The organism is Promicromonospora sp. NPDC059942 (assembly GCF_042731755.1).
In the GTDB taxonomy this organism is placed as follows: Bacteria; Actinomycetota; Actinomycetes; order Actinomycetales; family Cellulomonadaceae; genus Promicromonospora.
On the sequence record NZ_JBHWLR010000014.1, the window covers coordinates 44,011 to 100,117 of the forward strand.

General features: G+C 74.6%; 51 protein-coding genes (1 of these 51 cut by a window edge). 26 read left to right on the top strand and 25 right to left on the bottom strand.

The window, feature by feature from the left end:
- Nucleotides 1-107: 107 nt before the first annotated feature.
- The 3 genes from ACFV9Q_RS20955 to ACFV9Q_RS20965 are packed head-to-tail and all read right to left on the bottom strand — an operon-like array spanning nucleotide 108 to nucleotide 4,742.
- On the bottom strand, nucleotides 108-1,607 hold the full coding sequence (locus tag ACFV9Q_RS20955) for a hypothetical protein (RefSeq protein WP_377235997.1): 1,500 nt from the start codon (nucleotides 1,605-1,607) through the stop codon (nucleotides 108-110).
- Nucleotides 1,588-3,261 (bottom strand): hypothetical protein, encoded by a 1,674-nt coding sequence (locus tag ACFV9Q_RS20960; protein WP_377235998.1) that lies wholly within the window; start codon nucleotides 3,259-3,261, stop codon nucleotides 1,588-1,590. The genes ACFV9Q_RS20955 and ACFV9Q_RS20960 overlap by 20 nt, the downstream gene beginning before the upstream one ends.
- Entirely contained in the window at nucleotides 3,258-4,742 is a 1,485-nt protein-coding gene (locus ACFV9Q_RS20965) for a hypothetical protein (RefSeq protein ID WP_377235999.1), read from the bottom strand. The genes ACFV9Q_RS20960 and ACFV9Q_RS20965 overlap by 4 nt, the downstream gene beginning before the upstream one ends.
- A 189-nt stretch (nucleotides 4,743-4,931) precedes the next feature.
- On the opposite strand from ACFV9Q_RS20965, the gene ACFV9Q_RS20970 reads away from it, so the two are divergent.
- Nucleotides 4,932-6,389 (top strand): hypothetical protein, encoded by a 1,458-nt coding sequence (locus tag ACFV9Q_RS20970; protein ID WP_377236000.1) that lies wholly within the window; start codon nucleotides 4,932-4,934, stop codon nucleotides 6,387-6,389.
- Nucleotides 6,390-6,412: 23 nt separating this feature from the next.
- On the opposite strand, the gene ACFV9Q_RS20975 is transcribed toward ACFV9Q_RS20970, so the two are convergent.
- Entirely contained in the window at nucleotides 6,413-7,801 is a 1,389-nt protein-coding gene (locus ACFV9Q_RS20975; protein WP_377236001.1) for a glycosyltransferase, read from the bottom strand.
- A gap of 53 nt (nucleotides 7,802-7,854) precedes the next feature.
- On the opposite strand from ACFV9Q_RS20975, the gene ACFV9Q_RS20980 reads away from it, so the two are divergent.
- Nucleotides 7,855-9,345 carry a hypothetical protein gene (locus tag ACFV9Q_RS20980; protein ID WP_377236002.1) on the top strand — a complete coding sequence of 497 codons (1,491 nt, stop codon included), beginning with the start codon at nucleotides 7,855-7,857 and terminating at the stop codon, nucleotides 9,343-9,345.
- A gap of 220 nt (nucleotides 9,346-9,565) precedes the next feature.
- On the opposite strand, the gene ACFV9Q_RS20985 is transcribed toward ACFV9Q_RS20980, so the two are convergent.
- From ACFV9Q_RS20985 to ACFV9Q_RS21005, 5 genes are all read right to left on the bottom strand, one after another.
- A complete protein-coding gene (locus ACFV9Q_RS20985; protein ID WP_377236003.1) occupies nucleotides 9,566-10,459 on the bottom strand; it encodes a ketopantoate reductase family protein in 894 nt (297 codons plus the stop codon).
- Nucleotides 10,456-10,866 carry a hypothetical protein gene (locus ACFV9Q_RS20990; RefSeq protein WP_377236004.1) on the bottom strand — a complete coding sequence of 137 codons (411 nt, stop codon included), beginning with the start codon at nucleotides 10,864-10,866 and terminating at the stop codon, nucleotides 10,456-10,458. The genes ACFV9Q_RS20985 and ACFV9Q_RS20990 overlap by 4 nt, the downstream gene beginning before the upstream one ends.
- 181 nt (nucleotides 10,867-11,047) lie before the next feature.
- A complete protein-coding gene (pntB, locus tag ACFV9Q_RS20995) occupies nucleotides 11,048-12,457 on the bottom strand; it encodes a Re/Si-specific NAD(P)(+) transhydrogenase subunit beta (RefSeq protein WP_377236005.1) in 1,410 nt (469 codons plus the stop codon).
- Nucleotides 12,454-14,058 carry a Re/Si-specific NAD(P)(+) transhydrogenase subunit alpha gene (locus ACFV9Q_RS21000; protein WP_377236006.1) on the bottom strand — a complete coding sequence of 535 codons (1,605 nt, stop codon included), beginning with the start codon at nucleotides 14,056-14,058 and terminating at the stop codon, nucleotides 12,454-12,456. The genes pntB and ACFV9Q_RS21000 overlap by 4 nt, the downstream gene beginning before the upstream one ends.
- A 104-nt stretch (nucleotides 14,059-14,162) precedes the next feature.
- Complete coding sequence (locus tag ACFV9Q_RS21005; RefSeq protein WP_377236007.1) at nucleotides 14,163-15,473, bottom strand: cytochrome P450; 1,311 nt, start codon at nucleotides 15,471-15,473, stop codon at nucleotides 14,163-14,165.
- Between the two features lie 337 nt (nucleotides 15,474-15,810).
- Here ACFV9Q_RS21005 and ACFV9Q_RS21010 point away from each other — a divergent pair, with 337 nt between their 5' ends.
- Nucleotides 15,811-16,572 carry an IclR family transcriptional regulator gene (locus ACFV9Q_RS21010; protein ID WP_377230525.1) on the top strand — a complete coding sequence of 254 codons (762 nt, stop codon included), beginning with the start codon at nucleotides 15,811-15,813 and terminating at the stop codon, nucleotides 16,570-16,572.
- Between the two features lie 134 nt (nucleotides 16,573-16,706).
- On the opposite strand, the gene ACFV9Q_RS21015 is transcribed toward ACFV9Q_RS21010, so the two are convergent.
- Together ACFV9Q_RS21015 and ACFV9Q_RS21020 are read right to left on the bottom strand one after the other, a co-directional pair.
- Entirely contained in the window at nucleotides 16,707-17,738 is a 1,032-nt protein-coding gene (locus ACFV9Q_RS21015; protein WP_377236008.1) for a diacylglycerol kinase family protein, read from the bottom strand.
- A gap of 9 nt (nucleotides 17,739-17,747) precedes the next feature.
- Nucleotides 17,748-19,367, bottom strand: a complete 1,620-nt coding sequence (locus ACFV9Q_RS21020) for an FAD-binding oxidoreductase (RefSeq protein ID WP_377236009.1) — start codon at nucleotides 19,365-19,367, stop codon at nucleotides 17,748-17,750.
- 90 nt (nucleotides 19,368-19,457) lie between these two features.
- Here ACFV9Q_RS21020 and ACFV9Q_RS21025 point away from each other — a divergent pair, with 90 nt between their 5' ends.
- Nucleotides 19,458-20,093 carry a TetR/AcrR family transcriptional regulator gene (locus ACFV9Q_RS21025; RefSeq protein WP_377236010.1) on the top strand — a complete coding sequence of 212 codons (636 nt, stop codon included), beginning with the start codon at nucleotides 19,458-19,460 and terminating at the stop codon, nucleotides 20,091-20,093.
- A gap of 60 nt (nucleotides 20,094-20,153) precedes the next feature.
- On the top strand, nucleotides 20,154-21,764 hold the full coding sequence (locus tag ACFV9Q_RS21030; RefSeq protein ID WP_377236011.1) for a glycerol-3-phosphate dehydrogenase/oxidase: 1,611 nt from the start codon (nucleotides 20,154-20,156) through the stop codon (nucleotides 21,762-21,764).
- A gap of 25 nt (nucleotides 21,765-21,789) precedes the next feature.
- Here ACFV9Q_RS21030 and ACFV9Q_RS21035 read toward each other — a convergent pair whose 3' ends face one another.
- Entirely contained in the window at nucleotides 21,790-22,542 is a 753-nt protein-coding gene (locus tag ACFV9Q_RS21035; protein ID WP_377236012.1) for a phosphatase PAP2 family protein, read from the bottom strand.
- Between the two features lie 292 nt (nucleotides 22,543-22,834).
- Nucleotides 22,835-23,908, bottom strand: a complete 1,074-nt coding sequence (locus ACFV9Q_RS21040) for a LacI family DNA-binding transcriptional regulator (protein ID WP_377236013.1) — start codon at nucleotides 23,906-23,908, stop codon at nucleotides 22,835-22,837.
- A 97-nt stretch (nucleotides 23,909-24,005) separates the two neighbouring features.
- Here ACFV9Q_RS21040 and ACFV9Q_RS21045 point away from each other — a divergent pair, with 97 nt between their 5' ends.
- The 4 genes from ACFV9Q_RS21045 to ACFV9Q_RS21060 all read left to right on the top strand — a co-directional run bounded on the left by ACFV9Q_RS21045 (nucleotide 24,006) and on the right by ACFV9Q_RS21060 (nucleotide 29,320).
- On the top strand, nucleotides 24,006-24,956 hold the full coding sequence (locus ACFV9Q_RS21045; protein ID WP_377236014.1) for a carbohydrate ABC transporter permease: 951 nt from the start codon (nucleotides 24,006-24,008) through the stop codon (nucleotides 24,954-24,956).
- A gap of 3 nt (nucleotides 24,957-24,959) precedes the next feature.
- Complete coding sequence (locus ACFV9Q_RS21050) at nucleotides 24,960-25,889, top strand: carbohydrate ABC transporter permease (RefSeq protein WP_377231436.1); 930 nt, start codon at nucleotides 24,960-24,962, stop codon at nucleotides 25,887-25,889.
- 85 nt (nucleotides 25,890-25,974) lie between these two features.
- Entirely contained in the window at nucleotides 25,975-27,315 is a 1,341-nt protein-coding gene (locus tag ACFV9Q_RS21055) for an ABC transporter substrate-binding protein (protein ID WP_377231435.1), read from the top strand.
- Nucleotides 27,316-27,439: 124 nt separating this feature from the next.
- Entirely contained in the window at nucleotides 27,440-29,320 is a 1,881-nt protein-coding gene (locus tag ACFV9Q_RS21060) for a beta-galactosidase family protein (protein WP_377236015.1), read from the top strand.
- Between the two features lie 501 nt (nucleotides 29,321-29,821).
- Here the strand turns inward: ACFV9Q_RS21060 and ACFV9Q_RS21065 are convergent.
- From ACFV9Q_RS21065 to hutH, 5 genes are all read right to left on the bottom strand, one after another.
- Complete coding sequence (locus ACFV9Q_RS21065) at nucleotides 29,822-31,261, bottom strand: amidohydrolase family protein (RefSeq protein ID WP_377236016.1); 1,440 nt, start codon at nucleotides 31,259-31,261, stop codon at nucleotides 29,822-29,824.
- Entirely contained in the window at nucleotides 31,258-32,727 is a 1,470-nt protein-coding gene (locus tag ACFV9Q_RS21070; protein WP_377236017.1) for a formimidoylglutamate deiminase, read from the bottom strand. The genes ACFV9Q_RS21065 and ACFV9Q_RS21070 overlap by 4 nt, the downstream gene beginning before the upstream one ends.
- A gap of 109 nt (nucleotides 32,728-32,836) precedes the next feature.
- A complete protein-coding gene (locus ACFV9Q_RS21075) occupies nucleotides 32,837-34,519 on the bottom strand; it encodes a Zn-dependent hydrolase (protein WP_377236083.1) in 1,683 nt (560 codons plus the stop codon).
- A 203-nt stretch (nucleotides 34,520-34,722) separates the two neighbouring features.
- Nucleotides 34,723-36,399 (bottom strand): urocanate hydratase, encoded by a 1,677-nt coding sequence (locus ACFV9Q_RS21080; protein ID WP_377236018.1) that lies wholly within the window; start codon nucleotides 36,397-36,399, stop codon nucleotides 34,723-34,725.
- A 40-nt stretch (nucleotides 36,400-36,439) separates the two neighbouring features.
- Nucleotides 36,440-38,065, bottom strand: coding sequence for a histidine ammonia-lyase (gene hutH / locus ACFV9Q_RS21085; protein WP_377236019.1), 1,626 nt, complete (start codon nucleotides 38,063-38,065; stop codon nucleotides 36,440-36,442).
- A gap of 90 nt (nucleotides 38,066-38,155) precedes the next feature.
- On the opposite strand from hutH, the gene ACFV9Q_RS21090 reads away from it, so the two are divergent.
- From ACFV9Q_RS21090 to ACFV9Q_RS21105, 4 genes are all read left to right on the top strand, one after another.
- The gene (locus tag ACFV9Q_RS21090) at nucleotides 38,156-38,923 is read left to right on the top strand and encodes an IclR family transcriptional regulator (protein WP_377236020.1); all 768 of its coding nucleotides are present in this window, start codon (nucleotides 38,156-38,158) and stop codon (nucleotides 38,921-38,923) included.
- Between the two features lie 27 nt (nucleotides 38,924-38,950).
- Nucleotides 38,951-39,340 (top strand): hypothetical protein, encoded by a 390-nt coding sequence (locus ACFV9Q_RS21095; protein WP_377236021.1) that lies wholly within the window; start codon nucleotides 38,951-38,953, stop codon nucleotides 39,338-39,340.
- Nucleotides 39,333-39,668 (top strand): hypothetical protein, encoded by a 336-nt coding sequence (locus ACFV9Q_RS21100; RefSeq protein WP_377236022.1) that lies wholly within the window; start codon nucleotides 39,333-39,335, stop codon nucleotides 39,666-39,668. The genes ACFV9Q_RS21095 and ACFV9Q_RS21100 overlap by 8 nt, the downstream gene beginning before the upstream one ends.
- 234 nt (nucleotides 39,669-39,902) lie before the next feature.
- Nucleotides 39,903-41,075, top strand: coding sequence for a glycosyltransferase (locus tag ACFV9Q_RS21105; protein ID WP_377230750.1), 1,173 nt, complete (start codon nucleotides 39,903-39,905; stop codon nucleotides 41,073-41,075).
- A gap of 7 nt (nucleotides 41,076-41,082) precedes the next feature.
- Here the strand turns inward: ACFV9Q_RS21105 and ACFV9Q_RS21110 are convergent, their stop codons facing one another.
- A complete protein-coding gene (locus ACFV9Q_RS21110; RefSeq protein WP_377236023.1) occupies nucleotides 41,083-41,535 on the bottom strand; it encodes a MarR family winged helix-turn-helix transcriptional regulator in 453 nt (150 codons plus the stop codon).
- 91 nt (nucleotides 41,536-41,626) lie between these two features.
- On the opposite strand from ACFV9Q_RS21110, the gene ACFV9Q_RS21115 reads away from it, so the two are divergent.
- Entirely contained in the window at nucleotides 41,627-42,442 is an 816-nt protein-coding gene (locus ACFV9Q_RS21115; protein ID WP_377236024.1) for an SDR family NAD(P)-dependent oxidoreductase, read from the top strand.
- A 43-nt stretch (nucleotides 42,443-42,485) separates the two neighbouring features.
- On the opposite strand, the gene ACFV9Q_RS21120 is transcribed toward ACFV9Q_RS21115, so the two are convergent.
- Complete coding sequence (locus ACFV9Q_RS21120) at nucleotides 42,486-43,319, bottom strand: phosphotransferase (protein ID WP_377236025.1); 834 nt, start codon at nucleotides 43,317-43,319, stop codon at nucleotides 42,486-42,488.
- Between the two features lie 104 nt (nucleotides 43,320-43,423).
- Here ACFV9Q_RS21120 and def point away from each other — a divergent pair, with 104 nt between their 5' ends.
- The 3 genes from def (at nucleotide 43,424) to ACFV9Q_RS21135 (ending at nucleotide 46,176) form a co-directional block, all read left to right on the top strand.
- A complete protein-coding gene (def, locus tag ACFV9Q_RS21125) occupies nucleotides 43,424-43,987 on the top strand; it encodes a peptide deformylase (RefSeq protein WP_377236026.1) in 564 nt (187 codons plus the stop codon).
- A 617-nt stretch (nucleotides 43,988-44,604) separates the two neighbouring features.
- The gene (locus ACFV9Q_RS21130; RefSeq protein WP_377236027.1) at nucleotides 44,605-45,750 is read left to right on the top strand and encodes a hypothetical protein; all 1,146 of its coding nucleotides are present in this window, start codon (nucleotides 44,605-44,607) and stop codon (nucleotides 45,748-45,750) included.
- Nucleotides 45,751-45,918: 168 nt separating this feature from the next.
- Entirely contained in the window at nucleotides 45,919-46,176 is a 258-nt protein-coding gene (locus ACFV9Q_RS21135; RefSeq protein ID WP_377236028.1) for a hypothetical protein, read from the top strand.
- A 4-nt stretch (nucleotides 46,177-46,180) separates the two neighbouring features.
- Here ACFV9Q_RS21135 and ACFV9Q_RS21140 read toward each other — a convergent pair whose 3' ends face one another.
- The gene (locus tag ACFV9Q_RS21140) at nucleotides 46,181-47,092 is read right to left on the bottom strand and encodes an aminoglycoside phosphotransferase family protein (RefSeq protein WP_377236029.1); all 912 of its coding nucleotides are present in this window, start codon (nucleotides 47,090-47,092) and stop codon (nucleotides 46,181-46,183) included.
- Nucleotides 47,093-47,152: 60 nt separating this feature from the next.
- On the opposite strand from ACFV9Q_RS21140, the gene ACFV9Q_RS21145 reads away from it, so the two are divergent.
- The 5 genes from ACFV9Q_RS21145 (at nucleotide 47,153) to ACFV9Q_RS21165 (ending at nucleotide 50,298) form a co-directional block, all read left to right on the top strand.
- The gene (locus ACFV9Q_RS21145) at nucleotides 47,153-47,572 is read left to right on the top strand and encodes a GNAT family N-acetyltransferase (RefSeq protein WP_377236030.1); all 420 of its coding nucleotides are present in this window, start codon (nucleotides 47,153-47,155) and stop codon (nucleotides 47,570-47,572) included.
- Nucleotides 47,573-47,577: 5 nt separating this feature from the next.
- Entirely contained in the window at nucleotides 47,578-47,970 is a 393-nt protein-coding gene (locus ACFV9Q_RS21150; RefSeq protein ID WP_377236031.1) for a hypothetical protein, read from the top strand.
- Nucleotides 47,967-48,311 carry a hypothetical protein gene (locus tag ACFV9Q_RS21155; RefSeq protein ID WP_377230470.1) on the top strand — a complete coding sequence of 115 codons (345 nt, stop codon included), beginning with the start codon at nucleotides 47,967-47,969 and terminating at the stop codon, nucleotides 48,309-48,311. Before ACFV9Q_RS21150 ends, ACFV9Q_RS21155 begins: the two co-directional genes overlap by 4 nt.
- On the top strand, nucleotides 48,308-48,877 hold the full coding sequence (locus tag ACFV9Q_RS21160; RefSeq protein ID WP_377236032.1) for an isochorismatase family protein: 570 nt from the start codon (nucleotides 48,308-48,310) through the stop codon (nucleotides 48,875-48,877). The genes ACFV9Q_RS21155 and ACFV9Q_RS21160 overlap by 4 nt, the downstream gene beginning before the upstream one ends.
- Nucleotides 48,878-49,080: 203 nt before the next feature.
- Entirely contained in the window at nucleotides 49,081-50,298 is a 1,218-nt protein-coding gene (locus ACFV9Q_RS21165; protein ID WP_377236033.1) for an MFS transporter, read from the top strand.
- A 5-nt stretch (nucleotides 50,299-50,303) separates the two neighbouring features.
- Here ACFV9Q_RS21165 and ACFV9Q_RS21170 read toward each other — a convergent pair whose 3' ends face one another.
- Nucleotides 50,304-50,783 (bottom strand): SRPBCC domain-containing protein, encoded by a 480-nt coding sequence (locus tag ACFV9Q_RS21170; RefSeq protein WP_377236034.1) that lies wholly within the window; start codon nucleotides 50,781-50,783, stop codon nucleotides 50,304-50,306.
- Nucleotides 50,784-50,952: 169 nt separating this feature from the next.
- On the opposite strand from ACFV9Q_RS21170, the gene ACFV9Q_RS21175 reads away from it, so the two are divergent.
- The 3 genes from ACFV9Q_RS21175 to ACFV9Q_RS21185 all read left to right on the top strand — a co-directional run bounded on the left by ACFV9Q_RS21175 (nucleotide 50,953) and on the right by ACFV9Q_RS21185 (nucleotide 53,017).
- A complete protein-coding gene (locus ACFV9Q_RS21175) occupies nucleotides 50,953-51,636 on the top strand; it encodes a YceI family protein (RefSeq protein WP_377230474.1) in 684 nt (227 codons plus the stop codon).
- 68 nt (nucleotides 51,637-51,704) lie between these two features.
- Nucleotides 51,705-52,208 carry a sigma-70 family RNA polymerase sigma factor gene (locus tag ACFV9Q_RS21180; RefSeq protein ID WP_377236035.1) on the top strand — a complete coding sequence of 168 codons (504 nt, stop codon included), beginning with the start codon at nucleotides 51,705-51,707 and terminating at the stop codon, nucleotides 52,206-52,208.
- Entirely contained in the window at nucleotides 52,205-53,017 is an 813-nt protein-coding gene (locus ACFV9Q_RS21185; protein ID WP_377236036.1) for an anti-sigma factor family protein, read from the top strand. Before ACFV9Q_RS21180 ends, ACFV9Q_RS21185 begins: the two co-directional genes overlap by 4 nt.
- A 58-nt stretch (nucleotides 53,018-53,075) precedes the next feature.
- On the opposite strand, the gene ACFV9Q_RS21190 is transcribed toward ACFV9Q_RS21185, so the two are convergent.
- From ACFV9Q_RS21190 to ACFV9Q_RS21200, 3 genes are all read right to left on the bottom strand, one after another.
- Nucleotides 53,076-53,594 (bottom strand): nitroreductase/quinone reductase family protein, encoded by a 519-nt coding sequence (locus tag ACFV9Q_RS21190; RefSeq protein ID WP_377236037.1) that lies wholly within the window; start codon nucleotides 53,592-53,594, stop codon nucleotides 53,076-53,078.
- 69 nt (nucleotides 53,595-53,663) lie between these two features.
- The gene (locus ACFV9Q_RS21195) at nucleotides 53,664-54,521 is read right to left on the bottom strand and encodes an endonuclease I family protein (protein ID WP_377236038.1); all 858 of its coding nucleotides are present in this window, start codon (nucleotides 54,519-54,521) and stop codon (nucleotides 53,664-53,666) included.
- A 252-nt stretch (nucleotides 54,522-54,773) separates the two neighbouring features.
- Complete coding sequence (locus ACFV9Q_RS21200) at nucleotides 54,774-55,544, bottom strand: SDR family NAD(P)-dependent oxidoreductase (RefSeq protein ID WP_377236039.1); 771 nt, start codon at nucleotides 55,542-55,544, stop codon at nucleotides 54,774-54,776.
- Nucleotides 55,545-55,609: 65 nt separating this feature from the next.
- On the opposite strand from ACFV9Q_RS21200, the gene ACFV9Q_RS21205 reads away from it, so the two are divergent.
- A protein-coding gene (locus ACFV9Q_RS21205; RefSeq protein WP_377236040.1) for a TetR/AcrR family transcriptional regulator crosses the window boundary here: on the top strand, nucleotides 55,610-56,107 show its 5' portion. 87 nt of this gene lie beyond the right edge of the window; only the first 498 of its 585 coding nucleotides appear in the window; its start codon is at nucleotides 55,610-55,612; its stop codon lies off the right edge, out of view.

Sequence of the window (56,107 nt, forward strand, 5' to 3'; positions counted from 1 at the left end):
GGCTGGCGATCTCCCCCCGGAGCTACTTCCCCACCCGATCTTCCAGAGAGTGGGGGCTGGGGGGGGTGGGGGTGGAAACCGGTTCAAAAGAAAAAAACACCCAGCACTCAGCTTTTGTGGGTGGGTGGGTGGGGGCTCAGCAGCTCCGACCAGCGGTCCAGCACGGCGTCGACCGTCGCTGTCGCCGTCGGGGTGCGGGGCATGCGGGCGCGGACGGCGATGCCGTCGTCCGAGCGGGAGACCCAGACCTGGAGGTCGTCGGCGCGGGTGGCGGCCGACACGTGGTGCGCCCGCCGTCCGGCGGCCGCGGCGTGCCCCGGCAGGCGGCGGTAGTCCAGGTACGACACCTGGAAGATGTCCGTCCGCGGGAACCGCAGCGGCTGGGGCAGCGACGTCACCACCTGCTCCAGCGGCACGGCGGCCAGCTCGCGCGCGGCACGCAGGGCCTTGCCGGTCGCGGCCAGGGCGGTGTCGGGCACGGCGGGCCGGACGGCGGCACCGGCGGGAACGGCCCAGGCCCGGTTCCCCGCGAGCGTGTGCCCGGCGCCGGAGTCGATCCGCAGCGGCACCGTGGTCGTGTGCCAGCCGACGGCGCCGCGGGCCGCCGCGTCGTCGCGGGTGTGCACCGGCAGCAGGGTCTCCAGGACGGCGGGGCCGCCCAGGTCCGCGACCGCCCGGGCCAGCGTGACCAGCACGGCCGCCGACGTCGACGCTCCGGCCGCCCGGGCGCGCGCCGCGACGGCGTCCGCGGTCGCGGCGTCGGCGAGCGGGCGCACGACGGTGCGCTGCGCGACCCGCTCGCCGTCGGGCACGCCGAGCGGCAGCGGGAACGTCGGCAGCGCCCAGCCGCGGTCCCGGAGGAAGCCGTGCCAGGTCGCGAGGCGTGGGTCGTCGGCGCCGACGGGCGGCGGGCCGGTGACTTTGCCGGACGCCGGACCCGTTGGATCCGCCGAGACCGGGTCGGCGACGATCGCGGTCGCGGCGACGGCGGGCAGTCCCGCCGCTCGGCCCGGGCCGGCGGTCCGGCCGGTCCCGCCGACGTGGGACCTGTCCCCTGTGCGCTCGGCGTACCGGGCGGCCAGCTCGTCGATCACGACGGTGGTGGACCACGCGTCGGTGTGCAGGTGGTCCATCCCGAGCACGATCGTCGAGCGGTCCGGGCGGCTGATCGCGGCGGGCAGGAACGCGGGGTAGCCGAACGGCGCGCAGCGCCGGGTGAGCTCGGCGACCAGGTGCTCGCGGGTCTCCGCGACCGTGTGGGTGACCGGGCCGTCGTGCCGCCGCCAGACCAGGTCGTCCGGGTCGTGCCGCACGAGGCCCACCTGCTCGGGCGCGGGACGGCGGACCGCCTCGACCCGCAGGCCCGGATGGTCGGCCACGAGGTCGCGGAAGCTGGCCTCCAGCGCCCCGGGATCGATCGGCCCGTCGACGTCGAACGCGGCGGTGATCCACACGCTCGGCTCGCCGGACCCGGCCCCGAGGAGGTGGTTGCGCTGGTTGTAGGTCGGCGCCGCCGCGGCCGGACGGCGCCCGGCACCGGGCGTGACGTCCCAGGTGAGGACCCGGCCGGGGGCCGGCTCCCAGAGGTCAGCCGAGAGAACCCGCACCGGTCGCCTCCAGCCGCGCGTCCCGCACGTCGGCACCCGTGGCGACGCCGGTGTCGCTCTCGGCGGCGGACGTCGCGGTGGCCTCGGCGACGGCAGCCTGGGCGACGGCACCCGCGGCCGCCTCGGCGACCGCAGCCGCGAACGTCGCCGTCAGCTCCGCGAGGTAGCGGTCCACGGCGGCCTGCGCCGCGGGGGTGTCCGGGGTCTGCGTGACGACGTACAGCCGCTCGTGGTCGCGGTTGACCCACAGCGACGCGTTCGCGGTGCGACCCTCCCCCGTGAAGTGCAGGCCGTTGTCGTAGGCGGGGCGCCCGACGCCGGGGAACCGCCGCAGGTCGAGGTAGCTGATGAGCTGCGGGCTGCCGAGGGAGGCCGGGTCGAGCACACCGCCGGCCAGCATGACGCCGAGCGCGGCGTGCACCGGCACCTCCGCCACCTTCCGGGCCTGGCGGAACGCAGCGTCGGCGGCGGGCAGGACGGCGGCGAACGACGCCGGGCCGCCGCCGTCGGGCACCGGGCCGGCGTCGGGCACCGGGGCTGCGTCGGACACAGGGAACGTGACCGGCGCGAAGTTGCACAGCCAGCCCTGCGTGGTCTCGAAACCGGGGCCGCGCGTGCCGACCACGGTGACGCCGAACCAGTCGGCCGCGCCGGTCAGCCGGGCGTCCGTGAGCGCGATCCCGGCGAACACCGCGCCGGTGAACCGGGCGCCGTGCGCGGCGGCGAGCGCGTCGATGTGCGCGAGGCCGGCGGCGTCGAGCAGAGTCGCGGAGCGGATCTTGACGGGGGCGGTCTCGCCCGGCGGCAGGCCGAGGTCCAGCGCGAACTGCGGCAGGCGGCCGCCGTGCGCGGTCACGGTGTCGGACCAGGCGCGGATCTGCGGCGCGTCCGCCGGGGTCGCCGCGGCGAGCTCGTGCTCGGCCCGGGCGTGGTCCAGGAAGGACCCGGCGGTGGTCGGGGGTTCGGCGGGAGCGGGGTCCGGGCCGCCGTCCGGCCCGCCGCCGTCCGGCCCGCTGTCGGCCGCGCCGCCGTCGTCCCCAGCGGCCGCGAGCTCCCGCCCGTACAGCTCCTCGATCTCGCTCAGCACCATGAGCTGGGACCCGCCGTCCGTGAACGCGTGGTCGCAGCCCCAGAACAGCCCGAACCCGTCGTCGGTCGCCACGGCGCCGAGCGCGAACGGGGCCCAGGAGTCGGGGAGGCACGCGGCGTCGAAGGTCGCGTTCAGGTGCCCGGTCACCCACTCGTCCCACCCGAGGCCGGGCACGGGCGAGAGGGCGGGCACGTCCACGGGCGCGAAGTCGACGGCGTCCGCCGGGACCAGGTGCCGCACCGCGGGGCCGCCCTCGGCGCAGGCGTCGACGTCGAACCAGGTGCGCAAGCCCTCGTGCCGCCGCACGAACCGGGTCAGGGCCCGGGCCAGGGCGGCGCCGTCGAACGGCCCGTCGAGGCGGGACGCGGTACCGGTCCAGGCGCGGTGCCGGCCGCCGGACGCCCGGCGCGCCGCGAAGGCGCGCAGGTGGTCGCCCTGCAGGAACGACGGCGGTCCGGGGTCCACCGGCGCCTGCCGGGCCGCGGCGAGCGCCGCCGCCGTGGGCCGCACGTGCACCACCTGCCCGGCGCGCGGGGACCAGGTGCCCAGGGCGCCGAGGATCATGCGACCGCCTCGCTCAGGCCGGCGGTGCCGAAGGCCCGGAAGCAGGCGCGGAGCTCCTCGATCAGGGCGTCCATGGCGGCGTGCGCCTCCGGGGTGTCGGGGTAGCGGGTGGAGACGTTGAGGCCGTCGTGGGTACGCAAGAACCACAGGTAGAGCTCGTCGGTGCCGTACGCGGGGCTGCGCAGGGTGCGGGCGTCCCAGGCGCTCCAGCGCTCGGCCCCGGGCACGAACCGTGTGTCCACGTAGGAGACGGCGAGGTGCGGTCCGTCGGTGATGCCGCCCAGCTCGGCGATGCGCGCGAACGAGTACCGCACCAGGGGCTTGCCCGCCGCGACCGCGGCGTGCACCCGCTCGACGGCGGCGGTCAGCGCGGCGCCGTCGATCACCCGGCGCGCGTCGGTCCGACCCGCGCGGCCCGCGCCGGCCCCGCCGGCGTCGACCTCACGCAGCACGGGGTCCACGCCGTCCAGGTCGAGATCGACGGGGCACAGGCCCACGTACCAGCCGACGGCGGCGGCGTGCTGCGGCGCGTACCGGGTGTGCATGGGCAGCACGAACCGGAGCCGGTCGATCCCGTGCACCCGTCGGGCGGCGTGCGCGAAGGTGGCCAGCACGCCGGACTGGGCGGACGCGCCGCGGGCCCGGCTGCGGGCGCTGAGGTCGTCGGTCTGGTCGGCGGTGGCGAGCCACGCGGACCGGGAGGCCTGCGGCCGGGCGGCCTCGGCGGCGTCGGCGGCCGGGTGCGTGACGCCCTCGGCGCCGTAGCGCGGGAACGTGGCGTCCGGCCCGAGGAAGTCGAGCCAGCGGTGCACGGGCTCGCCGTCGGCGGCGAGCGTCATCGCGAGCTTGCGGTCCTCGGCGGAGAAGTCCACGTGCGAGCCCACCTCCAGCGCGCGCAGCTCGGCGTCCGGCACGCCCCGGCGGGCGGCGTCGTACAGCGAGACGATCTCCTCGAACCACAGGAGCTGCGAGTAGGCGTCCATGACCGAGTGGTCGGCGCCGAACGCGAGCACGAAGCCGTCAGGGCCCGAACCGGCCGCCGGCTGGTCCGGCACGACGCTGGCCAGGACGCAGTGCGGCCAGGCGGTCGGCGAGACGTCGGCGAGCAGGCTGGGCAGCAGGACCGTGACCTGCGCGGCGGTCAGGCGGCCGACCACGAGGTCGCGGACGGCGACGGCCTCGGCCGGGGCCGTGACGCGCCGCCAGCCCGCGCCGGCGTCGCGGGTCACTGTGGTGCGAAGCACCTCGTGGCGGCTCAGCCAGGCGTGGATCGCGCGGCGCAGCGGCTCGGGCTCGTAGGGCCCGGGGACCCGCAGCACCGAGCCGATCCAGGAGCCCGGCTCGGAGTCGCGCAGGTGCGCCTCGTGCCCCGGCGAGAGGTCGCGCGGGTCCTGCTGCCAGCGCCCGGCGTCGGCCCGCGGCGTCCAGGACGTCACGACCCCGGCGGGCAGGTCGTAGGCCGAAAGCTCGGTGTATTCCATGCGGTCGGGTCCCTCGATCGGTCTGTGGGCACGGCCAGCACGACGTCGGACGAGTTCCGCGGTCCCCTTGCGGCGACCTTTATACCGGATTCGCCGGGTGAAAGTTAGTCCCCCCGTAATGCCCGGTATGGTCGGTCTGCTGAAGCCCACGGTCCCCTCCGGGACCGCGAACCGACCGGAGAGACGAGCGTGACGGACCCGCCACCCGCACTGCGCCTGCAGTTCGCCGACGACATGTTCCTGCGCCGGCACGACGGCGGCGCGAGCCCCGCCGTGAACCAGGTGCTGTGGCGCCTCGACGGCCCCTTCGACGCCGATCGCCTGCGTGACCTGGCCGAACGCCTCGCCGCCGGGTCCCTGCACCGGCGCGTGGTGCGCGCCCGCGTGCCCGGCGCGCGGCACCGCTGGGCGCCCGCGGGCACCCTGCCGGTGCTGGACCTGCAGACGGCGCCCGTGCCCGAGGGCGGCATCGGCGCCTGGGCGCAGGCCGAGGCGGACGTGCCGCTCGACCCCGCGAAGGGCCTCTCCTGGCGGATCTCCGCCGCGGACGTCGCAGGCCGCCCGGGCGCCGGCGGCGCCGGGACCGTAGCCGGGTCGGTCGTCTCGCTCACCTGCGCGCACGCCGTGGCCGACGGCGCGGCCCTGATCGACGCCGTGGTGCGCGCCGCGACGCACGCCGAGCCGATCGTCGTCCCGGCACCCGAGCGCGGCCGGCGCGCGCTGCTCGCGGACGCCGCCGACGCCGCGGCGCAGGCCGCCGCCGTCGCACGCTGGGCCCGGGACAAGGCCCGGGCGAAGGCGCAGGCTGCCGCGCAGGAGGCCGCCCCGCAGATCGAGGCCGCCGAGGCGCCGGGCACGCGGCACGAGCCCGTGCCGCCCCCGCCGGACGCGCCCGCGGCCGCCGGCTCCGCCGGGGTGCCGGTCGCGGCAGGCCCGGCCGCCGAGCCAGCCGACCACGCCGCCGACGCCGGCTGGCGCGTGCCCGTGCTGCACGTCGAGCTCCCCGCCGACCAGGTGACCCAGGCCGCCGCCGCGCACGGCGGCACGCCCAACACCTGGTTCGTCGCGTTCCTCGCCCGCCTGGTGCACGCCACGGGCCGGTTCCCGGGCGAGCCCGTGCCCGTGGCGCTGCCCGTGTCGACCCGCGGCGCCGACGACCCCCGGGCGAACTCGACCAAGATCGCGCGCGTCACCATCCCGGCCGACGTACTGGCCCACCGCGACCTCGGCTGGGTCCGGGCGGCCGCCAAGGAGGCGTACACCGCCATCGGGCAGGCGGAGCCCGGGGTGGCCCCGGTGCCGCTCGAGCTGGTGCAGATGCTGCCGGACACCCTGGTCGGCCGCCTGCCGCAGCCGCCGGTCGCGGCCGCGCTGGCGTCCAACCTGGGCCGCCCGCCCGAGGGCTACACGCAGGCGGCGGGCGGCCCGGTCCGCGCCGTCGCCACCCTGTCGCACTACCAGGGTGCGTCGGCCGCCGAGCTGCGCGCCGCCGGCGGCGGGCTGGTCGCGTTCTGCACCACGGCGGGCCGCACGACGACGCTCAGCGTCGCCGCCCTCGACCCCGACCGCGTCGCCGACGCCGACACGCTGCGCCGCCTGGTGCTGGCCGAGGCCGAGGCCTGGAAGCTGCCGGCGGCCCCGTGGTGAGTGGGCGGGGTTGGTGTGCCGGCTCAGGCTTGACGTCGCTGGGTGCCGGCGATGGCGTCTGCCGCCGCCGCGACCGCCTCGCCCGGGGGCACGAGCCGCGCCCCGAGCGCCGCGGCCCGGGCCGCGGTGGCCTCGTCGAGCACCTCGGCCAGCGCTCCGGCGAGCACGCCGGGCTGCGTCAGAGTGCTCGCGCGGCGGGCCACGCCGACCCCCGCGCCGCGCAGCAGGTCGCCCCACATCGGCTGGTCGGCGGAGTACCAGCCGACGACGGCGGGCAGGCCCGCGCGCAGCGCCGCCGCCGTCGTCCCGGCACCGCCGTGGTGCACGGCCGCGCGGCAGCGGGGCAGCACCGCCGCGTGGTCGACGGCGCCGACGACGCGCACGCGCTTCGCGTCGGGCCCCGCCGCGTCGCCCGGGCCGCTGGTGTCGCCCGGGCCGCTGGTGCCTGCCGCCCCCGAGAAGTCGTTCCAGCCCGCGCTGACCAGCGCCCGCACGCCGAGGTCGGCGCACGCGGCGTCGACGGCGGCGAGCAGCGCGGCCGGGTCCGCCACGGGCATGGAGCCGAAGCCCACGTAGACGGGCGGCTCGCCGTCGCCCAGCCAGGAGTCGAGCCCGGCGTCGAGGCCGCCGTCGAGGCTGCCGTCGAGGCCGAGTCCTCCGTCGAGCCCCGCGTCCGACCCGGCGCCGGCCTCCCCGAGGCGCGCGCGGGCGTCGTCGTCCAGGGCGAGGAAGCCCGTCAGCGGGCGGCGCGGCCCCCACTCGCCGACCAGTCCCGGGGCGAGCGCCGGGTCGTAGGCCTGGATCTCCACGGCCCCGGCGTCGCGCAGGCGGGTGGGCAGGTGCACTCGCGTGGCGCCGAGCCCGAGCTCGGCGCGCTGGGCGTTCTCCGCCCGGCGGGTCAGGCCCCAGCGCACCCGCTCCCCCAGCGCCCAGACGGCACGCGTCGCGCCCGGGCCGCGTACGCCGCTCACCGGCGACACCACGCCGTTGGCCCGCACCGGGCAGTAGTGCAGTGCCGCCATGGCCAGGCCGCGCCGCTCGGCGACCGCTGCGGCCACCTCCTGGCCCAGCAGGCCGGTCACCACGGTGTCCGCGCCGCCGACGTCGTCGAGCAGCGCCACGAGCCCGGTCCGGAGCTCGTCCCAGCCGGCCGACGCCACGGCGCGCAGCGCCCGCACCCGGCGCACCGGGTGCGCGGACCGCATGTCGCGCCGCACCAGGTCGGACCCCAGCAGCGCCGCCGAGTCGATGCCCAGCGGCACCGGGTCCAGGCCCAGCCGCGCGGCCAGCGGCACGAGGTTCGGCGCCACGCCGGTGACCACCTCGTGCCCGCGCCGGCGCAGCTCCAGGGCGACCGCGAGGGCCGGCTGGACATCTCCTCGACTGCCCACCAGGGCCATGACATGACGCACGCGCGCAACCTACACGCCCGCCGACCACCCGCCCGCCCGGCACCGGAGAACCAGTGACCAGCCCTGTGACCAGCCCACCCGCCATCCCGCCGAACCTCCCGCCGGCCACCCGGCCGGCCATTCCGCCGACCGCAGCCTCCCCCGCCGCGAGCAACCGCCTGACCTACGACGACGACCTGTTCCTGCGCACGCGCCGGGTGCTCGGCGTGGCCGTGGTCAACCAGACCGTCTGGCGGCTGCCGGCGCCGCTGGACGTCGACGCGCTGCGCGCCCTGCACCGCGGCCTGGCCGAAGGCCCCCTGCAGCGCGTGGTGCGGCCCGGCCGCCTCCCGGGCGCCCGCGCCCGCTGGTCGGCGTCCACCAGGCTGCCGGACCTGCTCATCGGGTCCGCGCCGGTGCCCGAGGCCTACGTGCTCGCCTGGGCGGACGAGCAGGCCCAGGTGAGCCTGGACCCGGAGCGCGGCCCGACCTGGGCGCTGTCCGCCGCGCCGACGACGAGCGGCGGGAGCCTGCTCAGCCTCGTCACCTCGCACGTGGTGGCCGACGGCGGGATGCACGTGGGTGCCGTGGAGGCCGCCGTCGCCGCCGCGGCGGCCCGAGGCGCCTTCGCGGGCGGGTACGCCGAGGGCGCGCCGTCGTCCGACGGACGCCGCCTGCCCAAGGAGGGCGAGCGGATCCGCACCGGACTCGTGGCCGACCTGCGCGACGCGACGGACCAGGCGCGCGCCGCCGTGGGCGGCCTGCGCCGGATGGCGCGGCAGGGCCCGGTGCCGCCGCTGATGGCGCAGCAGTCCGCGGACCGGCCCCGGCCCGCCCCGCGGCCCGACGACGCCGAGCCCGCCCATCCGCCGATCGTCGTCGTGGACACGGACGCCTCCACCTGGCACCGCGCGGCCCACGCCGCGGGTGGCACGGCGAACAGCCTGCTCATCGCGGTGTGCACGGAGATCCTGCTCGCCGCGGGCGCCGCGCGGGCGGGCATGCCGGTGCGCGTGTCGCTGCCCGTGAGCCTGCGGCAGCCGGGCGACCTGCGGTCCAACGCGACGTCCGGGGTGTCCATCGCGGTGGACACCACCGTGACGCCCGCGCCCGAGCGGGCCGGCGTGGTGGCGGACATGGGCCAGATCCGGGCCCGCTCCAAGGCCGAGTTCGCGGCCCTGACCTCCGGCACGCGGGTGGACACCCTGGGCCCGCTCAAGCCGCTCATGCAGATGGTGCCCGACGCCGTCGCCAAGCGGGCGGCGCGCGACGGCACCGCGCCGCTGTGCCTGGCCTCCAACCTGGGCCGCCTGCCGACGGCGTTCGCCGCGCCGCTCGGCACGCCCGCCTCCAGCGTGCTCATGCGGGGCGTGACGCAGGGTCTGACGCGCGGCCGGCTGCGCCAGATGCGCGGCGGCCTGGACTCCTGGTGGTCCGAGCACAACGGCATCGCGACGCTGGCGGTGCTCGGGCTGGACGACGAGCGGCTGGGCACGCCCGCCCAGGTGCGCGCGGCGGTCGAGAGCGTGTACGCGCGGCACCGGCTGCCGGTCCGGTTCTGGTGACCCCGTTGAGGCCGGTCGCCGGGCCGGCGGGCGACCGATCTTCTTTGCCTGTTGGTCTTCTCCTTTTTGGGGGCCGGGTTTTTTTTGTTGGGGGGAAAAAAAACCAAAAACACCCCGGGCCTCAAAGGGGAGGACGGCGGCCGGATTCTCGCCAAAGGGGGCGGACGGCGGCCGGGTCTCACAAAAGGGGGCGGACGGCGGCCCGGCACATCGGTGTCGCCTAGCGGCCGACCGACGCCGCCAGCTTGTCGACCGTCGCGGTGAGCACCGGCATCACGATGCCGTGCCGCGCACCCGCGCGCAGGATCGCACCGCCGATCGGATCGAGCTCGCCCGGCCGCCCCGCCGACAGGTCGGCCTCCAGCGAGCCGACGGTCAGCGGCGGCATCCCGGCCAGCAACCCGCGCAGGTCCGCACCCGTGGTGGGCACGCCCTCGGCGGAGGCGACGGCGGCGATCTCGTCCAGGAGCCCGGCGGTGAGCGCCGGGTCGCGGTCCAGGGCGTCGGCGATCCCGGTCTTCCACGTGGAGGTCAGCAGGGACAGGGCGGCGAGGAACCGCAGCTTCTTCCAGAGCACCTCGGTCTCGGTGCCGCCGGTCTGCAGCACGGCCCCGGTGTCCCGCAGGGCGGCGGTCAGGCCGAGGTCGGCGGCGGCGTCGGGCACCACGATCGTCAGCAGGTCGAAGGAGTGCGTGACGGTCGCCGGGCCGGGGCCCTCGGCGGGGGTGCGCCGCGTCTGGCCCGCGATGGTCGCGCCGAACACTGCCGCCCCGGGGGCCGCCGCGCGCAGCGGCACCATGTGCTCGACGCCGTTGAGCAGAGCGATCACCTCGACCGGGTCCGCGGCGCGCAGCAGGTCCGCCGCGGTGGCGACGCCGTCCGCCTTGACCGCGACCAGCACGCGCGCACCGCGCGGCACCGTGGTGGACGCCGCCAGCGGCGCGTGCCACGACCCGAACATGTCGGAGACCACGTCGAGCCCGTGCTCGGCGATGTGCGCGGCGGTCCGCTCGCGCGCGACGACCGTGACGTCGTGCCCCGCGCGCTGCATGAGGGCGGCCATGAGACCGCCGATCGCGCCCGGGCCGACCACGGCGACCGGCGCGTCGCTCACGCGGCCATCCGCACCGGAGGGTGCCCCTTCGACCCGGGGATCGCGGTGGGACGCGCCGCCTTGCGGCGGCGGATCGTCACCAGCACGCCGGCGGACGCCGCCGCGAACGCCAGCACGCCGAAGCCGGTGGACCACGCGTCCAGGTCGACCGAGAGGGTGAAGGCGACGATCGCGCCGACCGGGGCCAACATGCCGACGAGCACGGAGATGCGGGCCAGGCGCAGGGCGCGGGCGATCCGGGCGACGGACCAGCCGACGACCGCCCAGGTGAGGACGGTGAGGGCGGCCCCGCCCACGGAGGCGAAGATCTCGCCGGCGTTGTGCGCGCCGGACGGCGGCCCGAACCAGAAGAGCTCGGTGGTCGCCACAAGCACCAGGAACCCCACGATCGCGGCCGTTCCGGTCACGAGAGAGCGTGTCAACACTCGGCCTCCGCACTGAGGGACTGCGCCGGACTTTCCTGGCGCGCCCCTTTATACCAACTCGTTACCGCGCGGTGTGAGCGCGTCACCCTCAATTCACCCACACATGACCACCAGAATGCAAAAGGCCCAGGCCAGGCCGGGCCGGACCAGACCCCCGACGCCGTCAGAGGGCCTGGACGATCAGCTCCACCTGGTCCTTCGCGTCCCCGAACAGCATGGCGGTGTTCTCGCGGAAGAACAACGGGTTCTGCACACCCGCGTAGCCCGTGGCCATCGACCGCTTGAAGACCACCACCTCCCGAGCCTGCCACACCTCCAGCACCGGCATGCCCGCGATGGGCGAGCCCGGGTCGTCCTGGGCGGCCGGGTTCACCGTGTCGTTGGCGCCGATCACGAGCACGACGTCGGTCGCGGCGAAGTCGTCGTTGATCTCGTCCATGCCGAGCACCTGGTCGTAGGGCACCTTCGCCTCGGCGAGCAGCACGTTCATGTGGCCCGGCAGCCGGCCGGCCACGGGGTGGATGCCGAACCGCACGGTGGTGCCGCGCGCCGTGAGCCGGGCGACGAGGTCCGCGACCGGGTACTGGGCCTTCGCCACGGCCATGCCGTAGCCGGGCACCACGATCACCGACCGGGCGGCGGTCAGGCGGTCGGCGACCTCCAGCGCCGTCGTCTCCCGGTAGGTGCCCTGCTCGGCCGGGGCGCCCTGCGCGACGACGCCGGTCTCCGCGCCGAACCCGCCCAGGATCACGCTGACGAACGACCGGTTCATCGCGCGGCACATGAGGTAGCTGAGGATCGCACCCGAGGACCCGACGAGCGCGCCCGTGATGATGAGCAGGTCGTTGCCCAGCATGAAGCCCGCCGCTGCGGCCGCCCAGCCCGAGTAGGAGTTGAGCATCGAGACGACGACGGGCATGTCGCCGCCGCCGATCGCCGCGACCAGGTGCCAGCCGAGGGCCAGGGCGACCAGGGTCATGAGGAGCAGCGGCACCAGCCCGGACTCCTCCGCCGTGAGGAACCACCAGAGCAGCCCCGCGCAGGCCACGAGGGCGGCGAGGTTGAGCCAGTTGCGGCCCGGAAGCAGCAGGGGCGACGAGCGGAGCCGGGCCGACAGCTTGCCGAAGGCCACCACGGAGCCCGTGAACGTCACGGCGCCGATCAGCACGCCCAGGAACACCTCGACGAGGTGCACGGTCGCGCCCGCCCCGCCCGTCCCGGGATCGGTCAGGTAGGAGCCGAAGCCCACCAGCACGGCCGCCGCGCCGACGAACGAGTGCAGCAGCGCGATGAGCTCGGGCATCTGAGTCATCTCGACGGTCCGCGCCCGCCAGGTGCCGACCGCCGCGCCCACCAGGAGGACGAGCAGGATCAGTCCGGCCGTCACGCCCACCGGCCGCTCGGACCGGTCCAGGGCCAGCGCGATCGTCGCCACCAGCGCGAGCCCCATCCCGGTCATGCCGAGCAGCACGCCGCGCCGCGCCGTCTCCTGCTTCGACAGGCCGGCCAGCGACAGCACGAACAGGACTGCCGCCACCAGGTACACCGCCTGCACCACCGACTCGACGCTCATCGGCCCTCCCCCTCGCCCGGGCTGTGGTGGAACATGCCGAGCATGCGGTGGGTCACCAGGAACCCGCCGAAGATGTTGATGCTCGCGACCGCCGAGGCCAGCACGGCGAGCGTGGTCACCACCGGGTCCGCCGAGCCGATCTGGAGCATCCCGCCCACCAGGATGATCCCGGAGATCGCGTTGGTCTGGGACATGAGCGGGGTGTGCAGGGCGTGGCTGACGTGCGAGATCACGTAGAACCCGACCACCACGGCCAGCGCCAGCACGGTGAAGTGGGCCGCCTGGTCCGGCGGGGAGGCCGCCACGGCCAGCGTCGCCAGCACGGCACCGAGGGCGACGAGCACCCAGCGCGCGGACGACGGCGCGGGGCGGGTCCCGCCGGCCGCCCGGGCTCCGCCGGCCGCCCGGGCCGGGGTCCCGGCAGGCTCGCGCGGCTCGCCCGGCTCCTCGCCCGACGGCGCGGGCGCGGCGGGCGCCGACACGGCCACCGGGGGCGGCGGCCACAGCACCTCGCCGCCGGCGGCGACGGTCATCCCGCGCACGACGACGTCGTCCGGGTCGAGCGCGAGGCGGCCGTCCCGTTCCGGGGTGCCGAGCTGGACCAGGTTGGCGACGGCCGTGCCGAGCAGCTCCGAGGTGTGCCGCGGCATGCGGTCGGGCAGGTCCGTGTACCCGAGCACGACGACGCCGTTGTCGCTGACCACGCGCTCGCCCGGCACGGTCAGCTCGCAGTTGCCGCCGCCGGGCGCGGCGAGGTCGACGACCACGCTGCCGGGCCGCATGCACGCGACCATCTCGGCGGTGATCGTGGTGGGGGCGGTCCCGCGCACGAGGGCCGTGGTGACGACGATGTCGGCCGCGGCCGTCTCGACGGCGTACGCGCGGAGGGCTGCCGCCTCCTGGCCGGCGGTCAGGGCCTGGGCGTACCCGTCGGCGCTGACCTGCTGCGCGGCGTCGTCGGCCCGGACCACCGTGGCGCCCATGGACTCGATCTGCTCCGCCACCTCGGGCCGCACGTCGAAGGCGCGCACCTGCGCGCCGAGGCTGCCCGCCGCGCCGATGGCCGCGAGCCCGGCCACGCCGGCGCCGATGACGAAGACGTTCGCGGGCGGCGTGGTGCCCGCCGCCGTGACCTGGCCGGAGAACATGCCGCCGAACTCGGCGGCGGCCTCGACCACGGCCCGGTACCCCGCGACGTTCGACAGCGCGCTGAGCACGTCGAGCGACTGCGCGCGGGAGATGCGCGGCACGGCGTCGAGCGCCAGGGCGGTGACGCCGCGGGCCGCGAGCGTCCGCACCAGGTCCGGCCGGGCGGCGGGCGCGACCTGGGCGATCAGCACCGCCCCGGGCCGCAGCGCCGCCGGGCCGGGCGCGCCGAGGTCGTCGGGCGCGCGCGTGACCGCCACGACGTCGGCGGCCCACGCCTCGCCGTCGGGCACGACGGCGGCTCCCGCGGCCGCGTAGGCGGCGTCGGGGAAGCCCGCCCCCGCGCCCGCTCCCGCCGCCACGGCGACCTCGTAGCCGAGGCCGACCAGCCGGCCGGTGGTCGCGGGGGTGGCGGGCACGAGCGGCCCGCCGTCGTCCGGTATGCCGATGCGCATGTGACCCTCCTTGCTCACAGGCGCAACCTACCTCCGGGACCCCTCGCCCGGGCACTACCACCTGCAAAGGGGTCGCGTGCTATGCCTGCCCGGCCGGGCTATGCCTACCCGGCCGGGCCGGCCTGCTCGACGGGCGCGGCCGGGTCGGCGTGCACCGGGAAGGTGACCGGGATGCTCACCGGCTGGCGGATCCACAGCGACCGTTCCCACGCGACGTCGGCGGCGGGGATCCGCAGCACGACCTCCAGCCGGCGCAGCACCGTCTCGACGGCGATCTTCGCGATCACGCGCGCCGTGCGGGGCGCCGGGCAGGCGTGCGGGCCGGTGCCGAAGGAGACGTGGGCCCGGCTGCCGACGTGGTCCCACGGGTCGCCCGTGTCCATCCGCGGGTCCGTGTTCGCCGCGTGGATCGCGAGGACGAGCGGGTCACCCGCCGCGACGAGCTTGTCGTCCAGCACCACGTCCTGCCGGGCGAACCGGGGCAGGCTGTGGATTGTCGGCGTGGACCGCCACAGCACCTCGTCCATCGCGCTGTCCAGGTCGATGCGGCCGCCGTGCAGCCGCCCCGAGAACCGCGCGTCCGCGAGCGTCAGCAGCAGGGTCTGCGCCACCCAGGCGGTCAGCGTCAGGTTGCCCGAGTAGGCCACGGTGAGCAGGGTGTGGGTGACCTCGACGTCGTCCCGCATGTTCGGATGGGCGGCCAGCGAGCTTGCCAGGTCGCGCCGCGGGTGCTCCCGGCGCACCGCCACGAGGTCGCCGAGCATCCGGTCCAGCTCGTGCACGGCGTCGGCGGCGTCGGTGCCGCCCGCGGCCATCCGGCGCGTCAGGTCGAACAGGCGCTGCCCGTCCTCCGGGTCGAAACCGATCATGTCGGCGACCACGAGGAGCGGGATCACCGACGCGTACTCCAGCATCAGGTCGGCGCGGCCGCGGTCCTCGAAGCGGTCGATGAGCAGGTTGCAGAAGGACCGCACCTTCGCCGCCGTGAGCGGCTCGGAGAGCTGCTCGAACGCGTCGTCGAGGGGGACGCGCAAGCGCTGCCGCAGCGCGCCGTCGGCGTGGTTGGCGGAGAAGCGCTGGTGCGACGTGAGCACGGGGCGCAGGCCCGACGTCCGCGGCAGACCGCCGCGCGCGTGCCCGTTCCAGAGCTGCGGGTCGGTGGCGAACACGTGCTCGTTGCGCATGATGTCGTACACGAGCCGCTGCCCCATGACGAGCCACGCGGGCACCCCGGGCTCGAGCTCGACCGGGGCCACCTCGCCCCACTGCGCCCCGAGCTCGTCGTAGAGCTCGCGCGGGTCGGCCAGCCCCGACGCCTCGACCAGCGGCCGCAGGTGCGGGACGGCGTCGAGCCGGAGCGGCCGCGTGCCCCGCCAGGGCCGGTCCTGGGTGGTGTCGCTCAGGTCGTCGAGCACAGTCGCGGGCCTCTCGCGGGACGGCTCCGGCCCGCGCGGACGGTCCGGCGGCCTCGGGGGGACTTGTCGGATATCACCCAGTTCGTGTATTTTCATTGATTCACCGTATCTGTGCAGTCGTCCTCGATCGCCCAGGGTGAACCCACCCGTCTTGCTGTTTTGTACCGTGACCTCGGCCACACCCGTGGCTAACATGTCTGCGAGGGCAGACAAACTGTCGCACCCTCGCACCACCCTGTCGAGACCTGTCAGACCACGTTCACCCTCGACAACGCACTGTCGAAAAGGCACCGTCACACAGGTACCGTCGGCCCACTCCGGCGAGCAAGGGGGACACGTGACACTCAACTCCGAGCGGGAGCGTCCCGACGACCTTGTGCAGAGCGTCGCTCGCGCCTTCCGCGTCCTCGAGGTGGTCACCCGCTTTCCGGGCCTGCCCGTCAAGGCGATCGCCCGCCGCAGCGGCCTCAACCTCTCCACCACTTACCACCTCGTGCGCACGCTGGCCTACGAGGGGTACGTCACCCGGCTCAAGGACGGCACCTACGACGTCGGCGAGCAGGTGAGCCACCGGTTCTACGAGCAGCTCGGCTCGCTCGGCCGCGGCCCCGACACGCGCGAGGTGCTGCGCCACCTCGCGCAGAGCAGCGGCTACAGCGCGTACCTGGGCCGCATCAGCGCGGGCCGGGTGGTCGTCGTCGACTACGCGGAGGCCCCCGGCTCCCCGTACATCGAGGACCTGGAGCGCGGGCTCGACGTCTCGGCGCACGCCACCGCGCTCGGCAAGGCGTTGCTGCTCGGCATGTCCCGCCGCGAGCGCCACGAGCTCGTGGTCGACGCCGGGATGCGCAAGTTCACGCCGCGGACCGCGGCCGACATGACAGCGCTCGACGCCCAGCTCGCCCGCCTGCGCCCCGACGCCGTCGTCGAGGAGCACGGGGAGTTCCGCAACGACATCGCCTGCGCCGCCTACCTCGTCCCCCGCCGCGTGGGGGACGACACGTCGTGGGCCGTCGGGCTGAGCATCCCGGGCGAGGTGGTGCCGCCGCACGCCCGCCGCGAGCTGAGCCTGGTGGCGGGAGACCTCGCGGGGGTCTGACCCGCGCGAGACCCCGCCGTCCGCATCCTTCGCCGTCCGGCATCCTCTTTGAGGCCCGGGTTTCTTCGCTTTGAGGCGGCTAAAAGAGAAGAAAGCCGGGCCTCAAAGGGGATGGGGGCAGCCGCCCCCGGGCGTCAGGCCGGGACGCAGAGGGTCAGGGACCGGCGCCGGGCCTCGACCGTCACCGGGACCGGGCCCATCGGCTCGCCGTCCGCGTACGTGACCAGGCCGGCCGGGGCCGCCAGGCGGACGGCGGACACCCGCAGCGTCGTGACCTCCGGCCGCTCGACGTGCGTGCCGGCCTTGATGAGCGCGTCGAACGCGAGCAGCCGGAACCGGCCCATCGCCTGGACGAGCGTGACGTCGAGCAGGCCGTCGGCCGGGTCCGCGCCGGGGCAGATCGGCACGCCGCCGCCGTAGGTCCTGGTCAGGCCGATCGCGAGCATGTACCCGTCCTGCTCCAGCACGCGCAGGCCCGACGCCGGTGCCACTGCCGGCTCCGTCCCGGCCGGCCCCGTCCCGGCTGGCTCAGTCACAGCAGGCCCGGCCGCACCAGACCCCGCCGCACCAGACCCCGCCGCACCAGCCGCAGCCTCCCCCGTCAGCTCCAGCCGGTACCCGAACCGCCGCAGCCGCAGCCATTCGAGGTAGACGGCGGCGAGGTACCGCGCCGGCCCGCGCGGCCACGTCATGCGGTTGGTGCGCTCGTTGGTGCGCGAGTCGAGGCCCGCGCACAGCACGGTGACGAAGTGCCGCACCGTGCCGTCGGCGGCCGTGACGGTGCCCGTGTCGACCTGGCGGCGCGCGCCGTCGAGCACGAGGTCGGCGGCGGCCGCGGCGTCGTCCAGCGGGATGCCGTGCTCGCGCGCGAGGTCGTTGCCCGTGCCGCCGGGGATCACGGCCAGCGGGATACCCGCGGCGAGCACGGGCCCCAGCACCGACGAGACCGTGCCGTCGCCGCCCACCACGACGACGACGTCGGGCCGCTCGGCGACCGCCTGCCGCCCGAGCGCGACGGTCTCGCGCTCGTCCGCGCCCTGGTAGACCTTGACGTGGGCGCCCCGGGCCCGCAGGCGCTCGACGGCGACGTGCCCGCTGTCCGCCCCGACGCCGTGGCCCGAGGCGGGGTTGACGAGCACCGCGATGTGCCCGACCTGCTCAGTCATGGCCGCAACCTACCCGAGGGTGTCTCCGAGCAGGGCGCCCGGGTTCATGATCCCGGCCGGGTCGAGCTCGGCCCGCATCGCCCGCAGCATGCGCAAGCCCGTCGCGCCGATCTCCTGCTCCAGCCAGGGCGCGTGGTCGGCGCCGACGCCGTGGTGGTGGCTGATGGTGCCGCCCGCGGCCATGATCGCGTCGTTCACGCCGGACTTGACCCGGTCCCACGGCTCCAGCGGGTCGATGCCCAGCCCTGCGATCACCGTGAAGTAGAGGGACGCGCCGGTCGGGTACACGTGCGAGATGTGGCACAGGATGCGGTGCTTCGCACCCTCCCGGTCGAACCCGTCGGCCAGCGCCGCGGTGACGGCCGCCTTGAGCGTGGCCAGGTTCGACCAGGTGGTGGCGGTCTCCAGCGTCTCGCAGAAGACGCCGGCGGCGAGCAGCGCGTCGCGCAGGTACGGCGCCTTGAAACGACCGTGGTCCCAGGACGCGGCCAGCTTCTCGGCGGCGGGCCGCCCGCCCGCCTCGCGCAGCACGCGCGTGGTCGCCTCCCGGCGCGCGGCGGCCAGGTCCGCGGGCCCCTCGTGCACGACGACGGCGGAGCAGCCCCGGGTCAGCGCCTTGCCGATGTTGCCGACCTGGGCGAGGGACACGGCCGTCTCCTCCTCGTCGGACAGCCGGATCACGGTGGGGCCCGTGCCGAGCTGCGCCACGCGGCGCAGGCCGTCGGCGCCCGCGGCGAAGTCGCGGAAGGTCCAGGCGTCGAACAGCCGCGCCTCGGGCGTGGGGTGCACCCGCAGGCGCACCTGCGTGATCACGCCGAACACGCCCTCCGAGCCCAGGAACCAGCGCACCAGGTCGGGGCCGGCCGCCGAGCCGGGCGCCCGGCCGAGGTCGAGCGTGCCCGTGGGCGTGACGACCCGCAGGCCGGTCACCATGGCGTCGAACCGCCCGTACCCGGCGGAGTTCTGGCCCGACGACCGCATGGCGGCGAACCCGCCGAGGGTCGCGAACTCGAAGCTCTGCGGGAAGTGCCCCAGCTCGAAGCCCCGCCCGGCCAGCGCGGCCTCGGCGGCGGGCGCCGTCGTCCCCGCGTGGAAGGTCGCCTCGTGGGAGACGTCGTCCAGGGCGACCAGGCCGGTGAGCCGGCGCAGGTCGAGGCTGACCACACCCCGGTGCGGACCGGCGTCCGGGGCCAGGCCGCCGGTCACGGCGGTGCCGCCGCCGAAGGGCACGACGGCGAGGCCACGCTCGGCCGCGACCGCCAGCACGGCGGCGACGTCGTCCTCCGAGCCCGGCCGCACGACGGCGCCCGGCGCCGCCTGCTCCGCGTGCCGGCGGCGCAGCAGGTCCGGCGTGGACTTGCCGCCGGCGTGCAGCAGCCGCACGTCGTGGCCGGTGTCCACGTGCTCGGCACCGACGACGGCGGCGAGCGCCGCCACGTCGTCGGCGGGCAGGGGCGGGGTGCTGATCGTGACGTCGGCGAGGTCCGGGCCGGGCGGCGGCGCGGGCGTGCGGCCGAGCACGGCCGTGAGCAGGAGCTTCACGCCGCCCGGGAGTCCGTGCGCGCGGGCCGGGTCGCCCCAGCCGTCCCACCGCATGTCGATGCGCTCGTCGTCGGGCTGTGTGCTCACGCGTCCTCCGGGTCGGGTCGACGGCCATGTCGTGGTCGACGGCGGCTGGTGTTGGCCACCATCCGGCGTCGCGTTACAGTGTTACACAAGATGACAATTCGTAATGCACCCTCGGAGGGGATCTCGCCGGCACCCGACGCGTTCGGCGACCCCGGGCCCGACGCCGCCCCCGACCGCACCGAGGCGCGCCTGCTGGAGGCCGCCGCCGGGCTCGTCGCCACGCGCGGCACCCGCGGCCTGTCCGTCACGGAGCTCGCCCGCGCGGCCGGCGTCTCGCGACCCACGGTCTACCGCCGCTGGGAGTCCGCCGACGACGTGCTGCGCGCCCTGCTCGCGCACCGCGCCCAGCTCGTGATCACCGCCGTCGGCCCGCGGGCCGCCGACCGGGCGACGATCGTCGACAAGGTGGTGCGGTTCGGCGACCTGCTCCGGACCGACCCCGTGTACGGGCACCTCCTGACCGAGGAGCCCGAGGTCTTCACGCGGTACGCCTTCGAGCGGATAGGCCGGTCGCAGCGCGTGATCCTCGAGTGGCTTGCCGCCGCGGTCGCCGCGGCCCAGCAGGGCGGCACGGTCCGCGCCGGGTCCGCCACTGACATGGCGGTCATGGTGCTGCTCATCTCCCAGTCCGCGGTGCTCTCGCACCGGACCGTCACCACCGTGATCGACGACGCCGCCCTGCGGGCCGAGCTCGCGCACTCCCTGGACGGCTACCTCCGCCCCTGACCCGGACGCGCGCACCGACGTCCGCCACCCCAGAACCCGACCCGAACCGGGAGCAGACCGATGCAGCGCACCGCCCTCACCGCCCGGCGCCGCGAGCGCGAGCTCGACGAGCTCGCCTCGGAGCCGGTCGACCTGCTCGTGGTCGGCGGGGGCGTGACCGGCGCCGGCGTGGCGCTGGACGCCGCGGCGCGCGGCCTGTCCGTCGCCCTCGTCGAGGCGCACGACCTGGCGTGGGGCACCTCCCGGTGGAGCTCGAAGCTGGCGCACGGCGGCCTGCGGTACCTGGCCACGGGCGACGTCGGCGTGGCCCGCGAGAGCGCGCGCGAGCGGCACGTGCTGATGACGCGCACCGCTCCGCACCTGGTCCGGGCGCTGCCGCAGGTGCTGCCGCTCACCCAGGGCGTGGGGCCGCGGCAGGGCATCACGGCGGGCATCGGGTTCGGGCTGGGCGACCTGCTGCGGCGCGACGCCGGGACGTCGTCCGACGTGCTGCCCGCGCCGCGCCTGGCCCGGCCGGGCGAGGCCGCCCGGCTCGTGCCGGCGGTCGCCCGCGAGCACCTGCACGGGGCGTGGGTGGCGCACGACGGCCAGCTCGTCGACGACGCGCGGCTGGTCGTCGCGCTGGCGCGCACCGCGGCGGGGCGCGGGGCGAAGATCCTGACGCGCGTCCGGGCCACCGACCTGCGTGCCGAAGGCGCCACGCTCCAGGACACCCTCACCGGCGCCACTCTGACGGCGCACGCCCGCGTCGTCGTGAACGCGACAGGCGTGTGGGCCGGGACCGTGGACCCGTCGGTGCGCCTGCGCCCGAGCCGCGGCACGCACGTCGTGGTGCCCGCCGCGCGGCTGGGCGACCCCGCGGGCGCGCTCATGGTGCCGGTGCCCGGATCCACCTCCCGGTTCGTGTTCGCGCTGCCGGCCCAGCTCGAGCGCGTGATCATCGGCATCACGGACGAGGAGGCGCCCGGCCCCGTCCCTGACGTCCCCGAACCCACGCGGCCCGAGATCGACTTCCTGCTGGCCACGGTCTCGCGCGTGCTGGAGCGCCCCCTGCTGCCCGACGACGTCGTGGGCGCCTTCGCGGGACTGCGTCCCCTGGTGGACCGGGCCGGGCCGGGCGACGGCGCGGGGCTGCCCGGTTCCGCGGACATCTCCCGCAGGCACCTGGTCGAGGTGTCGCCGTCGACCGGTGCGGTGAACGTGCTGGGCGGCAAGCTGACGACCTACCGGACCATGGCGGAGGACGCCGTCGACCTGGCGGTCAAGCACGCCGGGCTCACCGCCGGGCCGTGCTGGACGGCCGACCTGCCGCTGGTCGGGGCCCCGCCGCGGGCGCTGCCGGTCGGGGCTCCGGCGGGCGTGCAGGCCGTGACGGCCGGGGCCCCGCCCCTCGCCCCCGCCCTCGTCGCCCGGTACGGCGCCGAGGCCCCCGACGTGCTGGCCGCCGCCACGCTGCCGGGCGCGGCGGACGCCGTCGGGCAGGGCATCGCGGGCGCCGGGCACCTGGACGTCACGCGCGCCGAGATCGAGTGGGCGGTCACCCACGAGGGCGCGCTCGACGCGGACGACGTGCTGGACCGCCGGACCCGGATCGGGCTGGTGCCGGCGGACCGCGCCGCGGTGCGCGGCGTCGTCGGGGAGATCGTCGAGGACGCGCTGAAGCGGCGCTGAGCCGCCCGGCCGCGCAGGCGCGGCGCTAGGCCGGAGGCGTACCCGGCGGCGCGGGCGCGGGTTCTCGTTCCCGGCGCGGGGCGCGCAGCACGGAGAGCGCCACCATGCAGGCGATGAACCCGAGCAGCCAGCCGCCCGGGATGTCGCTCAGCCAGTGGTAGTCCAGCCAGGACATGAGGGCGCCCGCGATCATCACGATCACGGCCACCACGGGGATCATCTTGCGCAGCCGGGACACGCTCGGGTACAGGCCGTTCTGGGTGAACAGCAGGCACAGGATGAAGAAGCCGGTGAAGAACGTGTTCGCCGCGTGCCCCGACGGGAACGCCTGGCCGCCCGCGTGCAGCACGTCCATGTTGTGGTGCGGGCCGGTGCGTCCCAGGCCGAACTTGGTGCCGTAGCCGATCAGCGCGATGGTCGCGAGGCCCGCCAGCACGGCGAGCACCGGGCGGCGCGTGCAGATCTCCCAGAGCGAGCCCGGACCGCCCTGCTTGCGTGCGACGTACAGGGCGGTGCCGCCCACCATCGGGATGGTGAACATGCGCTCGCCCGTGATGCTCGCGACGATGTCGAGAAACATCTTCTCCCAGCCCACGGGGTGGTGGGAGTCCACGTAGTAGTGGAACTGCCAGTCCCAGGCGATGAACGGTCCGCGGACGACGACCTGCCAGATGCAGAGCGCGAAGACCAGCACGGCGATGACGGCGGCGACGACGGAGCTGCGCCAGGTCGGACGGGTCGACGGGTCGAGCAGAGCCCCTGTCGTTTGTGACTCCACTCGGGTAACACCCCTGCCGTCTGATTGCGCCATCGAGCCGATCCTACGGGTTTCGGGGTGAATGTTCGGTGCCGGAGACGTGTCCGGCAAGGGCCCCGGGTAACGATCCCGGAACGGTCACACCGACCCAGAGGTGACCGTATACCGTCCGCCTGGGACAGCGTCCCAGGCCAGGCGCACGCGGCCCGACGACGCCGGCGCGCCGGGGCCGGTCCCGACCGCCCGCCCCGCGGCGGCCCGGACGACGGCGGACGTGCCGAGCGTCACCCCCACGTTCACCCGACGGCCCCGCTCAGGCGCGCGGCGGCGCCGTGCTCCCGCGGACCTTGAGCTCCACCGGGACCACCTCGTGCAGGTCGGAGCCCTCGTCGTCGTCGGCGGCGTCATCAGCGGCGCCGTCAGCGGCGTCGGCGCCGGGACCCCCCGCGCCGGCCCGGACCTCGCGCAGCAGCCGGGCCACCAGGCGCCGGCCGATCTCGCCGAAGTCCTGCACCACCGTCGTCAGCGGCGGCCAGAGGTACTCGGCGAGCAGGATGCCGTCGAACCCCACCACGGACACGTCGCCGGGCACCGCGCGGCCGGCCTCGTGCAGCGCGCGGAGCACACCCGCGGCCATCTCGTCGTTGGCGCAGAACACCGCGGTGACCTCGGGGTCCGCGGCGAGGCGCCGTCCGGCGTCGTACCCCGAACCCGCCGTCCAGTCCCCCGGGACCACCGCGGGGACGGGACGGCCGGCCGCGACGAGCGTGGCGCGCCAGGACTCCTCGCGGAGCTGGGCGGGCGCGGACCCGGCCGGCCCCCGCACGTGGTGCACCGTGCGGTGCCCCAGGTCCAGGAGGTGCGCGGTGGCCTGCCGGGCGCCGTCGACCTGGTCCGCGCCGACGGCGGGGTGGTGGCCCACGAACCGCGAGTCCGACACCACCACGGGCAGCCGGGACGGCAGCGCCAGCCGGTCGGGCGTGACGGTCTCGGCCCGGACGATCACCAGACCGTCGATGGCCTGGTGGGAGAGCCGGGTCGCGGCGGCGGAGACCACGTCGGACGACGGGTTCTCGACGTCGATCAGCGTGACCGTGTAGCCCTCGGTGCGCGCCGCCTCGACCACCGCCTCGATGGTGCGCGACTCGCCGGTCCGGGCGAGCCCGTGCGCGATCATGCCGATGGTCCGGAAGCTCCCGTACCGCAGCGCCCGGGCCGCGGTGTTGGGGGCGTAGCCGAGCTGCGCCATCGCGGCGAGCACCTTGTCCCGCGTCGCGGGACGCACGTTGTCGAGCCCCATCGACACCCGGGACACGGTCTGGGTCGACACTCCCGCCAGCACCGCGACATCGCCCAGGGACGGACCTCTGCCCTCCACGGCATCCACCTCCTCGTGATGTGCCTCGCACCGGTGTGCGCTTGACACCTCCGGCAACTCACGAGCACCCTAGTCCGCGTCACCATGTTTACGTCAACACGACGACATGCTGACCCCACTCGTGAAGGAGCGACTTCCCTTGACCACGCTCGCATCGCCGCCGGCCGTGCCCAAGACCCTGGGGCGGGCACGACGCCGCTCCCGCTGGACCGGCTGGGGGTTCGTCGGACCCTTCATGGCCGTGTTCGCCCTGGTCTTCCTCGCGCCGATCGTCTACTCGCTCTGGTTGAGCCTGTTCCAGACGCAGCTCGTGGGCGGCACGTCCTTCGTAGGATTCGACAACTACGCCCGGGTGCTCAGCGACCCCCAGTTCTGGGACGGCGCGGGGCGCGTGACCCTGTTCCTGCTGGTCCAGGTGCCGGTGATGCTCGGCATCTCGCTGCTGGTCGCCCTCGCGATCGACAGCGGCCGCCTGTACGGGCGCGACTTCTTCCGCCTGACGATCTTCCTGCCGTACGCGGTGCCCGGCGTCGTCGCCGCCCTGATGTGGGGCTTCATGTACGGCGAGCGGTTCGGCCTGGTCGGCAACCTCAACGACCTGCTCGGCACGAGCATCCCCGACCCGCTGGCCTCCGCGCTGGTGCTGCCGGCGATCGGCAACATCGTGACCTGGGAGTTCGTCGGCTACAACATGCTGATCTTCTACTCGGCGCTGCGCGTGGTCCCCGCCTCCCTGTACGAGGCAGCGGAGATCGACGGCGCCGGCCCGTGGCGGGTGATCTCGGCGATCAAGCTGCCCGCGATCCGCGGCGCCCTCGTGGTCGCGACGATCTTCTCGATCATCGGCTCGTTCCAGCTCTTCAACGAGCCGAGCATCCTGCAGCCGCTGTCGCCCAACTACATCTCGACGCACTACACCCCGAACCTGTACGCCTACTCGCTGTCCTTCTCCGGCCAGCAGTACAACTACTCGGCCACGGTGGCGATCATCATGGGCGTGCTCACGATGCTCGTGGCCTACGTGGTGCAGCTGCGCGGCATGCGCAAGGAGGCCTGAGCCATGACGAACGTCCTGATGTCCGCGCCCACCGTGCGCCCCCGCAAGTCCCCTCCGCGCCTGCGCAACAACCGCCGCACGTCGCACGCCCGGCCCACGCGCAGCATCCTGCTGACGGTGCTGACCGCCCTGATCGGCCTGTACGCGCTGATCCCGCTGGTGTGGCTGCTCATCAACGCGACCAAGACGCAGCCCGACCTGTTCAGCTCGTTCGGCCTGTGGTTCAGCGGCGACTTCGCCCTGTGGGACAACATCAAGGGCGTCCTGACCTACGACGGCGGCGTCTTCGGGCGCTGGTTCCTGAACACGCTGCTCTACGTGGTGGTCGGCGCGGGCGGTGCCACGCTGCTGGCCCTGCTCGGCGGCTACGGCCTGGCCAAGTTCAACTTCCCCGGCAAGCGCGCCGTGTTCGCCGTCGTCATCGGCGCCGTGGCCGTGCCCGGCACCGCCCTCGCGGTGCCCACGTTCCTCATGTTCGCCAACCTCGGCCTGACCAACACGCCCTGGTCCGTGATCATCCCGTCGCTCATCTCGCCGTTCGGGCTCTACCTCATGTGGACCTTCGCGGCCGACGCCGTGCCCGACGAGATCATGGAGGCCGCCCGGATCGACGGCGCCAGCGAGGCCCGCACCTTCTTCCAGGTGTGCCTGCCGATGATGGCGCCGGGCATCGTCACGGTGCTGCTGTTCACCGTGGTGGCGACGTGGAACAACTACTTCCTGCCGCTGATCATGCTGCGCGACCCGGACTGGTACCCGCTGACCCTGGGCCTGAACGCGTGGAACGCGCAGGCGACGACGGCGGGCGGCGAGGCCATCTTCAACCTCGTCATCGCCGGCTCGCTCCTGACGATCCTGCCGCTGATCGTGGCCTTCCTGCTCCTGCAGCGCTACTGGCAGTCGGGTCTGGCCGCCGGCAGCGTCAAGGAGTGACCCGAGCCGGGCGGCTCGCGCCGCCCGGCTCCCCAGAACCTTCCCCCGGACAGATCCGACTGACGATGAAGTGAGAGGAACCACCATGACCATCCGCCACCACCGCGCCCTGGGCGTGCTCGCCGCGGCGAGCACCCTGGCGCTCACCCTGACCGCGTGCGGTTCGGGGTCCGACGGCGGCGACGCCGCGGAGACCGTCTCCCCCGAGGACGTCTCCGCGGCCCTCGAGGAGGGCGGCGACCTGCTGGTCTGGGCCTGGGAGCCCACGCTGGACCAGGTCGTCAAGGACTTCGAGGCCGAGTACCCGAACGTGAACGTCGAGCTGGCGAACGTCGGTACCGGCAACGACCACTACGTGGCCCTGCAGAACGCGATCAGCGCCGGCTCGGGTGTGCCCGACGTCGCGCAGATGGAGTACTACGCCCTGCCGCAGTTCTCCATCGGCGAGTCGCTGGCCGACCTCGCGCCGTACGGCGCGAGCGACCTCGACGGCACCTACTCCCCCGGCCCGTGGGGCGCCGTGACCAGCGGTGACGCCGTGTACGGCCTGCCGATGGACTCCGGCCCGATGGCGCTGTTCTACAACGCGAAGACGTTCGAGAAGGCCGGCGTCGAGGTGCCGGCCACCTGGGACGAGTTCGTCGACGCCGCCAAGAAGATCCACGAGTCCGACCCGAACACGTACATCACCGCGGACAACGGCGACGCCGGCTTCGCGACGTCGATGATCTGGCAGGCCGGCGGCCACCCGTTCGCGGTGGACGGCACCGACGTGACCGTGGACCTCGGCGACGAGGGCTCGACGAAGTTCGCCGAGACCTGGCAGCAGCTGCTCGACGACGACCTCGTCGCCGATGTGCCGGCCTGGTCCGACGAGTGGTTCCAGGGCCTGGGCAGCGGCGAGATCGCAGCCCTGGTGACGGGCGCCTGGATGCCCGCGAACCTGGAGTCCGGCGCCGCCCCGGCGTCCGGCGACTGGCGCGTCGCGCCCATGCCGCAGTGGACGGCCGGCGAGACCGCGACGGCCGAGAACGGCGGCTCCGCGCTGTCGATCACCGAGGCGAGCGACAAGAAGGCGCTGGCCTACGGCTTCCTCCAGTACGCGAACGCCGGTGACGGCGTGGCCACCCGCCTGGAGGGCGGCAACTTCCCGGCGACGCTCGCCGACCTCACCGACGAGAAGTTCCTCGCCGAGGAGTCCGAGTACTTCGGCGGGCAGAAGATCAACGAGGTGCTCTCGGCGTCCGCCACCGGCGTCGTCCCCGGCTGGCAGTACCTGCCCTACCAGGTCTACGCCAACAGCATCTTCCCCGACACGGTGGGCCAGGCCTACACCGGCTCGACCCCGCTGACCGACGGCCTGGCCGCCTGGCAGGAGTCGATCGTCAAGTACGGCAACGAGCAGGGCTTCACCGTCTCCGAGTGAGCCGCGGCTGAGCTGACCGGGACGACGGCGGGGGCCTTCCCCCGCCGTCGTCCCGTGTCCCCACCTCCTTACCCCCACGCCTCGTGCCTCTGCCGCACGACCGCACCCCCCTGAGGAACCACACATGGCCACGTTCGAGATCGGACCCGAGGACTTTCTGCTCGACGGCGAGCGGATGCAGGTCGTCAGCGGCGCGCTGCACTACTTCCGCGTGCACCCCGACCAGTGGGCCGACCGGATCCGCAAGGCCCGGCTCATGGGCCTGAACACCATCGAGACGTACGTGCCGTGGAACTTCCACGCGCCCGACCCGGAGTCGTTCGACCTGACGGGACGGCGTGACCTCGGCCGGTTCCTCGACCTGGTGGCCGCCGAGGGCCTGTACGCCATCGTGCGGCCGGGGCCCTACATCTGCGCGGAGTGGGACGGCGGCGGGCTGCCCGGCTGGCTGTTCGCCGACCGGACCGTGGGCGTGCGCCGGCACGAGCCGCGGTTCCTCGCGGCGATCGGCACGTACTTCGCGAACCTGCTGCCGCTGGTGGCCGAGCGCCAGGTGACGCGCGGCGGACCGGTGCTCATGGTGCAGGTGGAGAACGAGTACGGGGCCTACGGGAACGACCCGCTGCCGGAGCGCCAGAAGTACCTGCGCGCGCTCGTGGACCTGACGCGCGAGCAGGGCATCGACGTGCCGCTGTTCACGTGCGACCAGGCGGACGACGAGATGCTCGCCCGCGGCGGCCTGCCGGAGCTGCACAAGACCGCGACGTTCGGCTCGCGCAGCACGGAGCGGCTGGAGATCCTGCGGCGGCACCAGCCCACGGGCCCGCTGATGTGCATGGAGTTCTGGAACGGCTGGTTCGACTCGTGGGGCCTGGAGCACCACATCGCCCCGGCCGAGGCGAACGCCGCCGACCTGGACGACCTGCTCGCGGCGGGCGGGTCCGTGAACCTGTACATGTTCCACGGCGGCACCAACTTCGGGCTGACCAGCGGCGCGAACGACAAGGGCATCTACCGGCCCATCACGACGTCGTACGACTACGACGCGCCGCTCGCCGAGGACGGCACGCCCACGGCCAAGTACCACGCGATGCGCGAGGTCATCGCGCGGCACGTGCCGGTGCCGGAGGTCGGGGCTGCTGACTTTGGCGGGGATGCCGGTTCTGGTGGCGGGGGTGCTGTCGGTGGCTCTGCTGATGCACCCGGCGCGCCGGGTGCGCCGGTGCTCGACGTCGACCTGTCCGCCCACGTGGTGCCGCTGGCCCACGCGCTGCCGAGCCTGCTGCGCGAGGACCTGCGCGCGTTCACCTCGACGCCCACGACCGACGACCTGCGGCAGTGGTCGGGCTTCTCCGTGTACCGCACCCGCATCCGGCCCGACGACGCCGTCCTGACCGTCGCCGAGGTGCGCGACCGCGCCGTCGTGCTGTTCGACGACGAGCAGATCGGCGTGCTCGACCGCGCGTCCCACGGCTTCGCCGTCGCGCTGCCCGCCCGCGCGGGCGACCTCACGCTGCTGGTGGAGGACCAGGGCCGGGTCAACTACGGGCCGCGGATCGGCGAGCCCAAGGGCCTGATCGGGCCGGTGCGCACCGCGGTGCGCACGATCGACGACTGGGAGGCCGGCGCGCTGCGCGTCGAGGACGCGCCGGAGCTGCTGCGCGCGGCACTCGACGCGCCGGGGCGGGCGCTGCCGGTCGGGGGTGTCGGCGTCGGCGTTGGCGCGCCGCGTCCGGTCGGGGCCGGGCTGTACCGGGCGGAGTTCGACTCGGTCGGCGGGGCCGACCACTTCCTGCGGCTCGACGGCTGGTCCAAGGGCCTGGCCTGGGTCAACGGCGAGCTGCTGGGCCGGTACTGGAGCCTCGGCCCCACGCACACGCTGTACGTGCCGGGCCCGCTGGTGCGCGACACCGGCAACGAGCTGGTGCTGCTGGAGCTCCACGGCGCGGCGGGGGCGCGGGCAAGCTTCGTGTCAGGCCCGGCGCTGGGCATCACGGAACAGTAGGCCAGGCCGGCCGGGCCGGCGGCCGGCCGGGCCGGCGGCCGGCCGGGCCGGCGCAACTGAACGTAGGGTTGGTCGCTCCGTGGGCCCTCTTGAAGCGACCAACCCTACGTTCGGCTGTGGGCTCGTTCGGGGCTGACGCCGACACCCCCTGGCGCGGACATCTCCTTTGAGGCCCAGGTTTCTTCGCTTTCGGACCAGCCAAAGCGGAGAAACCCGGGCCTCAAAGGGGAGTACCCCGCGGGCGAGTCGGGCAAAGCGGGCAGGTCGGCCGGGCTGGCCCGGGCCTCCGGCTTCGTCAGACGACGCAGGCTACGTCAGACGGCGCGGGCCACGTCAGACGGCGCCGGCTTCGTCAGACGTCGGGGGCGTGACAGACGACGCAGGCTTCGTCAGATGACACGGGCTACGTCAGACGGCGCGGGCTACGTCAGACGACGGGGGCGTGACAGACGGCGCGGGCTCCATCAGACGACGCGGGCTACGTCAGACGGCGCGGCCTTGTCAGACGGCGCGGGTGCCGTGCTGCCAGACCTGCTGGACCAGCGGGACGCCCGGGCGGTACGCGAGGTAGGTGTGGCTCGGGGCGTCGAGCACGGTCAGGTCGGCGCGGGCGCCGACGCCCAGGTGTCCGACGTCGTCCCGGCGGAGCGCGAGCGCCCCGCCCGCCGTCGCCGACCAGAGCGCCTCTGCCGGGCTCATGCGCATCTCGCGCACCGCGAGCGCCACAACGAACGGCATGGACGACGAGTAGCCCGAGCCGGGGTTGCAGTCCGTGGCTAGCGCGACGGGGACGCCCGCGGCCAGTAGCCGGCGGGCGTCGGGATACGGCGACCGTGTGGAGAACTCGATCGCGGGCAGCAGGGTCGCGACGGTGCCGTGCCCGGCGCCCGGCCGGACGTCGGCAGAACGCTCACTTCCGGGCCCGACGTCGGCAAACTGCACGTACCCGGGCTCGGCAGGCCGCCCACTTCCAGGCCCGACGTCGGCAAACTGCACGTACCCGGGCTCGGCAGATCGCCCACTTCCGGGCCCGACGTCGGCAGAGGGCGCCCCTCCGGGACCGAAGCTGCCGGAGGCGAGGCCGCTCCACGAGTCCGCCAGCGCGGCGACGTCGGCGTCGGTCAGGTGGGTGCAGTGGTCCACGCTCGCCGCCCCGACCTCGACGGCGAGCCGCACGCCCGGGCCGGCCGAGAGCTGGTTGCCGTGCACCCGCGCGCCGAGTCCCGCGCGCAGCCCGGCGTGCAGGACGGCGCGCGCCTCGTCCTCGTCGAACGCCGTGGGCGCGGCGGGCTCGCAGAACACGTCGACCCAGCGGGCGTGGGGCGCGCAGGCGGCGAGCATCGGGCCGGTCACGAGGTCGACGTAGCCGGCGCGGTCGGCGGCGTACTCGGCAGGGACGGTGTGGGCGCCGAGGTACGTCGTCTCGGGCGTGAGCTCGCGGGCGATCCGCAGGGTGCGGGCCTCGGTGGCGACGTCCTGGCCGTAGCCGCTCTTGATCTCGACGGTCGTGGTGCCCTGCGCGAGCATCTCGCGCACGAGCGCCCCGCCGCGCGCCCGGAGCGCGTCCTCGCTCGCGGCGCGGGTCGCGGCGACCGTGGTCGCGATGCCGCCGCCGGTGTAGGGCTCGCCGGTCATGCGCGCGGCGAACTCGGCGGCGCGGTCGCCCGCGAAGACGGCGTGCGAGTGGGAGTCGACGAACCCCGGGAGCACGCAGCGTCCTTCGAGGTCGACGACGTCGTCCGCCGCCGGGGCCGACGCCGCCGGGCCCGTCCAGGCGATGCGCCCGTCCTCGATGATGACGGCGGCGTCCGGCACGACGCCGATCCCGTCGGCCACGGTTCCCCGGCCGCCCGGCATGGTGCCGCCCCCGGCCGGCCCCGACCCGCCGTGTGCCGGGTCGTTGGTGACCAGCTCGCCGATGTTCGTCAGCAGCACGCTCATGCGTCGCTCCCCCTGGTGATGTCGTCAGTGAGGTCCCGCGCGATGTCCCGCTCCGCCGCGGCCCAGATCTCGTCGATCGCCTCGGCGAGCATGCGCGCCACGTCGCCGGCCCGGTGCACGCCGTCGCGCACCACGTGCTCGCCGCCGGCCACGACGTCCGACACGTCCGCCGCGCCCGCGACCAGCGCGACCTGCGCGGGGCCGGCCCCGGCGGTGCGCGGCGTGTCGAGACGCACCGCGACGAGGTCGGCGGGCACGCCCACGGCGATGCGGCCTGCGTCGGGCCGGCCGAGCGCCGCGTGCCCGGCCGACGTCGCCAATCCGATCAGGGCCGCCGGGTCGAACGCGCCGCGCCTGCCGGTCGCAAGGCGCTCGTGCTCCTCGACGCCGCGCGCCTCCGCGAGCACGTCGGCGCCGACGTGCTGGTCCGTGCCGACCGACAGCGGGCTGCCCGCGCGCAGCAGCCGGAGCCCGGGGGCGATGCCGTCGGCGAGGTCGCGCTCCGTCGTCGGGCAGAGGCAGACGCCCGTGCCCGAGGTGCCCAGCAGCGCGACGTCGTCGTCGGTCAGGTGCACCGCGTGCACCACCGTGGTGCCGGGGCCGAGCGCCCCGGCGTCGTGCAGGAGCCGCGTCGGCGTGCCGCCGAAGGTCGCGAGCGCCGCCTCGTTCTCCCCCGGCTGCTCGGACAGGTGCACGTGCAGGGGCGCGCCGGCGTCCCGCGCCCAGCGGGCCACGGCTGCGAGCTCGGTCGGCGCGACAGCGCGCACCGAGTGGGCGGCGGCGCCGACCAGCACCCGGTCGTCGTCGGCCCAGGCCGCGCGCAGCGCGTCGACGCGCCGGGCCCACTGCTCGACGGTGCCGTCGCCGAACCGGGCCTGTTCCGGCGCGAGCGGTTCGTGCCCCGCGGGGCCGAGGCCGCCGTGCAGGTAGCAGGTGTCGAGCAGCGTGAGGTGCACGCCGGCGTCGCGGGCGGCGGACCGCAGGGCCTCGGCCATGGCGTTCGGACCGCCCTCGGCGGCGGGGTACGGCGTCCCGTCTGCGCGGTGGTGCACGTAGTGGAACTCGCCGACGGCGGTGGTCCCGCCGAGCGCCAGCTCCGCGAAGAGCGCGCGGGCCAGTCGTTCGTACCGGGCGGGCGTCAGGACCCTGGCCAGGGCGTACATGCCCTGGCGCCACGTCCAGAACGACCCGCCGTCGGCGTGGGTGCGGCCGCGCAGCGCGCGGTGGAACGCGTGCGAGTGCGCGTCGGCGAGGCCGGGGAGCGCGACGCCGCGCAGGCGCACGTCGCCGTCCGACGCCGGGGCGCCGGGCTCGACGGCGGTGATCCGGCCGGCGGCGGTCTCGACCCGGACGGACGCGACGACGTGGCCGCGCTCGACGACCCGGCCGGGGGCGCCGGCGGGCGCCTCACTGAGCGCCTCACTCGGCCACGGCAGCCAGGCCCGTTCGCACCAGAAGCTCGTCACGACTCTCCTTCCGCGTTCCACGATCTCTCTGTTCGGCAGTCCCCTTTGAGGCCCGGGTTTCTCCGCTTTGACGCGCCGCAAAGCGGAGAAAGCCGGGCCTCAAAGGGGATCACCTCGGGTCCGCCGGAGCCGACGGCGCGCGCCCCGCCGGCCGGGCAGCGCGGTCCGGTCCGGACGGCGGAAAGGCCGGGGTCGTCAGCAGGTCCGTGAGGACGGCGGTCAGGGCCTCGACTCCGGAGTCGCAGTCGGCCAGTTCCGCGTACTCGGCTGGTGAGTGCGACACCCCCGTCGGGTTACGCACGAACAGCATCGCGGTCGGCACGCCGGCCGCCGCGAGGATGCCGGCGTCGTGCCCGGCGCCCGTGCCGATCACCGGTGCGGGGAGGGCGGAGCCCGGCCGCCCGACGACGTCGGCGAGCCGCGCCGCGAGCGCCGGGTCGAACACTGTGGCCGGCGTCCAGGACTCCTCGACGGGCCGCCACCCGGCGAGCCCCCGCCCGCCAGTACGGCTCCGAACCCCCTCACCGATCGCGGCTCCACCGTCGACGGCCGAACGTAGGCCTGGTCGCTCTGTAAGCCCTGATGCGGCGACTACGTCTACGTTCGACGGCCTGCTGTTCGACGGATCGCTGGTCGACGAATCGCCGATCGCTTGATCGGCAATCGTCGAACGTAGGGTTGGTCGCTTCATGAGCGCTCTTGCGGCGATGTCCTCTACGTTCGAGGGGTCGGACGGCGGTGCGGGCGCGCCGATCACCGAACGGACGGCCTGTTCCGTTTGCGCGCGGGCATCGATCCAGGCGCGCACCCGGGACGGGATCGCGTTGACGCCGTTCGGTTCGACCTCGACCTTGGCCAGCGTCGCGAGCGCCCCGGCGTGCTCGGCGGCGGCGCGGACGTCGGTGATGAGCCGGGCGAGGTCGAGCATCGGGTCGTGCCGGTGCGCCAGCGGTGTGGTGCCGGCGTGGTTGGCCTCGCCCGCGAGGTCGACGCGCCAGCGGCCGTGCGGCCAGATCGCTGCGCCGACGGCGACCGGCGCCGCCTCGTCGTCGGGCAGGTCGGCGAGGTACCGACCCTGTTCCACGTGCAGCTCGACGAAGACGCCGATGCGCGCCAAGGCCTCGTCGTCGCGCCCGTAGTGCTCGAGCCGCACGCCGCCTAGCCCGCCGAGCCCGCCGGTCCGTCCAGCCCCGCCGTTCGGCCCAGCCCCGCCGACTCCGTCGACTCTGCCAGCTCCGCCGACCCCGCCGGACCCGCTTACCCCGCGGGCCCCGCCGGTCGCACCGAACCCGCCGGACCCCCCGGCCGTGCCCGAACCGCCGACCCGCCCCAGCACGTCCGCAAGGCTGTCCCCCGCCCGGTCGCGCAGCGCCAGCAGCCGGTCCGCCGAGACCGTCCCGGTCACGGCCCGCGAGCCGAGACATGCCAGCCCGAACCGGGCACCCTCCTCGTCGGAGAAGTTCACGATCCCGAGCGGCCTGACCGGCGTCACACCGGAAGCCCGCAGCGCGTCGAGCGCCGCGAACGCGCTCGCCACACCGAGCGGGCCGTCGAACGCGCCGCCGCCCGGCACCGAGTCGAGGTGGCTACCCGTCACGACGCCGGGACCGTCGGCGTCCGGGTCGCCCCACCACGCCCACTGGTTCCCGGCCCGGTCCAGAGTCACGTCCAGACCGCGCGCCGCGGCCTCGGCGGCGAACCACTCGCGCAGGGCGAGGTCGTGCCCGGTCCAGGCGAACCGCTCGTATCCGCCGGACGGCGCCCGCCCGACGTCGGCGATCGCCGCGAGCAGCCCGCCGACGCCGGTCCCACCGGCCGAGCCCACCCTGCTCGAGCCCGCACCCGGCGCCGCGCTGTCGGGCTCTCTGCGCCCGCCGCCGGACATCCCGCCGCCGGCCGCCCCGCGGTCGGCGGCCGCTCCGTCCGACGCCGCTCCGTCGGAAACGACGCCCCCGCCGTCGAACACCCCGCCGTCCGACACCCGACCGGAACCCGTCACGCCCCCTCCCGCATCGGCACGCGCAGCCCGCCGCGCTCGGCGGCCGCGACGGCGTCGTCGTACCCGGCGTCGACGTGCCGCAGCACACCCGTCGCAGGGTCGTTCGCGAGGACGCGCGCGAGCTTCTCGGCGGCGAGCGCCGTCCCGTCCGCGACGGACACCTGCCCGGCGTGGATCGAGCGCCCCATGCCGACGCCGCCGCCGTGGTGGAGCGACACCCACGTGGCGCCCGACGCCGTGTTGACCAGGGCGTTCAGCAGCGGCCAGTCCGCGATCGCGTCCGAGCCGTCGGCCATCGACTCCGTCTCCCGGTACGGCGAGGCCACGGAGCCGGAGTCCAGGTGGTCGCGCCCGATCGCGAGGGGCGCGGAGATCTCCCCCGACGCCACGAGCTCGTTGAACCGCAGCCCCGCGACGTCGCGTTCCCCGTGCCCGAGCCAGCAGATGCGCGCGGGCAGCCCCTGGAACGCGACCCGCTCCTGGGCGGCGCGGATCCAGCGGCCCAGGTGGTCGTCGTCGGGGAACAGGTCGAGGACGGCCTGGTCGGTCACCGCGATGTCCCGCTCGTCCCCGGACAGCGCCGCCCAGCGGAACGGCCCCTTGCCCTCCGCGAAGAGCGGCCGGATGTAGGCCGGCACGAAGCCCGGGAAGTCGAACGCCCGGCCGTAGCCGCCCTGGCGCGCCTCGTCGCGGATCGAGTTGCCGTAGTCGAACACCTCGGCGCCCGCGTCCTGGAAGCCGACCATGCCCTCGACGTGCCGCGCCATCGACTCGCGCGCCCGCTCGGTGAACCCGTCGGGGTCCTTCTCCGCGAGGTCGGCCCAGTCCGCCAGCTCCACCCCCGACGGCAGGTAGGAGAGCGGGTCGTGCGCCGAGGTCTGGTCCGTGACGACGTCGACCTCGACGCCGCGGCGCAGCAGCTCCGGCACGACGTCGGCGGAGTTGCCGACCACGCCCACCGACAGCGCCCGACGCTCGCGTTTGGCGGCCAGCGCCAGCTCGACCCCCTCGTCCAGCGAGGAGGCGACGACGTCGAGGTACCGCGTCTCGACGCGCCGGTGCAGGCGGGCCGGGTCGACGTCGACCACGAGGCACACGCCGCCGTTGAGCGTGACGGCCAGGGGCTGGGCCCCGCCCATGCCGCCGCAGCCGCCGGTGAGGGTGAGCGTCCCGGCCAGCGTGCCGGAGAACCGCTTGGCGGCGACTGCCGCGAACGTCTCGTACGTGCCCTGGAGGATCCCCTGGGTGCCGATGTAGATCCAGGACCCGGCCGTCATCTGCCCGTACATGGTCAGGCCGAGCTGCTCCAGCCGGCGGTGCTCGGGCCACGTCGCCCAGTCGCCCACGAGGTTGGAGTTGGCGATGAGCACGCGCGGCGCCCACTCGTGCGTGCGCAGCACGCCCACCGGGCGACCGGACTGGACCATCAAGGTCTCGTCCTCGCGCAGGTCAGTCAGGGAGCGGACGATCGCGTGGTAGCTCGGCCAGTCGCGCGCCGCCCGGCCGGTGCCGCCGTAGACCACCAGGTCGTCGGGCCGCTCGGCCACCTCGGGGTCGAGGTTGTTCATCAGCATGCGCAGCGGCGCCTCGGTCTGCCAGCTCCGGGCGGTCAGGGCGGTGCCGCGCGGGGCGCGGACGGGTACGGGGGTCCCCCGGTCGTACGGCTGGTTCACTTGGGTCTCCTTCGGCTCTCGGCTGGGGTGTAGGTGCGGCTCAGTGGAGGTGTCCGACGGCGCCCGCGGCCGCCGCCACGACCTCGCCGCCGGCCACGAGCCCCACCACGTGCTCGATCTCCGGGGCGAGGTAGCGGTCCGGTCCGGGGCCGGGCACGACGGCGCGGACGGCGTCGTGCACCGCTGCCGTACCCGCCGCCGGGGCTTCTTCCCGCAGGTCCAGGGCGCGCGCGGCCGTGAGCACCTCGATCGCGAGCACGCGGGTGAGCCCGTCCACGGAGCGGCGCAGCTTGCGGGCGCCGGCCCAGCCCATCGACACGTGGTCCTCCTGCATGGCGGAGCTCGGGATGGAGTCCACGCTCGCGGGCGCAGCCAGGCGCTTCAGCTCCGAGACGATCCCGGCGGCCGTGTACTGGGCGATCATGTGCCCGGAGTCGACGCCGGGGTCGTGCGCGAGGAACGCGGGCAGCCCCTCGTTGCGCGCGACGTCGAGGAACCGGTCGGTGCGCCGCTCGCTCATGCTCGCCAGGTCGGCGGCCGCGATGGCGAGGAAGTCCAGCACGTAGGCCACGGGCGCGCCGTGGAAGTTGCCGTTCGACTCGAGCCGCCCGTCCGACGTGACGACGGGGTTGTCGATCGCGGAGGCAAGCTCCCGGCCCGCGACCGTGGCGGCGTGGTCCAGGGTGTCGCGGGCCGCGCCGTGCACCTGGGGCGCGCAGCGCAGGGAGTAGGCGTCCTGCACGCGGGTGCACACGGGGTTTCCGGCGTCGTCCAGCTCGCGGTGGCTCGCCATGAGCGGCGACCCCGCCAGGAGGCGGCGCATGTTCGACGCCGACGCCGCCTGCCCGGGGTGCGGGCGCAGGCCGATCAGGTCCTCGGCGAAGGGCGCGTCCGACCCGAGCAGCGCCTCGACGGACAGGGACGCCGCGACGTCGGCCGTGGTGAGCAGGCGACGCAGGTCGTGGATCGCGAGGCAGAGCATGCCGAGCATGCCGTCGGTGCCGTTGATGAGTGCCAGGCCCTCCTTCTCGGCGAGCACGAGCGGCTCGATCCCGGCGTCGGCGAGCGCCCGGGCGGCGTCGACCTCCTCGCCGTCCACCCGGACACGACCCTCACCCATGGCGGCGAGCGCGACGTGCGCGAGCGGTGCGAGGTCGCCGGAGCAGCCGAGGGACCCGTACTCGTGCACCACGGGAGTGATCCCGGCGTCGAGCAGGGCGGCGTAGGTCTGCGCGGTGACGGGACGCGCGCCGGTGTGGCCGGTGACCAGGGTCGCGAGGCGGAGGAGCTGGAGCGCCCGCACCACCTCGGTCTCGACCTGCGGCCCCGAGCCGGCCGCGTGCGAACGCACGAGGCTGACCTGGAGCTGCGCCCGCATCTCGGCGGGGATGTGCCGGCGGGCGAGCGCGCCGAAGCCGGTGGAGACGCCGTAGTGCGGCGCGGCGTCGTGGGCGAGGTCGTCGATCACGGCGCGGGTCTGCGCCATGCGGGCCAGCGCGCTCTCGTGGATCTCGACGGTCGCGCCGTGGCGGGCGACGGCGACGACCTGCTCGACGGTCAGCGGGGTGCCGTCGAGCACGACGTGCCGGGGCAGGTCGTGCGGGGTTTCCTCGCGGTCGGCCACGCCGGTGGCGGGCGTCGTCGCCGCGTCGTGCAGGGTGCTCATGCGCTCATCGAACCCCGCGGCGGCCCGGATGGCGCGGGCGGAGGCATCGATAGAGTCTGGGATACAAGACGACTCCCCCGGGAGGAAACAGTGGCCGGCAGCAGCGCCGTTCCCGCCGCGCGAAGCACCGCGCGGCTGCTCTCGTTCCTCGCGGCGCAGCCCGGTCCGGTGCCCGCGGGTGCGATCGCGAACGGCATCGGGGTGCCCCGGTCCAGCGTCTACCACCTGCTCTCCGTGCTGGGCGACGAGGGTTTCGTGCGGCACTTCCCCGACGAGCGCCGGTACGGCCTAGGGGTCGCGGCCCTGGGCCTGGGCAGCGCCTACACGCGGCAGGCGCCGCTCACCCGGCTGGCGGCGCCCGTCGTCGCCCGCCTGGTGGAGGCCGCGGGCGAGAACGGGCACCTCGCCGTCCTCAACGGCCGGGAGGTGCTGTACCTGGTGGAGCAGCGCGCGGCGGGGCGCCCGCCCCTGGTGACCGACGTCGACGTCCACCTCCCGAGCCACCTCACCGCCAGCGGCCGGGCGGTCCTCGCTCTGCTGCCGCCGGCGCAGGTGCGCGCCCTGTACCCCACGCCGGGGTCGTTCACCGACCTGACCGGCGCCGGGCCGCGCACGCTGCGCGAGCTGCGCGACGTGCTGCGCCTCGCCCGGGCGCGCGGCTTCGCGGTGGAGGACGGCGAGGTGACGACGGGCTTCGCGTCGGTGGCCGCCGCCGTCGTCGACCACACGGGCCGCCCAGTCGCGGGACTGGCGATCACGTTCCGCTCGGAGACGTACGACGACGGCGCCCGGGCCGGCCTCGCGGAGCAGGCGACCCGTGCGGCGCGCGAGGTCAGCCGACGGCTGGGGGCGCGGTGAATTTGGTAACGTAGTAGATTCAACTACGTGAACACCGAAGGGCATCCGCCCGAAGCGCCCGACTGGAAGCACCGCGCGGACTACATCCGCACCAGATCGACGCGTAAGGAGTCTGCCGGGGAGACGAACATCGAGCCCGAATGGGCCGACGAGGCGTTCGCGGACCCGGCGGCCGTGATCTTCTCGCCGGACCCGGCCGCGAAGAAGGGCCTGTCGGACAGGACGATCGGCTGGTCGGAGACTGCCGGAATCCTCGTCACGGTCATCACGGTGCGCGAAGGTGACAAGCTCTGGGGCGCCAACGCGTGGAAGTCGAACGACGCCGACCAGCGCCACTACGAGCGCGCGGCTTCACTCGCTGAGCCCACTCCGGTTCGGCGGGAGCAGGACGAGCAGGAGGAAGAACCCGATGAGTGAGAACCCGAACATCGAAGATCTGCTGACCGAGGTCGCGGAGGAGTCCGAGACCCAGCGGCACGACTCGCTGCCCGAGGACGCCGTCGGCCGACGGCGCGGTGACGCCCCGGCGCCTCGGGTGCTGTCGGTGCGGCTGACCGATGACCAGTACCGACGACTCGCCGCCATGGCCGCCGACCGAGACCTGCCCGTGTCGACGATGGCCCGCCTGGCCATCCTCGAGCAGCTCGACCAGGCCGCCCAGCCCGCCTCGGGCCCGATCGATCTGACCACCGTCACCGCCGCACTGCGCGAGGTCATCCGCCCCGAGTTCCTCAAGGCCGGCTGAGCCTCGGGGCGCGGTGATCTACGTCTCACCGGGGGCCGTCGGAGGGCTCCCCGCGCTCCTCTTCGAGGCCAGAGTTTCTCCGCTTTCGGGCCGCTGAAGGAGGAGAAACTCTGACCTCGAAGAAGACCCGCTGAACTGCGACTATCCGTACCTCACTGGCGAAGCGGACGACCGCCGTCGACCCCCTAGAGTGGACATCACGCCCCCTTCCGCTGCCGTCCAGGGAGATGTCTCGTGAGTTCACAGCCGTCCGAGTTCCGACTGCTCGTCACCGGTGGCGGGACCGGCGGCCACACGTATCCGGCACTCACGACACTGCGCGCGCTGCAGTCCCGGCTGGCCGAGTCGGGCACCGCCGTCAGCGTCCTGTGGGCGGGCACCGCCGACGGGCTGGAGGCCCGGGTCACGGCGTCCGAGGGCATCCGGTTCCTGCCGGTCGCGACGGGCAAGCTGCGCCGGTCGGCCAACCCGCTGGGCATGCTGTCGGCCAGCAACATGAAGGACATGGCGCGGGTGCCGCTCGGCGTCGCGCAGGCCCGATCGATCGTCGCCGACTTCAAGCCGGACGTCATCCTGTCGACCGGCGGCTACGTCGCCGTCCCGGTCGGCATCGCGGCGGGCCTGGTCCGGCGTCCGCTCGTGGTGCACGAGCAGACCGTGCGGCTCGGGCTGGCCAACCGCCTGCTGGCCAAGCGGGCGACGCGCGTCGCCGTGTCGTCGCCGTCCACCCTGGAGCTCCTGCCCGACGCCGTGCGCGAGCGGGCGGTCGTGACCGGCAACCCGGTGCGCGCCGAGGTGCTGACCGGCGAGCCGCTCAAGGCCGTCGACGCGCTGGGCCTCGACTCGTTCGACCCCGACCTGCCCGTCCTGTACGTCACGGGCGGCGCGCAGGGGTCGGTGCAGATCAACGAGCTGGTCGCCGAGACGCTGCCCTGGATGCTCCAGCGGGCGAACGTGATCCACCAGTGCGGGCCGAACAACCTGAAGGAGATGTTCGAGCGCACCGCCACGCTCCCGGCGGAGCTGGCCGCCCGGTACCGCGTGCTCGGGTTCGTCGGGGCGGAGCTGCCGGACGTCCTCGCCCTGGCCGACGTCGTCATCTCCCGCAGCGGGGCCGGGACCATCGCCGAGCTGACGGCGCTGGGCAAGCCCGCGGTGCTGATCCCGCTGGCGTCGTCCGCCGGGAACGAGCAGGCGCACAACGCCCGCCGGCTGCAGGACCTGGGCGCGGCCGTCGCCCTGGAGGGCGACCTCACGTTCTCGGACCTCCGCGGGGCGCTGGCCGGGCTCCTGGACGACGCCGGACGGCGCGAGCGCATGGCCGACGCCGCCCGCAAGAACGGGGTGCCCGACGCCGCCGAGCGGCTCGTGGACCTGCTGCTGGAGGTCGCAGGCCCGCGGAGGTGAGCGGACGCTAGCCTGCGGCGCCGTCCAGAGCGGCCTGGTCGTCCCGCGCCGCGAGCGCCTTTGCCAGCAGACCGGCCAGCTCCCGCAGGTCGTCGGCGTCCAGGCCGGCGAACGGGGTCCGGTCCAGCGTCCCGGCGATGATCTCGGTGCGCACGCGCCGGCCCTCCGCGGTCAGGACGACGACGCGCGACCGGCGGTCGTGCGGGTCCGTGGCGCGCTCGACCAGGCCCCGCTCGACGAGCTGGTTGGTCACGAAGCTCAGGTTCGGCGCGTTGCAGTGCAGGCGCTCGCTCATCACCTTCATCGACGGCGGCGCCTCTTCCGGGTCGATGACCCACAGCGCCTGCGCCGTCTGGAGCGTGAGCCGGTGCCGCGCGACGACGTCGGCCGCCCGGTCGCCCGTGAGCATGAAGAGCTCGTGGTTCGCCCGGACGACGGCTTCGAGATCGGTCTGGCTCATCCGGCGATCCTAGCCGTATTAGTTCGAGACTCGAAGGTGTTAGGGTCCGAACTACTTCGAGACTCGAAGCATCTACGGACGAAGGCGGACCATGTACAGCTACCGCGGCACCACCACCCTCGTGACCGGCGCCTCCCGCGGGCTCGGCACGGCCTACGCCACCGAGCTCGCCCGGCGCGGCTCGGACCTCGTGCTCGTCGCGCGCTCGGCCCCTGAGCTCGACGCGCTGGCCGCCCGGATCCGCGCCGCGCACGACGTCGCGGTGACCACCCGCGCGGCGGACCTGACGGACCCCGACCAGGTCGCCGCCCTCCTGCGCGACCTCGACCCGGCCTCGGTCCCGGTCGACCTGCTGGTCAACAACGCGGGCATGGGCCCGGCGGGCCCCTTCCTGGACCGCCCGCTGGAGCCCCAGCAGACGGCGGTGGACCTCAACGTCACCGCCCTCATGGCGCTGACCCACGGGTTCGGCACCCCGATGGCGGCCCGGGGCCGCGGCGGCATCATCAACGTCGCCTCGACGGCGGCCTTCCAGCCGATGCCCTACCAGGCCGCCTACGCCGCGACCAAGGCGTTCGTCCTGTCGTTCACCGAGGCGGTAGCGGAGGAGCTGCGCGGTACGGGCGTCCGCGTGATGGCAGCGCACCCCGGCGGGACGGCCACCGCGTTCTTCGCGGGCACCACCCACACCGTCGACCAGCGGCTCCTCGACTCCGCCGACGACGTGGCCCGCCGGACCCTCGACGACTTCGCCCGGGGCAGGAGCGTGTCGTACCCGGGGCGACGGCTGAACCAGGTCGGGTCCTGGCTCCCGCGGTTCCTTCCGCGCACCGTGACCTCGCGGATCACCGGGAAGCTCAACCGCACCCGGGGGCTCGACGCCGTCCGCACGGTGCCCGCCGCCTGACGGCGCCCATCGCGCGGACCAGGCCGAACACGCGCGCGGCCGGTCAGCCGAGCTGGTCCCGGACGACGGCCTCCGCCCGACGCCGGACCGGGTCCGCGATCTCCGGGTACGCGCCGATGCCGACCAGCCGCAGGTACTTGTCGGCGGCCGCGAGCTGGGCGACCGCCCCGGAGTAGGTACCGAGCGCGTCAGCAAACTCGGCGCGGACCCGGGCGGCGACGTCGGGCTGGAGGACCGCGGAGCAGGCCAGGACGGCGGCGTCGTACCCCGCGGGCGCCCAACCCCAGTACTCCCAGTCGAGGATCGTCAGGTTCGGGGCGGTGAGGTTGCCGAAGTGCAGGTCGCCGTGGGCGACCTCCCAGTCGACGCGGCCGAGGTCGATCTCCACATCGAACCGGGCGAGGATCGAGGACCGGACGGCGTCGGGCTCCAGGACCCGGCGTTCGGTCGCGGTGACCCGGCGCAGGGTGTCGAGCCCGGCCCGCAGCTCGGCCCACCAGGTATCGGGCAGGTCGACCGGATGGTCGAGCACGAGGCCGGTGCCCACGGCGGGCTCGTCCACGAAGGTCATCAGGTCGGCCCGGACCACCTCGTCGACGTCGTCCCACCGCGCGGCCCACTCCGTCGACCGCAGGTGCCGGGGCATCGGGATGCCGTCGAACGGCGCGCCCGTCGCGGTGGCGATGCCGTCCCAGATCTCGCCCTGGGCCCACTCGGGCGGCTGCGCCGTGACCCGCAGCCACGCCGGGCCCGACGTCCGGACGGCGAGGGTCCGGTCGTAGGACCCGCGCACCGGCTCGCCGTCGAGCGTCACGCCGAACCGGGCGGCGGCCTCCGCCAAGAGCCCGGCGAGCCGGTCCCGGCGTGCGTCCGACATGTGTCTCCCCTGGTGATGCGCCCTGAGCCGAGCGTGGATGCGCCCCACGCAACCATGCCGCGGGTACGGTGGCGCGGAACCACGCCCGGCCCGGAAGGAATCGAGTGAGCCAGCACCGCAGCGACGACAACTGGATCAAGGGTGTCGCCGACGACGACCTCGTCACGATCGGCGACCCACGGCTGAAGGCCCCCACCTCGGAGATCGAGGCCGACCAGGCCCAGGAGCTGCTGGCGACCCTGACCACCCGGCTGCGCGAGCTGAACGGCGCCGGACTTGCGGCCCCGCAGATCGGCGTCTCGGTGCGGGCGGCGATCGTCGAGGTCCGCCGGACCGACGTCTTCCCCGACCGGCCCGAGACCGGCCTGATCCAGATCCTGAACCCGACCGTCCTGGAACGCTCCGCCGAGACCGTCCTCGACTGGGAGGGCTGCTTCAGCGTGCCCGGGTACCTGGGCCTGGTACCCCGGTCCGAGACCATCACGGTCCGGTACACCGACGAGACCGGGCAGATCCTGACCAGCGAGGTCAGCGGCTACGCGGCGCGCGTCTTCCAGCACGAGATCGACCACCTCGACGGCCTGGTCTACCTCGACCGCATGCCCGACATGACGAGCCTCACGACGACGCAGAACTACCTGGACCACCACCGGCCGGCGTCGGCATAGGGCTCCGCCGTGGCATCCGGGGGGGGCGGCCGCCACGTCGGAGGCTGACGGACCGGGGCTGGCAGGTCGGAGGCTGGCCGGGTCGGGCAGAGGCAGGCAGGGGGTGCCAGGTCTGCCGGAGACCGTTCGTGTGAGCCCCGCCAAGTCCGCCTCCGCTGAACAATCCAGCAGAGGCGAACCATGTGTGCGCTGGGTGAACGAAGTGCAGCCCACCCGGCGCCCCCCGTCCGAGTGGTGCGTGGTCCCCGCCCCAGCCGCCGGGCCACGGCAGTGCCGGTCAGGCGTAGATGCACGCGGCGATTCCGTCGAGCTCCTCCGGCGGATCCGGGTGACGTACGGCCACTCCCTCCGCTACGCGTCGCTGGGCCGGGCTGGGCTGGACACGGCGCCACTCATTGCGACGGCACGATCGCTCGCGGCTCAGCTCCTGCCGGACCACTCCGGCGGCTGAGGCGCGCAGGAGCTACACCCACCACACACGCCCCTGACCAGGAGAGATCACCCGCGGAAGAGGCCTGAGCAACGGTCATCGGTCACGGCCGTCAGACTGTCGGATGCGGGCCACCCTCGCTCCCGATCAGACGCATCCCATGCGCGTTACCGTCTACCCTCGCACCATGCCAAATACCCATGAACCGGACGCGCGGCAGGCATTCGACGACACCCTGGTGGGGCTGAGCCCGGACGATGCGATCAAGGCCATCAGCCGGCACGTGCCGCGCCATGAGACTGAGAACCAGATCGACTGGATCCTGGAACTCGCCGATATCGTCGATCGAAACGGGCTCTCTGTGCATGTACTGAGACGGTGCTCGCACAGCCTTTCGTGGCGCGCCCGCCGACTGGGTATGCCGCTGCCTGATGACACGCTGCGCGTCCCGGACGGGTCATCCTCAACGAGAACTTCCCGCCTTGCTCTCGCATACGGGCGGGGGACCCGCCTCCAGTTCGACTTCAAGTTCAACCAGCTACTGTCCTGGACCCGCTCCGTGCGGAGCGAGTTCTCCACCGACGCAATGTTGCGGGCCCTCGCTGCCTTCGCGGCTCTCGGAAGCGGCACGCCTCAAGCAGCATCACTCCTCGCGGCCGCCATCTCGGCCGATGGCTACGACAAGTCGTGCCGGTTCCTGTGCCTGCAGGGTCTCTGGATGGCTTCAGATCTTCCCGAAGCTGACCGACTGGCTGTCGAGCTCGCGGACGAGATCATCGGCCTGGGCGAAGACGAACCCGGAGTTCACTACTGGCGTGCCGGCGCACTGCGGCGGTTGGGCAGACTCGACGAAGCACTGCAGAGCGTAGATGTCGCGATCGATCTGCTCCGTCCTGGAAGCAACAGTGTGCACCAGGACTACGTCCGTGAACGTGAACTCATCAACGCCACCAAAGCACTCGACGAACGTATCGACGAGCTCGTTGCCCGTGCTCTCACGGACCTCAAGGCGGCAGTCGCCGATGAACTGCACGCGGCTCGGCAAGAGATCGAGCAACAGCATTCACAGGCGCGGCGGATCGTGTCCGAGAGCCTGGTCGGGATCATTGAAGTCCTGGCGATCTTCGTCACCCTCGCAGGATTCCTCGTGGGCTCCGGCGCCGTACTCGCCCAGGCTGACGGGTTCTGGCAGAACCTCGCTGCAATCGCTCTGATCCTCGCTGGATGCATCGCACTCTTCGTGCTCTTGCGGGTGATCGTGCACCTGCAGCCCGGCACACCAAGAACTGAGGGCGTATTGGCGCGACTCTGGACACGACCTCGCCGACAGTGAAATTCGTCCCAGCAAGGGACCGAAGTCATCGAGCTCAGCGCCGGAGGCCGCCCCTCAGCATGCCGCCCCCGGACTCATCGTGAACCCTGATTGAACCGATCTGCCCTTTCACCCGCAGTACGGGCAGAGGCCGATATCCGGTCGGCCTGCGAGCGAGAGGGGCGGAGCGTGCGCACCGGGGCAAAGGCAGGCATCGGCATCGGAGCGACCGTGGTCGTGATCGGCGGGGCGGCGGCGATCTTCGGGCCGGGTCTGTACGCGGACTGGGCCAACGAGGGCCACGACTGGATCGCGCGGTGGGTCGCGGACCCGCTGGCCGGCGAGGTCGCCGCAACCACCGTCTTCACCGACGGCGTCAGCCCCGCCGAGTCGGCCGACCAGCTCGTGCGGCTCCGCGAGCGCCTGCTGTCAGAGCTCGCCGCCTGACGGCTCAGGCCGTCGCCAGCAGCCGGTCCAGCGCTGCGCGCCCCGGCGGCCCCCACGACGCCTTGCCGCCCGGCCGCCCGTGCACGCCGGCCTCCCCGATGAGCATCCCGACGAGCGCCTTGGCCATGGCCCAACCGCGGGCCCGGCGGAGCATCGAGTCGTCGACCTCCCGCTCGTACGCGTCGTGGAAGGCGTCGACCCCGCCGTCCGGCAGGAGCAGCCACGCCGCGGAGAGGTCGCAGGCCGGGTCGCCGACGCACAGGTCGCCGAAGTCGATGACGCCGCAGAACGTACCGTCCGCCGTCAGGATGTTGGCCGGGTGCAGGTCGCCGTGCAGCCAGACCGGCTGCCCCGCCCATGCGGGTGCGGCCACGGCATCGTCCCAGACGGCGCGGACGGCGTCCGGGTCGGCGACGAGGCCGCGCTCCGCCGCCTCGGCGAGCTGCGCCCCGAACCCCGCGGAGTGCCCGCGGAGCGGCCCGCCCCGGCCACGACCGACCGGCGCGCCCTCCGGCGCGGGCAGGTGCAGCGCCGTCAGGAAAGAGCCCAGCGCCCGCGCCGCCTCGTCGCCCCGCGTGACCGGCGCGCGGTCGGCGGGCGCCCCGGGCACCCAGGTGGTGACGATCCAGGGCCGCGGGAACCGCTCGGCCGGCTCGCCGAGGCGCTGCGGCACGGGAATCGGCAGCGGAAGGCCCGCCGCCAGGCCGGGCACCCAGGCATACTCCTTGCGCAGCAGCTCGTCCGCGGACGCCGTCGCCCACGGCAGCCGGACGGCGAGGTCGTCCCCTAGGCGCCAGAGCTGGTTGTCCCAGCCGCGGGCGCCGAGCTCCAGGGGCAGTTCCGCCAGGTCGGGGTGCTGCTCACGGAGCAGGCCCCGGATCAGATCGGCGTCGATCTCCAGATCGGTGTGCGTCATGCGCAGCCACGGTAGCGGGCGTCCGCGGACCTGCGGCGCGCACATGCTTAGGGTGCCTTCATGAGCGACGACCCGTACCTCCTGGTCCCCACCGCGCCCAGCGTCGACGAGTACCTGCACCTGCGCGCGGCCTCCGGCCTCTCCCCCAAGAACGCCGAGCAGGCCGCGCCCGTGCTGACGTCGAGCTGGGCCTTCTGCCACGTCCGCGAGGTGGCGACAGACCGGGCGGTCGCGATGGGCCGCACGCTCGGCGACGGCGGCTGGTACTTCCACATCGCCGACATCGCGACGCTGCCCGAGCACCAGAGCCGCGGCCTCGGTCGCCGGGTGATGGCATGGCTCCTGGACCAGATCGCGGACCGCGCGCCCGCCGACCCGTACGTCACGCTCAACGCGGACGAGCCCGGCCGGCCCCTGTACCGCAGCCTGGGGTTCGTCGAGACGGCGCCCGCAAGCATCGCGATGCGCCTGGCCCGGTAGCGCCCGTGTCGGACCGCGCGCTCCAGGTCGTCCGGCTCGTCTGGGTGCTCGGCTACCTGGTGGGCACCACCACCCACGTCGTCGACCTCGTGCTGGGCGGCACGGAGGTCTACGCCAGTTTTCCGACGACGGTGCGCCTGTTCTGGGTCTCGCTCACCGTCGTGGACCCGCTCGTCGTCGTCCTCCTGCTCCTGCGGCGCCGGGCCGGTGTGGTGCTCGGCGTCGTCGTCATCGTGGTCGACGTCGCGGTGAACGGCACCGTGCTCGCCCTGACCGAGGGCCTGTCGTTCGCCGGGCTCGTGAACCAGACGCTGTTCGCCGTCGTCGTCCTGGCCACGGCACGACCGCTGTGGGTCTGGTTCGGGCGGCCCGCTCACCTGGCACGATACGACTCATGACGACCTCGGAGCCCCGCTACCGCACGCGCTGGATCGTGGCCGCCGTCCTGACCGCGGCCGTGGTCCTGCTCGTCGCGATCGGCATGGCCGCGTTCGACACCGCCCAGGACCGGTGGGCGTGGCGCCTCGCCGACCTGGACCGCAACGAGCTGCACCTGTCGCCGCGCCCGGAGGCGATCGAGGACGGGACGGTCGTCGAGGAGTCGCCGAGCGAGATCGTGGTCCAATACTCCCGCGAGCGCAACGACTGGACCGGCCAGCCCACCGGGGACGCGGACACGGTCTGCTACCGGTTCCCGCTCGGCGACCCCGACAGCTTCAGCGAGGCCCCCTGCCCATGACCACGCCTGTGACCCCGCCCCCGACCACCGCCGTCCTCCTCATCGACCTCCAGGCCGACGTCGTCCGCGGCTGCTTCGACGCCGACGGCGTCGTCACCCGCTCCGCCGCCCTCGCGGAGCGCGCTCGCGCCGCCGGGACACCCGTCGTCTGGGTGCAGCACCACGAGCCGGGACTGGAGCGCGACACCCCGGGCTGGGCCCTCGCCGACGGCCTGTCCCGCCGCCCCGACGAGGCGCTCGTGCACAAGGCGTACCGCGACTCGTTCGCCGACACCGACCTCCGCGACATCCTCGACGCGCTCGGCGCCACGCGGCTGGTCGTCGCCGGCACCCAGTCCGACTTCTGCGTCCGCACGACGACGCAGCGGGCCGCTGCGCTGGGCTACGACGTGACCCTCGTGAGCGACGCGCACACCACCCGCGACACCGTGTGGGACGGCGTGGCGATCACCGGCGAGCAGATCGTGGCCCACACCAACATGTACTTCTCCGGGCTGCGGTACCCGGGCAGCACGTTCGCCGTCGCCCGGCACGACGAGGTTCCGCTGACCGGCCAGGACTGCTAGCGTCCCTCGCAGTCGTCCGGGTCCGCATCGGCCCGGGCACCACGTTTGTACCGCCCGGTGTCGGGGGCGGCGGCAGGGGCGCGTGTCCCGTCCTACCGCAGTCCTGGATGTCCCCTGGCGGGCCACGGGTCGCACCCCATCGCAGTTTCAGGCGCCGGCGACCCCGGGTGGCCCGTCCCGCCGGGCGGCGACGAAGGACACCCATGCCTGCAGCCGCCTCCGGCTATCGTTCCCTGCTGCGCGCGCCCGGCGCCGCCGCCTTCTTCCTCGCCGCGACCACCGGCCGCGTCGGCATCGCCATGACGGGCCTCGGCCTGGTGTGGCTGCTGCACGACCGCACAGGCTCGTACGCCACGGCGGGCCTCGCCGCCGCGGTCTTCGCCCTGGCCGAGGCGGTCGTCGGCCCGCAGCTCGCCCGCCTGGTCGACCGATTCGGCCAGACCCGCGTGCTCCCGCTCTACCTCGTCGCGCACGGCGCCGCCGTCGCCTGCGTCGTCCTGGCGCAGTCGCCGACGGCGGCCGTCATCGCCGCGGGCTGCGCGGGCGCGGCGGTCCCCCAGCTCGGCGCCCTGTCCGCCGCCCGCTGGGCGCACCTGCTGCGCGGCGACCGCGCCGACGACCTGCCCGGCGCGTTCTCCCTGGAGTCGCTGGCCAACGCCACGAGCTTCCTGCTCGGGCCGGTGCTGGTCACCGCGCTGGGCGCGGCGGGCCACACGACGGCGGCCAGCCTCACCGCGGCGGCCCTGATCCTGGGCGGCGGCACCGCCCTGGCCCTGCAGCGGCGCACCGCGCCCCCGCCGCACGCCGCCGCCGAACGCGCCCGCGGCACGCGGTCCGGCCTGCTCGCGCCGGCGTTCCTGGTCCTGGCGCTGCTCAACCTCGCCATCGGCCTGTACTTCGGCACCATGGGGGTCGCGGTCACGGCCTTCGCGGTCGGCCACGGGACGCCCGGCACGGCAGCGCCGCTCATCGCCGCCGGGAGCGTGGCCGGCCTCCTGTCGGGCTGGCTCTACGGACGGCGCCGACGCCCCACCCCGGCCCGGTGCCAGCTCGTGCTCGTCACGGTCTGGCTGACGGCGACCGCCGCGCTGCTGCCGTTCGCGCCGTCCGCCGTCTGGCTGGGCCTCGCCCTGGTGCTCACGGAGGCCGCCGTGCCGCCGACCCTGGTGCTGCTCACCGTGCTGACCGAGCGGGCGGTCCGCCCGGCCGTGCTCACGCAGGCGTTCACCTGGAACAACTCCGCGAGCGCCGCCGGCTCCGCGCTGGCGGCGTCGCTCGCGGGCCGGGCGGCGGACGTCTGGGGCGCGCCAGCCGCGCTCGCACAGGCGCCGGCGGCGGGCCTGCTGCTCGTGGCCCTCGCGATCGTCCTGCTGCGTGCCGGACGCCGGGGCGAGGGACGCCGGAGCGAGGCGCGCCGGTGACGGCGTCAGCGGCCCGCCACGTACCCGGCCATCTTGTCCAGGCACGCCTCCAGTCCCTGCTGCGACATGTCGCGGGACGCGGCGCTGGTGTACCCGTGCTCGACCATGTGGATGCGGCTGCGCCCGTCGCCCAGGCCCGTGATCTCGACCTCGTGGTGCCCCTCGGCGGGCACGTCGTCCATGGGCGGAGCCTGCGGCGCGCCGTCGGCGTCGCTGAACCGGAACGTGTACTCGATGCGCCGCACCGGCTCGACGACCGTGAAGTCCCAGGTGGACCACGTGTCGCCGCCGCCGTACTCGGCGGGGGCGCGCATCGCGATCAGCGCGCGGCCGCCGACCCGCAGGTCGACCTCGGCCGCGGGGCAGGTGAACGGGCCGGGCCCCCACCAGGCGCGCAGGCCCTCGGGGGTGCTCCACGCGGCCCAGGCCGCCTCGACGGGTCCGTCGAGGTCGCGGGTCACGTCGACGTCGAAGGTGTCGGTCATGATTCCTCCAGGTGCGCTCGGGACGGGGCGGTGCAACACGCCCCTGCCGCTACCGACGGCCCGGGCCCGCCGAACTCATCGCCGAACCAGTTGAACCGTTCTGCCCTTTCACCCGTCGTACGGGGCAGAGGCCGATATCCGGTCGGCCTGCGAACGAGAGGGGCGGAGCGTGCGCACTGGGGCAAAGGTAGGCATCGGCGTCGGAGCGGCCGTGGTCGTGATCGGCGGGGCGGCGGCGATCTTCGGGCCGGGCCTGTACGCGGACTGGGCCAACGAGGCCGCCGCGGAGGAGCCGAGCCTGGCGGCGTCGGCGGCACCGCTGCCCGACGCCGAGGCGGCCGCCGGGACCTGGACGGTGACCGACGGGTCGTTCGCGGGCTACCGCGTCGAGGAGGTGCTGCAGGGCGAGGACGTGACCGTGACCGGGCGCACCGAGGACGTCACCGGGTCGGTGACCGTCGCGGACGGCGCGATCAGCGCCGCCGACATCACGGTGGACATCGCGAGCGTGGCCACCGACGAGGCCAACCGCGACGGGTACTTCCGCGACACCGCGATGGAGGTCGGCCAGTTCCCGACCGCGACGTTCGTGCTCACCGAGCCGGCGCCCATCGAGGCGGGCGCCACGGCGGTGGAGCTGACCGGCGACCTGACCGTGCACGGCGTCACGCAGACGGCCACGTTCGACGCCGAGGTCGCGGGCGACGCGACCAGCGGCGACCCGGTGCAGGTGGTGGGCAGCGTGCCGATCACGTTCGAGGACTTCGGCGTCGAGGCGCCGGACCTCGGGTTCGTGACGGTGGAGGATGAGGGCAGCATCGAGTTCTCGCTGCAGCTGGCCCCCGGCCAGTGACGACGCGGTAGCGACCCGACCGGTCGACGAACACACCGAGTAGCCGACACACACGGAAGGAGCCGCTCGTGGGTGCCGAGGACGAGCTCCTCGAGGCGGTGCACGACACGCACGCCGACGCGCTGTACCGGTACGTCGTGCGCCGCACGGGCGACGAGGAGGAGGCGCGCGACGTGGTGCAGGAGACCCTCCTGCGCGCGTGGCGCAACCCCGAGGTGCTGGAACGGTCGGAGGACTCCGTGCGCGCCTGGCTGTTCACGGTGGCGCGGAACCTCTCGGTCGACCACCTCCGCAGCGCCCGCCGCACCCGCGAGCGCTCCACCGGGCACCTGCCCGACCGCGAGGAGCGCGACACCACGCAGTCCGTGCTGGACTCGTGGCTGGTGGCCGACGCGCTGCTGTCGCTCTCGCCGTCACACCGGGCGGTGGTGGTGGGCGCGTACTACGGGGGACGTTCGGTGGCCGAGCTCTCGACCGAGCTGGGCGTCCCCGCCGGGACGGTCAAGTCGCGGCTGCACTACGGGCTGCGCGCGCTGCGCCTGGCCCTGCAGGAGAAAGGAGTCACGGCATGATCCCCGCGGGAGAGTCAGGGGGTGGCGGCGACCGGTACGCCGAGTGGGACGCGGCCTACGTGCTCGGCGCCCTGAGCCCGAGCGACCGGCGCGCCTACGAGCGGCACCTCGCTGAGTGCGCGGCATGCCGCGCGGCGGTGGCGGAGCTCGCCGGACTGCCGGGCCTGCTCGGCACCATCAGCCCGGCGCACGCGCAGGCGCTCGTCGAGGAGGCGCCGGACCCGGCAGTCTCGCCCGGCCCGGCCGACGTCGTGCCGCTCACGAGCCTCGCCCGCGCCGCCCGCCGGTCCCGGCTCCGCCGGCGTGCGCTGGGCGCAGTGGCCGCGAGCGTTCTTGTGGTCGCCGGGGCGGTGGGCGGTTCGGCGCTCACCGCGGGCGGCCTGTTCGGCACGCCGGACGGCGGGGTGCCGGACGCCGGGGGCACCACCCCGCCGTCGGCCACTGCCACTGCCACCACCGCGGCCGAGGCCCGGACCATCGAGCTGCGGCCGGTGGCCGGGGCGGACATGCGCGCGGAGGTGGTGGTGACGCCCACCACCTGGGGCACCAAGTTCAAGTGGTCCTGCCACTACCCGCCCAACCCCGGGGAGCAGCCGCCCGAGGGCGCGTACATCCCACCCGAGCCGATCCGGTACGAGCTCGTGCTCGTCGGGCGGGACGGCGCGCGGACGGTCGCGGCGACGTGGTCGTGGTCGGGCGGCCAGACGACGGGGCTGGACGCGTCGACGGCCGTGTCGCTCACCGACATGGACCGCATCGAGATCACGCTCGACGGGCACGAGGAGGCGCTGGCGTCGGCCACGCTGTGACGCCGGGGCTCAGTGGTGCGCGGACAGGAGAGGTGCACGGGCTCAGTGGTGCGCGGGCTCAGTGGCGCGCCGGCTCGTCCCACCGCTCCAGGACCACGACGGGCGTCTCGGTGGTGCGGAGCGCGGCGTAGTCGTCGAGCCGGGCGTCGTAGTCGCGCCACCTGGCCCAGAGCCGGTCGTGCTCGGCGCCCTGCGCCGCGTGGGCGCGCACAGTGCGCGAGTCCTCGTCGACGAGGTCCACGGTGGCCTCGGGGTGCAGCCGCAGGTTGAGCCACCAGCTGGGGTGGCCCTGGGCCCAGCCGTTCATGGCCAGCGTGACGAGGTCCGGGCCGTCCTCGACGTAGGCGACGATCACGCTGTGCTCGCACCCGGTGCGGCGTCCGGTGGTGGTCAGGCGCATCATGCCCCAGCGGTGCCCCTTGGGCCGCCGGAGCCCGAGCCGGCCGCCGCTGGCGCGGTACAGGCCGCGGTGGACCTGCCAGGCGAGCCGCACGAACCAGCGCGGCGGGATCCGCGGTGCTGACGTGACCTCGTCCGACACGGTGACCACCTCCGGTGCTGACTCCAGGGTAGGCATGCGCCCCGGGTCAGACGTACAGGTCCCCCGGGTGACCTGTGCGTCTGACCCGTGGGCGGGGTCGGCCGGTCAGCCCCAGATGGCGTCGGCCCACTCCGGGTGGTCGACGAACGGGTTGCGGTTTTGCTGGAACTGCTCGTAGATGACGTCGTTCCGGTGGGCCTCGAACGAGGACACCGGGTCGGCGTCGTTCCACTCCAGCAGCGTGGAGAGCTTGCCGTGGTACGGGGCGGAGCCGTTGTTCACGGTGTCGTTCGGCTCCAGGTCGGCGAAACTGTCCTCGCCCTCCCAGCGCACGGCCATGTAGAGGATCATGCGCGCGACGTCGCCCTTGACGTCGTCGCGGGGCTCGAACGAGTCCGCGTCGGTGTAGTTGCCGGGCGCACCGGAGACCGCGCTGCCGCCCTCGTCGAAGTCCTTGTTGCCGCGGACGCCGTTGACCTGGACGTCGGCCGGGCGCAGGTGGTGCAGGTCGGTGCCCGGCCCCGTGGACGTGCCGAAGTCGCCGTGCGACTTGGCCCAGACGTGCTCCCGGTTCCAGTCGCCGACGTCGCCGCCGTTGAGGCTCTTGGCCCGCGACTCGCCGCTGTACAGGAGGATGACGTTGTCCGGGTTGGCCGGGTCCTCGTCGGTGGCCATCAGGCCGTCCCACACCTCGTCGTAGGAGACGGCGTCGGCGTCGCTGATGATGTCGTTCAGCTCGGCCTTGAGCGCCTCGCCCGTCAGGCCCGCGGCGCTGTCGTAGTAGCCGGCGGGGACCTCGGCGGCGTCCTGCACGACGACGTCCGAGGGCGCCTCGGTCGACGTCGTCGCGTCCTGCGCGACAGCGCCCGGCGCCGCCAGGACCCCGGCCGCGATCGCGAGCGCCGCCGGCCCGCCCCACCGGACCCGACCCAGACCCCGTGCCCGTACGAGACGTGTGCGCATCGTCGACCTCCGTGTGCGACGGCCCGCGACCCCCTGCGGGCCTCGGCGCCTCGCTCACCCTGACACGGCGCGGCCCTGACCTGAGGTGACATCAGTAAACTTTGGGTGAAATCTACTGACAAGACGTACTTTCACCCCGGGGCGGACCATGCACTTGCTGCCAGAACCAGCCAGATCCTGGCAGCAGGTGCATGGTTCGTGGCGGCGGCCGACGGCGGCCGACGACGGCCGACGGCGGTCAGTCGGACCCGATCAGCCGGCGACGACCGCCACGTTGGCGCGGCCGCCGTCGACGTCGAGCGTCGCGCCGTGGACGAAGGCCGCATCGTCGGAGGCGAGGTAGACCACCGCCGCGCCGATCGCGGCCGGGTGGCCCGGGCCGCCCGCGGGTGTGCCGGAGGTCATCGCGCCCGCGAAGTCGGCGGCGGGGTCCAGCTCCGGCGGCCGGATGACGCCCGGCGAGACCGCGTTGACGCGCACGCCCTGCGGCCCGAACTCGGCCGCCCACGAGCGGGTCAGCGACTCCAGCGCGCTCTTGGTCGAGGCGTACAGCCCGCCGAGCGGCGTGGCGAGGCGGGCCACCCAGGAGCCGAGGTTGATGATCGTGCCGCCGCCGTCGGCCACCATGCGGGGCGCCACGACCTGGGTGAGGAAGTAGGGCGCCTTGACGTTCACGGCGTAGTAGCGGTCGAAGGTCGCGGAGTCGGTGCCGGCCAGGTGCACGGTGGGCGCGTAGATCCCGGCGTTGTTCACCAGGATGTCGAGCCGCCCGCCGAGCACCTCGGTGGCCGCGCCGGCCAGGCCGTGGCTCGCCTCCGGGCTGCCGTCGAGGTCGGCCGCGACGAAGTCGGCCTTGCCGCCGCGCGCCCGGATCCCGGCTACGACCTCCTCGCCGCGCTCCACGCTGCGCCCGGAGACGACGACGTGCGCCCCCTCCGCGCCGAGCGCCTCGGCGATCGCCCGTCCGATGTTGCTGGTGGACCCGGTCACGAGGGCGGTCCGGCCCTGCAGTCGCTGTGTCATGCCCGCGACGCTAGGAACCCATTTTTGGACTAGCAAGTCCAGAAGATCGGCCGTACCGTCGCCGTGTGAAGCTCACCCCGAAGGGCCAGGCGACCCGGCAGCGCATCATCGAGGGCGCCGCCGAGTACCTGCGCGGCAACAGCCCGGGCAGCGTCACGCTGGACGACGTCGGAGCGGTGACCCGCACCAGCAAGGGCCAGATCTTCCACTACTTCCCGGACGGCAAGGAGGGGCTGCTGCTCGCTGTCGCACGGTACGAGGCGGACGGCGTGCTGACCGACCAGGAGCCGCACCTCAGCGCGCTCGACTCGTGGGAGTCGTGGACGGCGTGGCGCGACAGCGTCGTCGCCCGGTACCGCGCCCAGGGCCGGCACTGCCCGCTCGGCGCGCTCATGGACCAGATGTCGGGCTCGCCCGGCACCGCCGAGGTGATCACGGAGCTGCTCGGCCAGTGGCAGCGGGCGATCCGCGCCGGCGTCGTCTCGATGCAGGGCAGCGGCCAGGTGCGCGCGGACCTGGACCCCGACCGGACGGCGGCGGCCTTCGTCGCCGGGATCCAGGGC

Coding starts and splice junctions, on each gene's coding strand:
- ACFV9Q_RS21030 (WP_377236011.1), top strand. CDS start 20,154: ATGCAGCGCACCGCCCTCACCGCCCGGCGCCGCGAGCGCGAGCTCGAC.
- ACFV9Q_RS21155 (WP_377230470.1), top strand. CDS start 47,967: ATGACGACCTCGGAGCCCCGCTACCGCACGCGCTGGATCGTGGCCGCC.
- ACFV9Q_RS21060 (WP_377236015.1), top strand. CDS start 27,440: ATGGCCACGTTCGAGATCGGACCCGAGGACTTTCTGCTCGACGGCGAG.
- ACFV9Q_RS21190 (WP_377236037.1), bottom strand. CDS start 53,594: ATGCCTACCCTGGAGTCAGCACCGGAGGTGGTCACCGTGTCGGACGAG.
- ACFV9Q_RS20965 (WP_377235999.1), bottom strand. CDS start 4,742: ATGGAATACACCGAGCTTTCGGCCTACGACCTGCCCGCCGGGGTCGTG.
- ACFV9Q_RS21165 (WP_377236033.1), top strand. CDS start 49,081: ATGCCTGCAGCCGCCTCCGGCTATCGTTCCCTGCTGCGCGCGCCCGGC.
- ACFV9Q_RS21200 (WP_377236039.1), bottom strand. CDS start 55,544: ATGACACAGCGACTGCAGGGCCGGACCGCCCTCGTGACCGGGTCCACC.
- ACFV9Q_RS21065 (WP_377236016.1), bottom strand. CDS start 31,261: ATGAGCGTGCTGCTGACGAACATCGGCGAGCTGGTCACCAACGACCCG.
- ACFV9Q_RS21130 (WP_377236027.1), top strand. CDS start 44,605: ATGCCAAATACCCATGAACCGGACGCGCGGCAGGCATTCGACGACACC.
- ACFV9Q_RS21140 (WP_377236029.1), bottom strand. CDS start 47,092: ATGACGCACACCGATCTGGAGATCGACGCCGATCTGATCCGGGGCCTG.
- ACFV9Q_RS21115 (WP_377236024.1), top strand. CDS start 41,627: ATGTACAGCTACCGCGGCACCACCACCCTCGTGACCGGCGCCTCCCGC.
- ACFV9Q_RS21050 (WP_377231436.1), top strand. CDS start 24,960: ATGACGAACGTCCTGATGTCCGCGCCCACCGTGCGCCCCCGCAAGTCC.
- pntB (WP_377236005.1), bottom strand. CDS start 12,457: ATGAGCGTCGAGTCGGTGGTGCAGGCGGTGTACCTGGTGGCGGCAGTC.
- ACFV9Q_RS21015 (WP_377236008.1), bottom strand. CDS start 17,738: ATGACTGAGCAGGTCGGGCACATCGCGGTGCTCGTCAACCCCGCCTCG.
- ACFV9Q_RS21000 (WP_377236006.1), bottom strand. CDS start 14,058: ATGCGCATCGGCATACCGGACGACGGCGGGCCGCTCGTGCCCGCCACC.
- ACFV9Q_RS21025 (WP_377236010.1), top strand. CDS start 19,458: ATGACAATTCGTAATGCACCCTCGGAGGGGATCTCGCCGGCACCCGAC.
- ACFV9Q_RS20960 (WP_377235998.1), bottom strand. CDS start 3,261: ATGATCCTCGGCGCCCTGGGCACCTGGTCCCCGCGCGCCGGGCAGGTG.
- ACFV9Q_RS21120 (WP_377236025.1), bottom strand. CDS start 43,319: ATGTCGGACGCACGCCGGGACCGGCTCGCCGGGCTCTTGGCGGAGGCC.
- ACFV9Q_RS21185 (WP_377236036.1), top strand. CDS start 52,205: ATGATCCCCGCGGGAGAGTCAGGGGGTGGCGGCGACCGGTACGCCGAG.
- ACFV9Q_RS21055 (WP_377231435.1), top strand. CDS start 25,975: ATGACCATCCGCCACCACCGCGCCCTGGGCGTGCTCGCCGCGGCGAGC.
- ACFV9Q_RS21195 (WP_377236038.1), bottom strand. CDS start 54,521: ATGCGCACACGTCTCGTACGGGCACGGGGTCTGGGTCGGGTCCGGTGG.
- ACFV9Q_RS21160 (WP_377236032.1), top strand. CDS start 48,308: ATGACCACGCCTGTGACCCCGCCCCCGACCACCGCCGTCCTCCTCATC.
- ACFV9Q_RS21045 (WP_377236014.1), top strand. CDS start 24,006: ATGCTGACCCCACTCGTGAAGGAGCGACTTCCCTTGACCACGCTCGCA.
- ACFV9Q_RS21110 (WP_377236023.1), bottom strand. CDS start 41,535: ATGAGCCAGACCGATCTCGAAGCCGTCGTCCGGGCGAACCACGAGCTC.
- ACFV9Q_RS21100 (WP_377236022.1), top strand. CDS start 39,333: ATGAGTGAGAACCCGAACATCGAAGATCTGCTGACCGAGGTCGCGGAG.
- ACFV9Q_RS21145 (WP_377236030.1), top strand. CDS start 47,153: ATGAGCGACGACCCGTACCTCCTGGTCCCCACCGCGCCCAGCGTCGAC.
- ACFV9Q_RS21170 (WP_377236034.1), bottom strand. CDS start 50,783: ATGACCGACACCTTCGACGTCGACGTGACCCGCGACCTCGACGGACCC.
- hutH (WP_377236019.1), bottom strand. CDS start 38,065: ATGAGCACCCTGCACGACGCGGCGACGACGCCCGCCACCGGCGTGGCC.